Below are 57,671 nucleotides of genomic sequence, written 5' to 3' on the forward strand. Positions count from 1 at the left end.
CGGCCACGATGGACTGGATGGAGCAGGAGCAGGAGCGTGGTATCACCATCACCTCCGCGGCTACCACTTGCTTCTGGAAAGACAACCAGATCAACATCATCGACACCCCCGGGCACGTCGACTTCACCGTCGAGGTGGAGCGATCGCTGCGCGTCCTCGATGGTGCGGTCGCGGTGTTCGACGGCAAAGAGGGTGTCGAGCCCCAGTCCGAGCAGGTGTGGCGTCAGGCCGACAAGTACGACGTGCCGCGTATCTGCTTCGTGAACAAGATGGACAAGCTCGGTGCGGATTTCTACTTCACCGTGCAGACCATCAAGGATCGCCTCGGCGCTCGTCCGCTGGTCATCCAGCTGCCGATCGGTGCCGAGAACGATTTCGAGGGCATCGTCGACCTGGTCGAGAACAATGCCAAGGTCTGGAAGGGCGAGACCAAGCTCGGCGAAGAGTACGAGGTCGTCGAGATCCCTGAGGACCTCAAGGAGAAGGCCGCGCAGTACCGTCAGGAACTGCTCGAGACCGTCGCCGAGTCCGATGAGGCACTGCTCGAGAAGTTCTTCGGTGGCGAAGAGTTGACCATCGAAGAGGTCAAGGGCGCGATTCGCAAGATGACCGTCAACTCCGAGCTGTACCCGGTGCTGTGCGGTTCCGCGTTCAAGAACAAGGGCGTTCAGCCCATGCTCGACGCGGTCATCGACTACCTTCCTTCCCCGCTGGACGTCGAGGCCACCACCGGCCACGTGCCCAACAAGGAAGAAGAGCTGGTCACCCGCAAGCCCAACGTCGACGAGCCGTTCGCGGCCCTGGCGTTCAAGATCGCGGTGCACCCGTTCTTCGGTGAGCTCACCTACGTGCGCGTGTACTCGGGTCAGGTTGCCTCCGGCGCCCAGGTCGTGAACTCGACCAAGGGCAAGAAGGAGCGTCTGGGCAAGCTGTTCCAGATGCACTCCAACAAGGAGATGCCGGTCGCGACGGCTTCGGCCGGCCACATCTACGCGGTCATCGGCCTGAAGGACACCACCACCGGTGACACCCTGTCCGACGCGCAGAACCAGGTCGTCCTCGAGTCGATGACGTTCCCGGACCCGGTCATCGAGGTCTCGATCGAGCCCAAGACCAAGTCCGACCAGGAAAAGCTCGGTACCGCGATCCAGAAGCTGGCCCGCGAAGACCCGACGTTCTCGGTCAAGTTGGACCAGGAGACCGGCCAGACCGTCATCGGCGGCATGGGCGAGCTCCACCTCGACATCCTCGTGGACCGTATGCGTCGCGAGTTCAAGGTCGAGGCCAACGTCGGCAAGCCGCAGGTGGCCTACCGCGAGACCATCACCAAGAAGGTCGAAAAGCACGAGTACACCCACAAGAAGCAGACGGGTGGCTCGGGCCAGTTCGCGAAGGTCATCATCGCCTTGGAGCCGTTCATCGGCGAAGACGGTGCGGCTTACGAGTTCGAGAACAAGGTCTCCGGCGGTCGCGTGCCCCGTGAGTACATCCCGTCTGTCGACGCGGGCGCCCAGGATGCCATGCAGTACGGCGTGCTCGCCGGCTACCCGCTGGTGAACCTGAAGATGAGCCTGCTCGACGGCGCGTACCACGACGTCGACTCCTCGGAAATGGCGTTCAAGATCGCCGGTTCCGCGGCGCTGAAGGAAGCGGCCCGCAAGGCCGGTCCGGTGATCCTCGAGCCGCTCATGGCGGTCGAGGTCATCACGCCCGAGGATTACATGGGCGACGTGATCGGCGACCTGAACTCCCGCCGTGGCCAGATCCAGGCCATGGAGGAACGCAGTGGTGCCCGTGTCGTCAAGGCGCTGGTTCCGCTCTCGGAGATGTTCGGCTACATCGGTGACCTGCGGTCTCGGACCCAGGGTCGCGCGAACTACTCCATGGTGTTCGACTCCTACGCAGAGGTTCCGGCCAATGTGTCCAAGGAGATCATCGCCAAGGCGACCGGCGAATAAAACCCTCTTGCGGTCCAGTGGCACACTGGACCGCAAGGGCTCGCCAGTCTTATAAAAACCCCGATCCCCACCCCCAGTGGGGATGACACACGCACTGCTGCAAATGCACGCACCAACAAGTCCAGGAGGACCCAAAGTGGCGAAGGCGAAGTTCGAGCGGACGAAGCCGCACGTCAACATCGGCACCATTGGTCACGTCGACCATGGCAAGACCACGCTGACTGCAGCGATCACCAAGGTGCTGGCTGACAAGTTCCCGGATCTGAACGCCGCGTTCGCGTTCGATCAGATCGACAAGGCGCCGGAGGAGAAGGCTCGTGGTATCACGATCAACATCTCCCACGTCGAGTACCAGACCGACAAGCGCCACTACGCGCACGTCGACGCCCCGGGCCACGCGGACTACATCAAGAACATGATCACCGGTGCGGCCCAGATGGACGGCGCCATCCTGGTCGTCGCGGCCACCGATGGCCCGATGCCGCAGACTCGCGAGCACGTGCTGCTCGCCCGTCAGGTCGGCGTGCCTTACATCCTGGTCGCGCTGAACAAGTCCGACATGGTCGAGGACGAGGAAATCCTCGAGCTCGTCGAGATGGAGGTCCGCGAACTGCTGGCCTCGCAGGAATTCGACGAGGATGCGCCGGTCGTGCGCGTCTCCGGTCTGAAGGCCCTCGAGGGCGACGAGAAGTGGGCCGAGTCCATCGTCGAGCTCATGCAGGCTGTCGACGACTCGATCCCGGAGCCGGTCCGCGAGACCGAACTCCCGTTCCTGATGCCCGTCGAGGATGTGTTCACGATCACCGGTCGTGGCACCGTCGTCACCGGTCGTATCGAGCGCGGCATCGTCAACGTGAACGAGGAGGTGGAAATCGTCGGCATCAAGGAGAAGTCGACCAAGACCACCGTCACGGGCATCGAGATGTTCCGCAAGCTGCTCGACCAGGGCCAGGCGGGCGACAACGTCGGCCTGCTGGTTCGTGGCATCAAGCGCGAAGATGTCGAGCGTGGCCAGGTTGTCGTCAAGCCGGGCACCACGACTCCCCACACGGAGTTCGAGGGCCAGGCGTACATCCTGTCGAAGGACGAGGGCGGCCGCCACACCCCGTTCTTCAACAACTACCGCCCGCAGTTCTACTTCCGTACCACGGACGTGACCGGCGTCGTTACCCTCCCCGAGGGCACCGAGATGGTCATGCCCGGCGACAACACCGAGATGACCGTCAAGCTCATCCAGCCGGTCGCCATGGACGAAGGCCTGCGCTTCGCGATCCGCGAAGGTGGCCGCACCGTCGGTGCCGGTCGCGTCACGAAGATCATCAAGTGAGTCTGTAAGACCCACTGCACAACCTGAACGGCGCCGCTCCCCCGGGAGCGGCGCCGTTCGGCGTTTCCACCGAGGGTCAGTCGGCCGCGGCGAGCCGCACGCGGACGGTGACCCGTCCCTTGGCATCCCGATGGGCAACCGCGTGGCCGGCATGGTCGACGCCGCCGATGCGCAGGGTGACCGGGCCACCCTCGTCGAGAAAGTTGCGCCACCACTTCTTCTTGTCGGGCATCGCAACCCCGATGACGTACTCCTCGCCCGAACGCCGATAGTTCACCGGCGTGGTGAACGTCCGCCCGGAACGCCGACCCACATAACTGATCTGCGCGAACGACTTACCCAGGAACTTCCCGACGACAGGAGCCTCAGCCAACGCCACCACCCCGGCGTTCATCCCCCGCAATCCCCGACGCAACAACGATTCCTGAATCAACGGCTTCTCCTGCCTGCTGAAGAACGAATGTGCTGCTCGCCAAACTACCGAGGATCTTTGGCAAAGCGCTGAGAGCCGTTGGCGGACAGCAGGATCAGCGAATCCTGGCCCCGTAGACGTGCTCCACGGACAGTGCCATGAGTACGCGGCGGTCTGCGACCATGACCTCGCGGTACTCGTTCCAGTCGGGGTGTTCGCCTGCGGCGGCTCGGTAGTAGTCGACCAGGGCTTGGACTTCTGGGCCGTTGGGGTCGGTGCCGGGGCCGGTGAGGGTGGCGGTGCCTTCGGCGGTGGCCCAGGACCAACCGTCGGGGCTGGTGACTTCGAGGGCGGCTCGGGGGTCGCGGCGCAGGTTGATGGTTTTGGCGCGGCCTTCGGTCATGGAGACGTAGATGATGCCGGCGGCGCGGTCGTAGTACGGGGTGACGGGGGAGAGTTGGGGGCGGCCGTCGGCTTTGATGGTGGCGAGGATGCCGAGGCGGGAGTCGGCGATGAGGGCGTGCAGGTCGAGGGGGGTTTCGGGCATCGGTGGGCTCCTTGGGGTGGCGGGGCTGCTCGTTGGACGAACTGTGATGTGCGCGCGTTTATGCCCGGAGCGCGAAAAACCTGTCGACAGACAGTATTCGGTCGCGTAGAACTTGACCCATGGTTACAGCACTTCCGCAGCCGCGGTTCTAGTTCGCATCGGGTCATGAGGCGCCGGTGCGGCGCCGCGTGATCCGACGCCCGTGCCGTTCCCGGAACGCCCGACAGGCGAGCGTCGATTCATCGACCAGAACCAGCCTGGGGGATTCCCATGACCAGAATCGATCTCGCCCGAATACGCAATATCGGCATCGCCGCCCACATCGACGCGGGCAAGACCACCACCACCGAACGAATCCTGTTCTACACCGGCGTCACCCGCACCCTCGGTGAGGTGCACGACGGCACCGCGGTGATGGACCGGATGATCCAGGAGCGCGAGCACGGCATCACCATCGCGGCCGCGGCGACCACCTGCTGGTGGAACGAGCACCAGATCACCATCCTCGACACCCCCGGCCACGTCGACTTCACCGTCGAGGTGGAGCGTTCGCTGCGGGTGCTCGACGGCGCGGTCGCGGTGTTCGATGCCAAGGAGGGCGTGGAACCGCAATCGGAGCAGGTGTGGCGCCAAGCCGACAAGTACGGCGTCCCGCGCGTCTGTTTCGTGAACAAGATGGACAAGCTCGGTGCCGATTTCGCGTTCACCGTGCGGACCATTGCGGAGCGACTCCGGGTGCGCCCGTTGGTGATTCAGCTGCCGATCGGTGCCGAACGCGAGTTCGAGGGCATTATCGACCTGGTCGAGATGACCGCGAAGGTGTGGCGTGGCGACACCGACCGCGGCACCCACTTCGAGACGATCGAGATCCCGGAAGACCTGCGTGCCAAGGCATTCCAGCATCGCGAGGCGCTGGAGGCGGCGGTCGCCGAAGCCGACGAGGACGTGCTGGAGCGCTACCTCGCGGGTAAGCCGATCACCACCGACATGCTGAAGGCCGCCATCCGGCGGATGACGATCGACGCACAGGCCTACCCGGTCCTGTGCGGCTCGGCACTGGCGAACATCGGCGTGCAACCGCTGCTGGACGCCGTCGTCGACTACCTGCCGTCGCCGTTGGATGTCGTTGCCGTGCACGGATTCGCGCCGGAAGGCGAGCACATCCACCGCGCGCCCGACATCGCCGAGCCGTTCGCGTCCCTGGCGTTCAAGGTCGCGCTGCACCCGTTCTTCGGCAAGCTCGTGTACCTGCGGGTGTACTCCGGAACCGTCGAACCCGGTGTGACCGTACTGAATTCGACCAATGGACGAAAGGAGCGCTTGGGCAAGCTGTTCCAGATGCATTCGAGCACCGAGATCGCCGTCGAGCGGGTGCAGGCCGGGCAGATCTGTGCCGTGATCGGCCTGAAGGCGACGGGAACCGGCGACACCCTGTGCGATCGGGAATCCCCCGTCGTGCTGGAGTCGATGACGTTCCCCGACCCCGTACTCGCCGTCTCGATCGAACCGAGGACCCGCGCCGACCAGGACAAGCTGGGCACCGCCCTGGCCCGCCTGGCCGACGAGGACCCGACGTTCACCGTGCACGTCGACGCCGAAACCGGCCAGACGGTCATCGGCGGCATGGGCGAACTGCATCTGGAGATCCTGGTCGACCGGATGAAACGCGAGTTCCGGGTCGACGCCGACATCGGCGCCCCCCGCGTGGCCTACCGCGAAACCATCACCGCCGCAGTCGATCTGTTCGAATACACCCACCGCAAGCAGCAGGGTGGGCACGGGCAGTTCGCCAAGGTGGTGATCGCGCTGGAACCGCACGTGGCCGATGACGACGCGATCTACGAGTTCGAGAGCCGGGTCACCGGCGGACGTGTGCCACGGGAGTACATCCCCGCGGTGGACGCGGGCGCGCAGGACGCGCTGCGCGCCGGCACGCTCGCCGGCTTCCCCCTGGTGAACGTGAAGGTGACGCTGCTCGACGGCGCCGCTCACGTGCAGGATTCGTCGGAACTGGCGTTCCGTCTGGCGGGCGCGGCGGCGGTGCGCGCGGCGATCGCGAAGGCGAAGCCGGTGCTGCTCGAACCGGTGATGGCCGTCGAGGTCGTCACGCCGGAGGAGTACGTCGGCGAGGTGATCGGTGACCTCAACGCCCGCCGTGGCCGGGTCACCGAGCTCACGGAACGGGGTGGCGCGCATGTCATCCGCGCGCTGACCCCGCTCCAGGAGATGTTCGGCTACATCGGGGACCTGCGCTCGAAAACCCGTGGCCGAGCGAACTATTCGATGGTGTTCGATTCCTACGCCCCGGTCCCGCCGGGTGCGGCAGGGGCGATCATCGCGGGTAGCTGATCGAAACCGGTGGCGTCGCCAGTGCGGCGCCACCGGTCGGTCTCCTCATCTCATATCATCATGATGCGAGTGATGCTATTCTCGTTGTCATGCGCACGACGATCGATCTTCCCGACGACCTGCACGCTCAGGCCATGGCCATCGCGCGCGACTCGCGCCGCAGCTTCAATCAGACTGTCGCGCTCCTCGTGCGTCGTGGTCTCAACCAGGGTGGTCAGGGTTGCCAAGGTGTCGTGTCCGAGAGTGAGCGGACCGGGCTCCCGACGATCACGCTGGGGAAGGTTGTCACCTCGGAGGACGTTCGTTCGCTGGAGGATGAGTGACTGCGCTGCTCGATGCCAATGTGCTGATCGCGCTGGTCGTTACCGATCACTCGCATCATGATGCGGCCGAGGAATGGTTCGCAGGGTCGTCGGTCAAGTTCGCAACCTGTCCGATCACTGAAGGCAGTCTCTTGCGGCTACTTCTGCGTGAAGGGCAGACTTCCGGTGCCGCGTTGAAGGCCCTCGAAGGTCTTTCGCGGCACGAGCGGCACGAATTCTGGCCGGACTCGATTCCGTTTGCGGGAGTCGAGATGGGGAGCGTCATCGGGCATCGTCAGGTGACCGACGCGTATCTAGCCGCGCTGGCGCGGTCGAATCGGGGACGGTTGGTTACCTTCGACAAAGGCCTGGTTGCCACACATCCGGATGTCACCGACCTCGTTGAATCTGTCTGACCCGGAATCTGCATCTGAGGCGGTCGGTGGTCGCGGCGTCTGGTTACGACGTGGGCAGCACAGCTGGGCCGTTGCCCTGGTACAAACATCTAGGGCCGTAGTGGTCCGCGACACAGCAGAGCATGGCGTGGTGCGGTCGGTGACCGCGCGGGCCGAGAGGACACATATGAGTGCGCCCATCGTGATCGTCGGAGCGGGGCTGGCAGGCCTGCGGACGGCGGAGGAACTGCGTCGGGCGGGGTATGAGGGTCGGGTGGTGTTGCTCGGGGACGAGTCGCGGCCGCCTTATGATCGGCCGCCGTTGTCGAAGCAGTTCGTGCGCGGGGAGACCGATGACACGGCGCTGCGTCCGCCGGAGTTCTACGCGGACAAGAACATCGAGCTTCGTCTCGGTACCGCGGTGACCGGGGTGGATACCGCCGGGCGCGCGATCACCCTCGCCGATGGCAGCACCGTCGAGTACGACCAGCTGATCATCGCGACCGGTCTGCGGCCGCGCCGGATTCCCGGCCTGCCCGAGGTGGCGGGTGTGCACGTGCTGCGTGCGCACGAGGACGCCGAAACCCTGCGCGCTGAGTTGGCCGGTGCGAACCGCGCGGTGATCATCGGTGCCGGTTTCATCGGTTGTGAACTGGCCGCCAGCTTCCGGTCCGCCGGGGTCGAGGTCACCCTGGTGGAACCCCAGCCGACCCCGCTGGCCTCGGTGCTCGGCGAGCAGATCGGCGGCCTGGTCGCGCGCATGCACGGCGACGAAGGGGTCGATCTGCGCTGTGGCGTCGGTGTCGACACCCTGCGTGCCGACGAGGCGGGCCGCGTGTGCGGCGCCGTGCTCACCGACGGCACCGAGATCGACGCCGACCTGGTGGTGGTCGGTGTCGGTTCGGTCCCGGTCACCGACTTCCTCGCCGACTCGGGCATCGAACTGGCCGAGAAGGCCGATGGTGGTGGCGTGATCGCCGACGAGGTGGGTCGGACGAACGCCGACGCCGTCTGGGCCGTCGGCGACGTGGCCGCCTGGCAGCACGACGGCACCCGCAAGCGCGTGGAACATTGGAGCAGCGCGGGCGAGCAGGCAAAACTGGTGGTCACCGCCCTGCTCGGCGGCGCACCCCCGACCATGGCCCGCGTCCCGTACTTCTGGAGCGACCAGTACGACGTGAAGATCCAGGCGCTGGGCACCCCCTCCGCCACCGACGACGTCACCATCGTCACCGACGACGGCCGCAAATTCCTCGCCTACTACTCCCGCGACGGCATCCTCACCGCCGTCATCGGCGCGGGCATGACCGCCCAGGTGATGAAATTGCGCGCCAAACTGGCCACCCCCACCCCGGTCGCCGACCTGCTGTCCGCGATCAGCTGATGGTCAAGTGATCACCAGGCTTTCACGCAAACATCGCGCGAGAGCGAAAATCCCTCACAGCCTGGTGATCATCTGACCAACAGCGCGAATGGTGGTCACGGTGTGGCCCTGTAATACGGTGGACACTGTGATCGTCGCGCTCATCGATTCCGGCCTCGGCCTGCTGCCTACTGCTGCGTGGTTGCGCAAGCTGCGACCCGATGTCGATCTGCTGCTGATGCTCGACCCCGACAACGCACCGTGGGGGCCCAAGCCCGAGCAGTGGGTGGTCGACCGGGTGGTCGCCACGGCACGGCAGGCGGTCGAACTCGGCGCCGAGGTGATCGTGCTGCCGTGCAATACCGCAAGCGTCACGTCGCTGGAGTACGCGCGGGCCGCAGTCGGGGAGTCGGTGCCGGTGATCGGTACCGTGCCCGCGATCAAGCCGGCCGCGGCCCAGTGCCGGTCGGTGGCGGTGTGGGCGACCGCGACCACCACGGACAGCCCCTATCAAGCCGATCTGATCGCCCGCTTCGGCGGTGACGCCGACGTGGTCGGCGTCGCCTGCCACGGCCTGGCCGACGCCATCGACCGCGGCGATGTGGCGGCGATCCGCGCGTCGATCGCCGACTCCGCCGCCCGCACCCCCGCGGACGTCGAAGGCGTGGTCCTCGGCTGCACCCACTATCCGCTGGTCATCGACGCCATCGTCGAGGCCCTGCCCGACGGCGTCCGCCTGTTCGACAGCGCGGAGGCCGTCGCCGCCCAAACCGTGCGCAAGATGGACGAACTGGGCCGCCCCACCACGGGCACCGGCACCGTCACCGTGCGCACCAGTGGCAGGCCGGGCGAATTGCCGTCCGGTGCGGCGACTTTCGAATCAGGAAGACTTCTCGGCGCCCTGCCGAGTTGAACCCGAAGGGGCGCATTGTGTCCGAAAATCCTACGGCTACACAGGTGCGCAAGGCTCTCGCCGACCTGGCGAACCCCACTGACGCCCATCATCAGCAAGGCTTCTTCAAAACCGGTCCCGGCGAATACGGCGAGGGCGACATCTTCCTCGGCATTCGCGTGCCCGCTACCAGAGGTGTGGCGAAAAGGTTTGCGACGCTGCCGCTTTCGCAGATCGACGAACTGCTCGACAGCCCCTTTCACGAGGAACGTCTGGCCGCGCTGTTCATCCTGAACGCCCACTTCGCCGCCGCGTCCAAGCCTCGCGCCATGGATGAGAAAGCCCGCAAACAAGCGGTGGATCTGTATCTGGCGGCGGTGAAGAGAGGCCGAGTCAACAACTGGGACCTGGTCGATTCCTCCGCCGAACACGTCCTCGGCGCCTGGCTGCTGGACAAGGACCGTGCCCTGCTTGTCGAACTGGCGCAACAGGATTCACTGTGGGAACGCCGGGTGGCGCTGCTGTCCACCTTCGCCTTCATCAAGGCGGGCGACCCGAGTACCACCTTGGAACTGGCCACGATCCTCAAAGAGGACCACCGCGACCTGATCCAGAAGGCACTGGGCTGGATGTTGCGTGAAGTAGGCAAACGCGTCGACCCGGCCGCGCTGACGGATTTCCTCAACAGCAACGCCCCCGCATTGGGCCGCACCGCGTTGAGTTACGCCACCGAGAACCTCGACCCGGATCAGCGCGCCGCCTACCGATCCATGCGTTAGAACTGGATCTTCAACCGATCGGTCACCGGCCGCGCCTGGCAGCCCAGGATGTACCCGTTCTCGATGTCCTCGGGATCCAGGATTTCCGAATTGGCCATCTCCACTTTGCCTTCCAGGACGGTGCAGGCGCACGACCCGCACTCACCCTCCTGGCAGGAGTAGGGCACGTCGAGGCCCTTGTCGAGCATGATGTCGACCAGCGTCTGCTTGCGCGGCCATGACATTTCGTGCACCTGGCCGTCGAGTTCGACCTGCACCACCGCGGCGTCGGCGGCCTCTGCTTCGGACACCTCGATGGGCGCGTGGTCTTCGAACGGGTCACCGGCCAGCGAGTTGAACACCTCGGCGTGGGTGCGGGTGCGCGGCACGTCCAGCGAGGCCAACGCGTCGTGCACCAGATCCATGAACGGTTTCGGCCCGCACATGAACGCCTCGTAGGAGGTGTAGGGCGCGACCAGTCCGGCCAGCATGTCGGCGGTGGGCAGCCCGAGCAGCGGTTCGAGCCAGTGCACCACGGTCAACCGCTGCGGATACTTGCCCACGAGTTCGCGCAGTTCATCGGCGAAGATCACCGACCCGGCGTCACGGTTGGCGTAGATCAGCACCACCTTGCCGCCACCCTGTGACAGCGCCGATTTCAGAATCGACATGACCGGCGTGATCCCGCTGCCCGCTCCGAACAGCAGCAGATCGGCGTCCAGATCCTTGGGTGTGAACACGCCAGAAGGCGGCAGCACCTCGAGCTGGTCACCGGCGGAAATGTTGTCGCACAACCAGTTCGACCCGTACCCGCCCTCGGTGCGCTTCACGGTCACCTTCGGCAGGTCGTCGGTGAACGGCGAGCTGGCCAGCGAATAGCACCGCGCCACCGACCCGGTCTGGTCGCTGGGAATCCGCAGGGTCAGGAACTGGCCGGGGGAGTAGGTGAAGCGCTCGCGCAGGTCGGCGGGCACCTCGAAGACCACGGAGTGGGTGTCCGCGGTTTCGGCGATCACCGCGGCGACCCGCAGCACCACCGATCGTGAGCCGTGCGGAACCTCGACTGTGGTCATGTCGTCCTCTTTCGCAAAACTAGAACGTGTTTCAGTTTTATGTTAGGCCGGGACGCGCCTGCAGGGCAAGCTGCGCCTCGAGTCCGGCGACCAGCACCTCCATGCCGAAGTCGTAGGAGTACTTGCCGCGCAGGTCGGACATGTACTTCGTGGCTCGGGCCACCGCCTCGGGCAGCAGCACGTCCGCGGGCGCGGAACGGTCGCGCGGATTCACTCTGCTGCGGCCGAACAGGTAGGTGTGGATGGTCGCGTAGGCGGCCAGCACGTTTCGGTCGGAGAAGCCCGCGTCGAACAGGATCTCCATCACGGCCTCGATCAGGTCGAGCTGCTTGCCGAGCATCTGCTCGAGCAAGATGTCGCCCAGGCCGGGATGCGTGCGCAGTTTATCGTCTATCTGATCGATCAGATCGCGCAGGCGGTGCTGCCACGGGCCGGACTCGCGCGGCGGCTTGCGCACTCCCACCAGCGCGGCGCTGGCGACCAGATCCAGCAGCTCTCGTTTGTCGGCGACGTAGTAATAGGGCGCCATCGGCGAAACCCCGAGCTCGCGCGAGAGCCGCCGCATCGACAGCTTCTCGACACCGTCCTCGCGCACCACTTTGAGTGCCGCGTCGACGATCTCAGCCTCGGACAGTGTCGAACTAGCGCCCGCCCCACCATGGTTACGCAAGCCTGTGCCTCACCTGTAGTGCCACTGGGCTGATCAGCCCCTTGCCCATCGGGGGAAGTCTAGAGGGGTTCGCACCCGGTGTGGGCTGGGTGTGCGCAGAGAAAGATTTTCCGATCCCGCCCTTTATGGCAGTCACTGACGTTAAGGTCCGAGGTGACCGGCAACACACCTGGAGGTAGTCATGCCCGAGAACACCACGCCCGCCACCGTCGAATCCGACGAGGACCTGGTCACCGAGACGCTGATCGAAGAGGTCAGCATCGACGGCATGTGCGGCGTGTACTGACCATGCTCGATCTGGACACCCGCTGGACGCTGCACCCGAGGGTCTCGCTGCGCCCGGAGTCCTTCGGCGCGCTGCTGTACCACTTCGGCACCCGCAAGCTGTCTTTTCTGAAAAGCCGCGACCTGGTCGACGTGGTCCGCTCGCTGCCCGCGCACCCCTCCGTGCGTTCCGCCTTGCACGCCAAGGGCATCGACGCCTCGGATATGCACATCAAGGCGCTCGCGCAGCTGGCCGACACCGACATGATCGTGCCCGCGCCCGGCCCGGTCACCGAGGCACCGCTTGCCCTGGTCGCCACCGGTGAACCGCAGGGCGGCAAGCTGATCGACCGCTTCGAATCCGGTCTGGCCGCCCCGATCTGCCTGACCTGGGAACTGACCTACGCGTGCAACCTGTCGTGCGTGCACTGCCTGTCGTCGTCGGGCCGCCGCGATCCCGACGAGCTGAGCACCGAACAGTGCAAGGCGCTGATCGACGAGTTCGAGCGCATGCAGATCTTCTACGTCAATATCGGCGGCGGCGAACCGACAGTGCGCCCGGATTTCTGGGAACTGGTCGATTACGCCACCGCGCACAATGTGGGGGTCAAGTTCTCCACCAACGGCGTTCGCATCAATGAAGAGGTCGCGGCGCGCCTGTCCGCCAGCGATTACGTCGACGTGCAGATCTCCCTCGACGGTGCCGACGCCGCGGTCAACGATGCCGTGCGCGGCCCCGGCTCGTACGACACCGCGATCAAGGCACTGTCGAACCTGTACAACGCCGGTTTCAAGGACGCGAAACTGTCGGTGGTGGCCACCCGCCACAACATCTCCCAGCTCGACGAATTCAAGGCCATCGCCGACAAATACGGCGCCACCCTGCGCCTGACCCGGCTGCGTCCGTCCGGCCGCGGCGCGGACGTCTGGGACGAACTGCACCCCCTGCCCGAACAGCAACGCGAGCTCTACGACTGGCTCGTGGCCAACGGCGAAGGCGTGCTCACCGGCGACTCGTTCTTCCACCTGTCGGCTTTCGGCTCGGCGCTTCCCGGCCTGAACATGTGTGGCGCGGGCCGGGTGGTCTGCCTGGTCGACCCGGTCGGCGACGTCTACGCCTGCCCGTTCGCCATCCACGACCGTTTCAAGGCCGGAAACATCGTGGCCGACGGCGGTTTCGACGAGGTCTGGACCCATTCACCGCTGTTCGCGGAACTGCGCGAACCGGTCGACGGTGGCGCGTGCACGAAATGCTCGCACTACGACTCCTGCCGCGGTGGCTGCATGGCTGCGAAGTTCTTCACCGGCCTGCCCGCCAACGGACCCGATCCCGAATGCGTGCAGGGCTACGGCGAAGCGGCTCTTACGGCACCGGGACGCACCATTCCGCGCCCCGCGGTTGACCATTCGCGTCCGGTCCGCGCGAAGACGCGAGTGTCGTTGCCGTTGACGGTGAAACGTCCACCGGCCAAGGCGTGCAACGAGAGTCCGCTGGGCTAGTTCCGAACCGGTTGCCGGAAATGCGCTGCCGATCTTGTTGACGCGTCCGGCAACCGGTCACGGCGGCATTTTCCGCAGACTTTCCTCCTTTTTTCTGGGGTGATGATGTCTGGGAGCTCGAGTGCGAATAGCATGCGAGGAATGCGCCATGATCGTCTGCCCGACGGCTTCGGGGTACGGATCGATCCACGGGTGCGAGCGTTTTCCGGGGGTCGAATCCTGATCGGTGGGTCGCCCGCCCGGATGTTGCGCTTGGCCCCGGAGGCCGCCGACTTGATCGGCGACGGATACCTGGAGGTGACCGACAGCAAGTCCGCGATCGTGGCCCGCCGCCTGCTCGATTCCGGTGTGGCCAACCCGCGTCCGCGCCTGGAACCCTCGCTCGACGATGTCACCGTGGTCATCCCGCTGTACAACAATGCCGACGGGCTCATGCGTCTGCTCGCGGTTCTGCGCGGACACAATGTGATCGTGGTCGACGACGGTTCCGACGAGCCGGTGCGCATCCCGCCGCGGCAGGGTCGTGGACAGGTGACGGTGATCCGTCACGAATCTCCGCTGGGCCCCGCGGCTGCGCGCAACGCCGGATCGAAGGCGGCGACAACGGGGTTCGTGGCGTTCCTGGATTCGGATGTGGTGCCGCGCAGCGGGTGGCTCGAGGTCATGCTCGGACATTTCAGTGATCCGCAGGTCGCGTTGGTCGCGCCGCGGATCGTGGCGCTGGACAAGGAATCCAACGCGCTGGCCCGCTACGAGCACACTCGCTCGTCGCTGGACTTGGGTCGTCGCGAGTCGGCAGTGCACGCGCGCGGGATCGTGTCGTATGTGCCCAGCGCGGCGCTGTTGGCCCGGCGCGCGGCGTTGTTGGCCGAAGGCGGATTCGACGAGTCGATGCAGGTGGCCGAGGATGTCGACCTGTGTTGGCGGCTGGAACGCGCGGGCTGGCGGCTGCGCTACGAGCCCGCCGCGCACGTCGCCCACGATCACCGGGTGGCCTTCCGTGCCTGGTTCGGCCGAAAACTGTTCTACGGCACCGGCGCCGCACCGCTGGGCAAACGCCACTCGGGTCTGGTCTCCCCGCTGTCGGTACCGACGTGGACCGTGCTGGCCAGTCTGCTGTTCGCGACCCTGTCGAAGTGGGGCCTGCTCGGCGGACTCGTCACTCTCGCCACGGCCCTGGTGCGCCTGCGCCGCGTGTTCACCGAACTCGACAACCCGACCAGGATCGCCGCGGTCTACCTGGCCCGCGGCTACTTCGCCGGCATGTGGCGGCTGGCTTCGGCGATGTGTCGCGACTACTGGCCGGTGACGCTGCTGGCCGTCATCGCGTCGAGCCGCATCCGCAAGATCGCCGTCACCATGGCACTGGCCGACGGACTGGCCGACTGGTTCACCCATCGCGATTCCGGCGGCCTCGATCCGCTGCGCTATGTGGCCTATAAACGTCTCGACGACGTGGCCTACGGCACGGGCCTGTGGCTGGGAGCCCTGCGCGCCCGCAGTTTCGAAGCGCTCAAGCCGAGCATCTCGCCCCGCTGAATCAGACTGTGTGACAAGCACTCTCATCGTCGGAGCGGGGTCGGCGGGTTGTGTGCTCGCCGCCCGGCTCAGCACGGACCCGGCACGTTCGGTTCACGTGTTCGAGGCCGGGCCCGCCTTTCCGACGATGGGGCAACTGCCGTACGAACTGCTCGACCCGACGAGTCTCCCGGTCGGCCCCGAGTCCCGACTGGTGTGGCGATACCCGGGAAACCTGGTGCGCGGCAAGCTGATCGGCGGCTCCGGTGCGATCAACGGCAGCTACTTCATCCGCCCACCCGCCGCCGACTTCGCCGCATGGAGCTCGGTGGCGGGCCCGCGCTGGTCCTTCGAAGCGGTGCTGCCCGTCTTCTGCGACCTGGAAGATGACCGGGATTTCGGCTGGGCACCCGGCCACGGAGCAGGCGGCCCGATCCCGATCTCGCGTACCAGGGATTTCACCACGTTCAGCGCCGAGTTCGCGCAACAGTGCACAGCAGCGGGATTCCCTGAAATCCCGGACCTCAACGCGCCGACCGGCTCGGATGGTTTCGGCCGAGTCCCGCTGACGGTGTCGAACGGTCTGCGATCAGGCCCCGCTGTCACTCATCTCTATCCGGCGATGCACCGCCCCAACCTCACGATCACCGGCGACACCACGGTGACCCGACTACTCCTGCGCGGCAACCGGGTGATCGGTGTGGAGTGGGCGGGCGGGCGAACCTACGCTGATCAGATAGTCGTGTGCGCGGGCGCGATCGAGTCGGCCGCGCTGCTGATCCGATCCGGGATCGGCCCCGAGGCGCAGCTTCGCTCGCTCGGTATCGAGGTCGTCCAGCCCGCTCCGGTGGGCGCATGGTGCACCGATCACCCCGAGATCGGCGTCGAATTCCCCGACGACCAGCCCGCCGAGCCGGCCGTTCCGCTCGAGTACGTCCTGGAAATCGACGACCTGGAACTGCGCCCGTACACCCGGATGTTCACGCCGGGTCTTCGCAGAATCGGGGTCGCACTGATGCACCCCGAGTCGTCCGGCGAGCTGACCCTGGCCTCGGCCGACCCGCGAGTCCCCGCCCGCATCGACCACCGCTATCTCCACAGCGACCGAGACCGAGCCCGCCTGCGCGAGGGAGCAGCCCTGACCGCGGATCTGCTCGGCAGACGGATCGACCCCATCGATGATGCATGGCTGCACACCAACCTCGGTACCTCGCAACATCTTTCCGGCACCTGCCGCATGGGCGCAGCCGACGACGAGCGCGCGGTAGTCGACGAACTCGGCCGAGTCCACGGCATCGAAGCCCTGACCGTCGCCGACCTGTCGATCGTCCCCGTCCCGCTACGCCGGGGCCCACAGGCCACTACGGTCATGCTCGCAACCGCCATAGCGGACCATATGGTCGTGTGACGAAGTGACATCCGATACCACGATGTGACCTGCGGGACAAACCCCCATTTCTGGCGGTTGCGCCGATAACTGCCCGGTACAGTTTGTAGCGGGAAAGAAAGGCAAATGGTCAGCAATCTTGCAGGTGGGAGCCCCCCACGGCAGGCATCGGAGTCGGGCGCACAGCTCGGAGCTCTGGAAGCCTATGCCGCACAGGCCCATGGATATCTCAGTGCCGGTGGTGAACAGCTGACCCAGCTGGCCGGTCTACTACGTCCGCTCGTGCTCGAATCCTGGTTGCGCAGTGTGCGCGGCGGGGTCGATCCGACCGACGTCATCGACGGTCGCGGGTTGCGCGGCGCCGACCTCGAGCGTTATCGCGATGCCCATCCCCTCGCCGCGCTCATGCCGCTGATCGACAAACTGCTGGTCCAGGACGCGTCGCAGGCCGGATTGATCGTGACCGTGGCCGACCAGTTCGGTCGCGTGCTGTCGGTGCACGGCCATCCCGAGCAGGTTGCCGCCGCCGCCGAGATCGGCGTGCGCGAGGGCGACGATCTCAGCGAACGCCGGATCGGCACCAACGCGGTGGGTCTCGTCGTGCGCACCGGACGTGCCACCTGGATCCACGGACCCGAACATTTCCTGCATCGCATGCACCAGATCACCGGCGCCGCGGCTCCCGTGCACGAGCCCGACGGCCGCCTGATCGGCGTTTTGATGATTGCCGGCGGGATGCGGGTGGCCAAGCCGGAGATCCTGGCGCTGGTCAAGGCCGCCGCCACCGCCGCCGAAATGGACCTGGTGCTGCGGGCGATGCGTGCCAGTCAGGGCATCGCCGCCCCGGCCGCACCCGATCGCGACGACACCGAACAGGCTCGGCTGGGCCTTGATGTCCTGGGTCTGGGCCAGCCGCAGTTAAGCGTGGCGGGGGAGCGGGTGTCGCTGTCGCAGCGTCATGCCGAGATCCTGCTGCTGCTCACCGAACATCCCGAAGGTCTGGGCGCTGATCATCTGGCGCTGCTGCTGGACGACACCGATCTGGACAACGGCACGATCCGTGCGGCGATGTCGCGGCTGCGGTCGGTGATCGGCGCCGCGGTCGTGGGTTCGCGCCCTTACCGTCTGCGCGTGCATGTCGCAACCGATGTGGAGGAGCTTCGTGCCGCTCTCGACTCCGGTGATATCCAATCGGCATTGAACTTGTACGCGGGGCCGGTGCTGCCGCGGTCGTCGGCTCCCGGCATCTGCGACATCCGTGACGAGCTTCGGGTCCGCTTGCGCACCGCGGTGCTCGCGAACCCCGAGGCGGGCGTGCTGCGCCGCTGGACGTCGTGTCCGGAAGGGCGCGACGACGCCGCCGCGTGGGCTGCCTACCGGTCCACCGTCGACCGTGATTCGCCGCTGTATGCGCAGATAGAGGCCAAGATCCGGGTGCTCGACCGGCGCATGGGTGCCGATGCAACGCAGATGCAACGTTTCAGCTCATAGTGTCGCGGTCTGAAGGTGTGATGGCTCACATCTTGTTTGCGGATGTGCTGTGCACCACACGCGAGCCCAGGTCATGCCTACTGGCCGGTACAGACTGGACGTTCGTCTGATTTTTTTACCGGAAAAAGTTTCTTTTTATTAACTGAGCGCCTACTGTCTGCATCACATGGACAGGGATCCATGTGATGTAAGTGACACGGCGTTGGAGGAACGATCAACAGCTAGGCACCCCGCGACAGACGCAACGTCTGTTCGCCTCGGCGGCCATCGGTCGCCGAATCTCATCCACATGATCTGTCGGGGATCTCGCGCGAGTGTGGCGTCACGCCCACCGCGTTCATATCGAATCTTTCGGTGCGCCAGGTGTATTCGTGCTGCCCGAAAACATTCGAGCTGCTGTTCTTTCGCGATACGAGGAGGCTTCGGTGCACGGTACGGAGTTGGGTGGGTTCAGCGCGCGACCACAGGAAATCCAGGCCGCGGGGGCGCCGTTTCCGTTGACCCCCGCCCAGTTGGGTGTGTGGTACGCGCAGCTGCTCGACCCCGACGTCCCGATCACCATCGCCCAGTACGTCGACATCGTCGGCGAGCTGGATGTCGTTGCGCTGCAACAGGTCAGCGCTGTGGCCGCCCGCGCCTACGCGTCGCCGATGGTGCGCATCGGCGAATCCGACGGCGTGCCGCACCAGTACATCGACCACACGATCCCGATCGAAGACGAGCTGCCGCTGATCGACCTGCGGCACCACGACGACCCGGTCGCCGCCGCACAGGACTGGATGCGCGCGGAGTTCGGCGCCCCCATCGACATGCTCACCGACCGCCTGGTGGCGGGCGCGGTGCTGCGCGTGGGGCCCGCCCGCTGGTTCTGGTACCTGCGCGGCCACCACATCGCGCTCGACGGCTACGGCGCGTTCACCATTTCCCAGCGCGTGGCGCACCTCTACACCGCACGGGTGCTGGGCACGTCGGCGGCCGACGTGGTGCCGGGCGCGCTGTCCGAGCTGGTCGAGGGGGAGCACCGGTTCCGTGACAGCACCCGTTTCGTGGGCGATCGCGAGCACTGGGCCCAGCGTGTGGCCGGTCTGGACAGCCCGACCGCGCTCGACGGTCGCACCGCGCCGCGTTCGGCGATCAACCTGGTGACCGGCGGGCGACTGTCCGAGCAGCTGGTGGATCGACTGGAAACCATTGCAGCCAGCGATGATTCGGCGATCTCCGCGGTGCTGCTGGCTGCCTTCGCCGCCTACCTGGGCCGTCTCACCGACCGCCCCGATGCCGTGCTGAGCCTGCCTGTCACGGCCAGGACCACCGCGGTCATGCGCCGGTCGGCAGGCATGCTGTCCAATATCGTGCCGCTGCGCCTGCCCACCGGCGCGGCCGGTTCGGACGCGACCTGGGGTGAGCTGCTGCGGGCGGCGCGGGTGGAGGTGGCGGGGGCGCTGCGTCATCAGCGCTACCGTGCCGAGGACATCCGCCGCGACTCCGAGGACGACGGCCGCCCCGCGCGCCGCGCACTGTTCGGGCCGCTGGCCAACTTCATGCTGTTCCGCACCGACCTGACCCTCGGTACGACCACCGGCCGGTACCGGGTGCTGTCGACCGGTCCGATCGAGGACCTGAGCCTCAATGTCTACTACGGCGATCGCGATCGCGTGCATGTGGATTTCGAGGCCAATCCCAACCTGTACGACGCCGATACGCTGGCTCGACACCATGCCCGTTTCCTGAGTTTCCTCGAGCGGCTTGCCGTGGTCGACCTGGATACCGCGCTGGGCTCGGTCGAGGTGGCTACCGAGCTGGAACTGCAGGTCAGTACCCAGATCTGGAACTCGACTCGGTTCGATGTGGAGACGGCGCTGGCCGAGCGTTCGGTGTCGGTGGCGACGTTGCCCGCGATGTTCGAAGCGCAGGTCGCGCGCACTCCCGACGATGTCGCCGTGCGTATGGCGACGGTGTCGCGAATCGACGCGGCCGGCGATGACGGAGCACGCTCGCGCGACCGGGCACTTTCTGTCGATGACCAGGCGCTTTCTGCCGACGGCCGGGCGCTGTCTGCCGACCAGACGACGCTGACTTATCGCGAGCTGTCTCGACGCGTCAACCAGCTGGCCCGGCGCTTGCGCGCGGACGGTATCGGCCCGGAATCCCTGGTGGCACTGAGCATTCGGCGCTCGCCGGAGCTCGTCGTGGCCATGTACGCGGTGCTCACCGCGGGCGCCGCCTACGTGCCGATCGATCCCGATCACCCGGCCGACCGCATCGCGCACATCCTGAGCACCGCCGCCCCGGCTGTCGTACTCACGACCACCCGCGACGGCGCGCCCGTCGACGACCTGCCGGTGCTGGCTGTGGATAACCTCGACCTGCGCGATTTCGACGACAGCCCGCTCACCGACTCCGACCGCACCGCGCCGCTGCGTCCCGCCCACCCCGCGTACGTGATCTTCACCTCTGGTTCCACCGGCGCGCCCAAGGGCGTGGCGGTCGAACACGCCGCGATCGTGAACCGGCTGGTGTGGATGCAGCACTCCTACCGCCTGCACGGTGTCGACGTGGTGCTGCAGAAGACCCCCATGACCTTCGACGTGTCGGTGTGGGAGTTCTTCTGGCCCTTGCAGATCGGCGCCACACTGCTGCTGGCCGAGCCCGACGGGCACCGCGACCCCGCGTATCTGCGTGCGGTGATCGCCGAATACGGCGTCACCGTCGCACATTTCGTGCCGTCGATGCTGGAAGTCTTTCTCGCCCAACAGGAAATCGCCGAGCGCACCTCGCTGCGCCTGGTCTTCGCCTCGGGTGAGGCACTACCCGCCGCGCTGGCGCAGCGGCTACGGCTGCTGACCGGTGCCCGGCTGCACAACCTGTACGGTCCGACCGAGGCCGCTGTCGATGTCACCTTCCATGAGGTGAACGACGCGGATCGGGTTATGGTGCCGATCGGCGCGCCGGTGTTCAACACCCGGCTCCATGTTCTCGACTCACGGCTGCGGCCGGTTCCGGTCGGGGCTCCGGGTGAGCTGTATCTGTCGGGGGTACAGCTCGCTCGGGGCTACGTGGGTCGCGCGGAACTCACCGCCGGACGTTTCGTCGCCGCGCCCGCTTCCGACATCGACGGTGTCGCGCGGGTGTCAGCCGGTCGCGCACCCGGTGTCACCCCAGTGCCCGGCGAGCGGATGTACCGCACCGGCGACCTGGTCCGCTGGACCACCAACGGTGAACTGGAATACCTGGGCCGCACCGACTTTCAGGTGAAGCTGCGCGGTCTGCGGATCGAGCTCGGCGAGATCGAGGCCGTGCTCGAGGGCGTGGACTCCGTGGCTCGCGTGGTGGTGCTGGTTCGCGACGACGCCGGTGTCGGCGAGCAGCTGGTCGCCTATGTGGTGGAAGCCGAGCCGGGCGCGGTCGCGATCGACGACCTGCGCGAGACCGCCCTGCGCGCGCTGCCCGCCTACATGGTGCCCGCCGCGTTCGTGCTGCTGGACGCGCTGCCGGTGAACGCGTCGGGCAAGCTCGACCGCAAGGCGCTGCCCGCCCCCACCCGCACCGTGGTCACCTACGCTGAGCCCGTCGGCCCGGTGGAACAGACGGTGGCCGCGGTGTTCGGCGAGGTGCTCGGCCTCGAGCGCGTGGGCCGCGACGACGACTTCTTCGCACTGGGCGGCAACAGCCTGGTCGCCACCCAGGTAGCAGCCCGCCTCGGCGCCGACCTCGGTTGCCGACTGGGTGTGCGCGACCTGTTCGGCGCGACCACCGTCGCCCGCCTGGCCGCCGCCATCACCGAACGCGACGGCACCACCGACCGACTACCGGTCCTGGCCGCCCGCCCGCGCCCGGACCTGATCCCGCTTTCGCCTGCGCAGCAACGCATCTGGTTCCTGAACCGTTTCGATCCGTCCGCGCCCGGCTACAACATGCCGTTCGTCATCCGCCTACGCGGCACCGCCGACCTGCCCGCTCTGACCGCCGCCCTGACCGCGGTGGTCGACCGCCACGAGGCGTTGCGCACCGTGTTCCCCGCGGTCGATGTCCCCGGCGGCGAGGTCGCCCAACAGGTCATCGGCGCCCCCGGCTCGGTCCGCATCGGCGACCCGACACACGTCCGCGCCGCCGCCCTCGACACCGAACTGACCCGTTTCGCCCACGCCGGTTTCGACCTCGAGCGGGAAGCGCCGTTCCGTGCACAGATCTTCGTCGTAGACGCCGACACGGCTGGGGATAACTCGCGACCTGGTGTCAGCGAGTCCGTCGATAGTCGTGACGCGGCGGGGGAATACGTGCTCGCAGTCGTCCTGCATCACATTGCGGCAGACGGTGTTTCGCTACAGGTCCTGGTTCGCGATGTACTCACCGCCTACCGCGCAGCCACCGATAACAGCGAACCCGACTGGGCCCCGCTGAGCGTGCACTACGCCGACTACGCCCTATGGCAGCGCGAACTGCTCGGCACCGAAACCGACCCCCAGTCCCTGGCCTCACGCGAAATCGCCTTCTGGGCAAAGACTCTCGCGAACCTGCCCGACCAGCTCGAACTCCCCTCAGCACGCCAGCGCCCGATCGAACCCACCATGTCCGGCGCCCGCACCACCTTCACCATCGACGCCGACCTGCACCGCCAACTCGCCGACCTCGCCCAGCAGGCGGGCGCCTCCCTGTTCATGGTTGTGCACACCGCGCTGGCCGTGCTGCTGGCGCGCCTGTCCGGCACCACCGATATCGCCATCGGCACCGGCGTCGCGGGTCGCGGCGACCGTGCCATCGACGACCTGATCGGCATGTTCGTCAACACCCTGGTCCTGCGCACCGAGGTCGACCCGGCCGCGAGCTTCACCGCCGCCCTCGAGCACACCCGCGAAACCGACCTGGCCGCTTTCGCCCACGCCACCGTCCCCTTCGACCGCCTGGTCGACGTCGTCAACCCGGCCCGCTCACAGTCGCGGCACCCGCTGTTCCAGGTGGCGCTGAACTTCCAGACACTGCTGGACACCACCTTCGAACTGGCCGGCTCCTCGGTCACCGTCGCGGAGATCGAACTCGACATCACCAAGTTCGACCTGCAGCTCACCCTCGCCGAACGGCGCAGTGCCACCGGCGAACCCGCCGGCATCGAAGCGGTCACCCTCTACGCCACCGACCTGTTCGACGAAGCCGAGATGCACACCCTCGGTGAGCGTTTCGTGCGCCTGCTGGCCGCCGCCGTCACCACCCCCGACACCGCGGTCGGCGACCTGCCACTGCTGTCGGCGACCGAGAACGCCCACCTCACCGCCATGCGCGGGGCACCGGTCACCGCCACCGGTCTGCTGCCCGACCTGCTGGCCGCCGCTGTCGCCGCCGACCCGAACCACGAGGCCGTCACCGACGGCGACCGCACCCTGACCTACCGCGAACTCGACCGTGCGTCGTCGCGTCTGGCCAGGGTCCTGATCGACAGCGGCGTCGGCCCCGACGACGTGATCGCGATCGGCATCCCGCGCTCGATCGAGTCCGTGCTCGCGGTGTGGGCCGTGGCGAAGTCCGGCGCCGCCTGGCTGCCGGTCGACCCCAGCTACCCCGTCGACCGCATCACCCACATGATCACCGATTCCGGTGCGCGACTTGGCCTTACGGTGTCGGACACCGAGCTACCCGACCAGATCGACTGGCTGGCACTGGACGACCTCAAGCTGATGGCCGAATGTGCTTGGCGTTCCAGCGATCCCGTCGCCAACCGCGATCGCGTCCACCCCCTGCGCACCCACCACCTCGCCTACGTCATCTACACGTCGGGCTCCACCGGTCTGCCCAAGGGTGTGCTGGTCACCCAGGCCGGCATCGCCGGTTTCGCGGCCGAGGAAACCGCCCGCATGTTCGGCACCGCCGACGCCCGCGTGCTGCAGGTCGGGTCGCCGTCGTTCGACATCTCGGTGATGGAGCTCCTGCTCGCGATCAACTCCGCCGCGACCCTGGTGATCGCCGTGCCCGGCCGCCACGTGGGTGCCGAACTGGCGCAACTGCTTTCGGAACAGCGCGTCACGCACGCCCTGATGACCCCGTCCGCCCTGGCCGTGCTGGACCCGACCCGACTCGACGACCTGCGTATGGTGATGGTCGGCGGCGAGGCCTGCCCGCCCGACCTGATCGCCCGCTGGACCACCGGCCCGATCCCGCGCGCCTTCGTCAACGCCTACGGCCCCTCCGAGACCACGGTCGCCACCAACATCAGCGCCCCCCTGGCCGCGGACTCCCCGCTGACCCTCGGCACGCCCCTGCGCGGCATCACCGAATGGGTTCTCGACACCCGCCTGCAGCCGGTCCCGGTCGGCGTCGCAGGTGAGCTGTATGTAGCGGGCGCCCAGGTTGCCCGCGGCTACCGCGACCGCGCGGCCCTGACCGCAGCCCGCTTCGTCGCCTGCCCGTGGGCCCCGTCGGTGCGCATGTACCGCACCGGCGACCTGGTCCGCTGGACCCCCGAAGGCACCCTGGACTACCTCGGCCGCAACGACGACCAGGTCAAACTGCGCGGCTTCCGCATCGAACTCGGCGAAATCGAAACCGCCCTGCTCGCCCAACCGTCGATCCGCCAGGCAGTGGTCCTGGTCCGCACCGACGCCCACCGAGGCGACCAACTCGTCGCCTACGTCGTCTCCGATGCCGCACCGGCACCCGCTTCGCCCGCCCCAGATGCTGTGTCCGGCGACGCCGTCTCCGCCGACGGTGTGGCCGACCGCGTGGCAGTCGACAGTGTGTCGGCCGATGGCGTGGCAGCCGATCGTGGGTCCACTGATCGCGTGGACGCCGCCGCAGCTGCGCCAGCGGTCGACGTCGACGTCATCGCGAAAATCCTGCGCAACACCCTGGCCTCGCACATGGTCCCCTCCGCCTTCGTCGTCCTCGACGCACTCCCACTCACCCCCAACGGCAAGCTCGACCGTAAAGCCCTCCCGGAGCCGGTCTTCGCCGCCCGCTCCTTCCGCACCCCCGCCGCAGGCGCCGAGTCCGTCGTGGCCCAGGTGTTCGGTGAGGTGCTCGGCATCGAGCAGGTCGGTGCCGACGACGACTTCTTCGCCCTCGGCGGCAACTCCCTGGTCGCCACCCAGGTGGTGTCGCGGCTGGGTGCCGCCCTGGATCGCACGGTCTCGCTGAAGGCCCTGTTCGAAGCGCCGACCGTGCAAGCCCTCGCCGCGCAACTCGGCTCCGGCGAAGCGATCGCCCCCCGCCTCCCGCTGGTGGCAGCCCAACGCCCACAACAGATTCCGTTGTCGTACGCCCAGCAGCGCATGTGGTTCCTGAACCAGTTCGACGCCGAATCGGTGGCCGACAACATCGCCGCCGCCATCCGCCTGACCGGCACCATCGACTACACCGCCATGAACGCCGCCGTGGCTGCGGTCTTCGCCCGGCACGAGGCCCTGCGCACCCGCTACCCCGCCGTCGACGGCATCCCGTTCCAGCAGATCATGCCCGCCGACCAGCTCACCATCACCCTCGAGCCGCACGCGATCGCCCCGGCGGACCTCGCCGCTCGCATCCGCGCGATGGCCGCGGTCCCGTTCGCCGTCGACACCGAACCCCCGGTCCGCCTGCACCTGCTGCACACCGCCGCCGACGAACACGTCCTGGTCCTGGTCCTGCACCACATCGCCGCCGACGGCTGGTCCGTGGCCCCGCTGACCCGCGACGTCATGGTCGCCTACGCCGCCCACCTGGCCGGCACCGATCCCCAGTGGACCCCGCTGTCGGTGCAGTACGCCGACTTCGCGGTGTGGCAGCGTGCCGCGCTGGGCGCCGAGGATGACCCGGATTCGGCCATGGCGAAGCAGATCGACTTCTGGACAACAGAGCTCGCCGACCTGCCCGACCTGCTGGCCCTGCCCACCGACCGCCCCCGCCCCGCGATCGCCTCGGGTAGTGGTGCGCGCCAAGCCTTTACGATTCCCGCCGCGACCACCGATCGACTACGCAGCATCGCGGCCGACGCCAACGCTTCGCTGTTCATGACGCTGCACACCGCGTTTGCCGCCACTCTCGCGAAACTGTCGGGCCAGCAAGACATCTCGATCGGTACCCCCGTCGCCGCCCGTGGCGACCAGGCCCTCGACGACCTGGTCGGCATGTTCGTCAACACCCTCGTGCTGCGCACCGAGGTCGCCCCCGACGCCACCTTCACCCAACTGCTGCGCACCGTCCGCGACGCCGACCTGCGCGCCCTGGCCAACACCGACGTCACCTTCGACCGTCTCGTCGAGGTCCTCAACCCCGAGCGCTCCACCGCACGCCACCCGCTGTTCCAGGTGATGCTGGACTTCCAGAACAACTCCCAGACCGAACTCGAACTCGCAGGCCTGACCGCGTCGGAGATCGAGATCGACACCCGCACAGCCAAATTCGACCTGCAGCTGACCCTGCGCGAGACCACCGACGGCCTGCTCGCCCGCTTCGAGTACGCGACCGACCTGTTCGACGCGCAGACCATCACAGATTTCAGCACCCGCTTCCTGCGGATGCTGGACACGGTGACCGCCGATCCCAGCGTCGTGATCGGCGACATCGACCTGCTCGACCCCGCGGAGCGCACCCAACTGCTGCACACGTGGAACGCCACCGCGTACCCGGTGCCCGCGCACCTGACCCTGGACTCGCTGTTCACCGCCCAGGCGCAACGCACCCCCGACGCCACCGCGGTGACCTTCGAGGGCGAATCGCTGACCTACGCCGAGTTCGCCGCCGAGGTGAATCAGCTTGCCCGCCTGCTGATCTCGATCGGCGTGCGCCCCGACCGCACCGTCGCGCTCGGAATGCGCCGTTCGACCGACCTGCTCGTGGCCATGTACGCGGTGATCGCCGCCGGTGGCGCCTACGTGCCGCTGGACCCCGAGCACCCGGCCGAGCGCATCGCCCAGGTGATCGCCGCCGCAGACCCGGTCTGCGTACTGACCCGCAGCAGCGACGCCATCGACCTGTCCGCCGCCGAACACGTCGCGATCCTGGACCTGGAACAGCTCGACACCACCGACTACCCGTCGGAGCCGATCACCGACGCCGACCGCCTGGCCACCCTCACCCCCGGCAACGCCGCCTACCTGATCTTCACCTCGGGTTCCACCGGCAAGCCCAAGGGCGTGGTCGTGTCGCACGCCGCGATCGTCAACCGCCTGGTGTGGATGCAGGACGCCTACCGCCTCACCCCGTCCGACACCGTCCTGCAGAAGACCCCTGCCACCTTCGACGTGTCGGTCTGGGAGTTCTTCTGGCCCTTGCAGATCGGCGCCCGCCTGGTCCTGGCCGCCCCCGACGGCCACCGCGACCCCGCCTACCTGACGCGCCTCATCGACACCGAGCAGATCACCGTCGCTCACTTCGTCCCGTCGATGCTGTCGGTGTTCGTCGCGGCCCTGGACGACACCGTCTCGACCCGCACCTGCGCCTCGTTGCGCCTGGTCTTCGCCTCGGGTGAGGCCCTGCCGCCCGCGCCCGCGCACCGGCTGCGTCAGCTCACCGGCACAGCTGTGCACAACCTCTACGGCCCCACCGAAGCCGCGGTCGACGTCACCTTCCACGAGGTCGTCGACGCCGACACCGTCACCGTGCCGATCGGCGCCCCGGTGCACAACACGCAGGTCTACGTCCTCGACGCCCGCCTGCGCCCGGTCCCCGTCGGCGTCCCCGGCGAGCTGTACCTGGCAGGCGCCCAGCTGGCCCGTGGTTACGCGGGCCGCGCCGACCTCACCGCCGACCGTTTCGTCGCCAACCCCTTCGCCGGGTCTGATGGCGGCGCAGCCGAGGGCCACGCAGGCGAGCGCATGTACCGCACCGGCGACCTGGTCACCTGGACTGCGAGCGGCGAGCTGGAGTACTTGGGCCGCACCGACTTCCAGGTGAAACTGCGCGGCCTGCGCATCGAACTCGGCGAGATCGAAGCCGCCCTGGCCGGCCTGTCGCAGGTCAGCCAGGCCGCGGTGATGGTCCGCGACGACACCCTCGTCGCGTATCTCGTTGCCGCACAACAGGTCGACGTGGCCGCGGTGAAGAACACCCTCACCCTGACCCTGCCCACCTACATGGTCCCCGCGGCCTTCGTCGCCCTCGACGAGTTCCCGCTCAACGCCTCCGGCAAGCTCGACCGCAAGGCCCTGCCCGCCCCGCTGTTCGAGGTCGCGGCCTTCCGCGCCCCGGTCACCGAGGTGCAACGCACGGTGGCCCAGATTTTCGCCACGGTCCTGCGCTTCCCGGCCGACCGCGAAGTCGGCCTCGACGACGACTTCTTCGCCCTGGGCGGCAACTCCCTCAACGCCACCCAGGTCGCCGCCCGCCTGGGCGCCGCCCTGGACACCCACATCCCGGTTCGCCTGCTGTTCGACGCCCCGACCGTGCACGAACTGGCCGCCCGCTGCACCACCCTGCGCGGCACCGGCGGCCGCCTGGAACTCACCACTCGTGAACGCCCCCAGCGTATTCCGCTGTCGGCGGCCCAGCGTCGCATGTGGTTCCTCAACCGCTACCTCGCCGACGTGGACGGCATCGGCGACGCCGTCGACAACATCCCCGTCGCCCTGCGCCTGACCGGCGACCTCGACATCGCCGCCCTGGAAGCCGCACTGGCCGACGTGGTCGCCAGGCACGAAACCCTGCGCACCAGCTACCCCGACGGCCCCGAAGGCGCCCAGCAGCTCATCGCCGACACGGGCGATCTGACACTGCGGACCGAACAGATCGCCGAGGAAGAACTGCCCGCACGCCTGTTGGCCTGCGCCGCAATCCGTTTCGACCTCACCACCGAAATCCCGCTGCGCGCAGCACTGTTCGCGATCGACGGCGACCACGTGCTCGTGCTGGTCGTACACCACATCGCCGCCGACGGCTTCTCGCTGGGCCCACTGGCCGCCGACCTCATGGCCGCCTACGCCGCCCGCCGCCGCGGCAACGACCCCACCTGGACGCCACTGCCGATCCAGTACGCCGACTACGCCCTATGGCAAGACGAAATCCTGGGCGAGGCAACAGATCCCACATCCCTGGCTCATGAGCAACTGTCCTTCTGGCGGCGCGGCCTCGCAGGCCTGCCCGAACAGCTCGAACTGCCCACCGCGCACCCCCGCCCCGCGCAGTCCTCCTACCGCGGCGCGGTCCACCGCTTCCAGATCGACTCCGACCTGCACAGCGAACTGCGCGAACTTGCCCGCAAACACGAAGCCACCCTGTTCAGCACCGTGCACGCTGCCCTCGCGGTCCTGCTGGCCCGACTGTCGGGCGGCAGCGACATCGCCATCGGCACCCCCGTCGCAGGCCGCGGTGAAGCAGCCCTGGACGGCCTGATCGGCATGTTCGTCAACACCCTGGTCCTGCGCACCCAAATCGACCCGCGCGCCGAATTCGAGACCACCCTCGACGCCGTCCGTGCCGGTGACCTCGACGCCATGTCGCACGCCGACATCCCGTTCGAGCAGGTCGTGGACGCCATCGACCCGGCCCGCGCCCGCAACCGCCACCCGCTGTTCCAGGTGGCCCTGGTCCTGCAGAACTTCACCGTCCCCACCCTCGAGGCCGCGGGCCTGCGCGTGGAATCCGTCGATTTCGACGCCCCCGTGGCGAAGTTCGACCTGCAGTTCACCATCGGCGAAGCCGAGGACATCGACGGCCGCGCGAACGGCATCGCGATCGAAATCGCTTACGCCACCGACCTGTTCGACGAAGCGGGCGTGGCGGTACTGGCCCGCCGCTTCACCCAGGTACTGGCCGCCGTGGTCGCCGACCCGACCGTCGTGGTCGGTGACATCCAACTGCTGTCCGCCGAAGAACAGCAGCGCACCCTGCACGAATGGTCCTGCACCGGCGCCTCGGTGGCCGCGGCCGACACCCTGGTCGACCGGTTCCACCGTGCCGCCGCCCTGAACCCCGACGCCGTCGCCGTGAAGGCAGGCGAGCGCACCCTGACCTACGCCGAACTCGACGCCTGGTCCAACCGCCTCGCCCGCCGCCTCGTCGGCGCGGGCGTCGGCCCGGAATCCCTGGTCGCCGTAGCACTTCCGCGTTCGGTCGAACTGCCCGTCGCACTGCTGGCCGTGCTCAAGGCGGGCGGCGGCTACCTGCCGATCGACCCGAACTACCCCGCGGACCGCATCGAATACGTCCTCGACGACGCCCGCCCGCACTGCGCCATCACCAACGACGACACCGGCCTGGCCCACGACTGGTTCGGCGGTCCCGTCATCGACCCCGCCGCCCAGAACCTGGCCGATTTCGCACCCGAACCCCTCACCGACGCCGACCGGCGCACCCCGCTGGCCCCCGCCCACACCGCGTACGTCATCTACACGTCCGGCTCGACCGGCCGCCCCAAGGGCGTGATGGTCCCGCACGCGAATCTCATTGCGCTGCTGGACAACACCGCGCACCAGTTCGAGTTCGGTCCGTCGGACGTATGGACGATGTTCCACTCCTACGCCTTCGACTTCTCGGTCTGGGAACTGTGGGGCGCGCTGCTGCACGGCGGTTCGGTGGTGTTGGTCGACTACTTCACCTCCCGTTCCCCCGAACAGTTCCGCGAGCTGCTGCTGACCGAGCGCGTAACCGTGCTCAACCAGACCCCGTCCGCGTTCTACCAGCTCATCGCCGCCGACCTGGCCACCACCCCGGCCGATTACGCGCTGCGCACGGTGATCTTCGGCGGCGAGGCACTGGAACCCCAGCGCCTGGCCGGCTGGTTCGCCCGCTACCCGGACGCGCCGCGCCTGGTGAACATGTACGGCATCACCGAGACCACCGTGCACGTGTCGTACCGGGAGATCACCGCGAACACCGGTTCCGCCAGCGTGATCGGCGGTGCCATCGCGGGACTGACTGTGCGCGTGCTGGATTCGCGACTGCGTCCCGTCCCGGTCGGCGTGCCCGGCGAAATCTATGTCTCCGGACCGCAATTGGCGCGCGGCTACCTCGGTCGCCCCGACCTGACCGCGAGCCGGTTCGTGGCCGACCCCTACGGTCCGCCCGGATCCGTCGCGTACCGCTCGGGCGACCTCGCCCGCTGGACCGTGGCCGCTGACCAGGCGTCCGTGGACCTGGAATACCTCGGCCGCGCCGACCAGCAGGTCAACCTGCGTGGTTTCCGCATCGAACTCGGCGAGATCGAAGCAGCCCTGCTGCACAGCTCGGCCGCACCGCAGCAGGTCGCGGTCCTGGTCCGCACCGACCTCGTCGACGAACCACGCATCGTCGCCTACCTGGTCGCGGGCCCGAACTCGCCGCGCATCGACCTCGCCGCGCTGCGTCAGGAACTCGCGCACACACTGCCCGAACACATGCTCCCCGCCGCCGTGGTGCCCGTGGACCGCATCCCCCTCACGGTCAACGGCAAACTCGACCGCGCGGCCCTGCCCGCCCCCGTGTTCGAAACCACCGCCTACCGCAAGCCCGGCACGGTGACCGAGCAGATCATCGCCGCGGTCTACACCGAGGTCCTGGGCCGCACCGACGACCAGCCGATCGGCGCCGACGACGACTTCTTCACCCTCGGCGGCAGCTCCCTGCTGGCCGCCAAGGCCGCCGCCCGCATCGGCGCCGCACTGGACCGCCGCATCGGCGTGCGCACCCTGTTCGAAGCATCCCGCGTGACCGACCTGGCCGCCGCCATCGACGCCGAAACCCGCGTCGACCGCCCCGCCCTGGTCGGCCGAGCGCGCCCCGCCCTGCTCCCGCTGTCCCCGGCCCAGCAGCGCATGTGGTTCCTCAACCGCTTCGACCGCACCTCGGTGGCCTACAACATCCCGTTCGCCCTGCGCCTGACCGGCGCCCTCGACGTCGACGCGTTGCGCGCGGCACTGGCCGACGTAGTCGCCCGCCACGAATCCCTGCGCACGATCTACCCGGAGGTCGATGGCGCTCCCGTGCAGTCGATCATCACCGCCGCCGAGGCGATGCCCGCACTGGCTCCGCGCCCGAGCGGTGCCGTGGCAGCGCCCGGTCCGGCTGCCGACTCCGTACTCGGGCCTGTCGCGGTGACCGAAACCGCACTGCCCGAAGCGATTCGGGCCCTGGCCGAAACCACCTTCGACGTCACCACCGAGATCCCGGTGCGGATGCGCCTGTTCCAGGTGACCGACACCGATTTCGTCCTGGCCGCCGTCCTGCACCACATCGCCGCCGACGGCTCCTCCATCGCCCCGTTCGTCGCCGACCTGATGCGCGCCTACACCGCCCGCCTGCACGACACCGCCCCCGGCTGGGCCCCGCCCGCCGTCCAGTTCGCCGACTACGCGCTGTGGCAGCGCGACCTTCTCGGCAACGAGGAAGACGCGGATTCTGTTGCTGCCCAACAGGTCACATACTGGAAGGACCAGCTAGCCGGCCTCCCGGACCAGCTGTCCCTACCCACCGATCACCCCCGCCCGGCCCGCCAGACCTTCCGCGGCGACAAGGTGACCTTCACCCTCGACGCCGACCTACACGCCGCGCTCTCAGCACTGGGCCGCCGCAACGGCGCCACCCTGTTCATGGTCGTCCACGCGGCCTTCGCGGCCCTGCTGGCCCGCCTGTCCGGCACCGCCGACATCGCCGTCGGCACCCCGAACGCGGGCCGCGGCGAAGCCGAACTCGACGAGGTCATCGGCATGTTCGTCAACACGCTGGTCCTGCGCACCCCCGTCGCGGCCGACGCCACCTTCACCGACCTGCTCACCACCGCCCGCACCGCCGACATCGCCGCGTTCTCCCACGCCGACGTCCCGTTCGAACGCCTGGTAGAAGTCCTCAACCCCGCCCGCTCCACCGCACGACACCCGCTGTTCCAGGTCGGCTACTCCTTCCAGAACCACGATCGCCGCGAGCTGGAACTCCCCGGCCTGACCGTGTCGAGCATCGAATTCGATTCCGGCGTAGCACAGTTCGACCTGCACCTGTTCGCCCTGGACAACTACACCCCCGACGGGGCACCGGCAGGCATCGACCTGGCACTGGGCTACGCCACCGACCTCTTCGACGCCGACACCGTCGAACGCTTCGCCACCCAGCTGCGTCGAGTCCTCGAATCGGCCACTGCCGCACCCGAAACCGTCATCGGCGACCTCGACCTGCTCGGGTCCGACCGCACCCTGCTGCTGGAGACCTGGAACAACACCACCCATCCGGTCGAGTCGACCACTCTTGCGGAACTCGGTGCACGCCAAGCGATCCGCACTCCTGATGCGGTCGCGCTGGTAGACGCGATCACCGGCGAATCCCTGGACTACGCCACCTTCGACGCCCAGGTCAACCGGGTCGCCCGACTCCTGATCGCCGAGGGCGTCGGCCCCGAGCGCACGGTCGTACTGGCCATGCGGCGCGGCATCGACCTCGTCATCGCCATGCACGCGGTAGTGCGAGCCGGCGGCGCGTACGTCCCGATCGACCCCGACCACCCCGTCGACCGCATCGCCTACATCGTGGCCACCGCCGCCCCACTGTGCGTGCTCACGACCGCCGCCGACGGCCTGCCGATCGCTGTGGACGTCCCGGTGTTCGAACTGGATCACCGCGCACTGCAAGAGCTTTCGAACGACCAGGTCACCGATGCCGAGCGGATCACCCCGCTTCGCCCCGAGCACCCCGCGTACATCATCTTCACCTCCGGCTCCACCGGCCGGCCCAAGGGTGTCACGGTCCCGCACGCCGCGATCGTCAACCAGCTCGCCTGGCTGCACGACCGCTTCACCATGACCACCACCGACCGCGTCCTGCTGAAGACCCCCGCCACCTTCGACCTGTCGGTCTGGGAATTCTGGTCCCCGCTGACCTCCGGCGGCGCCCTGATCGTCACCCGCCCCGGCGACGAACGGGACCCGGACCGGTTGCGCGCCACCATGACCGAGCACGGCGTGACCGTCCTGCACGCGGTCCCGTCACTGGTCGCCATGCTGCTGGAAACCGGCCTACCCGAGTCGCTGCGCGCGGTCCTGGCCATCGGCGAAGCACTGCCCGCCGCCACCGCCACCCAGTTCCGCACCAGCGGCACCGCCGCCGCCTTGCACAACCTCTACGGCCCGACCGAGGCCGCGGTCTCGATCACCGAATACGAAGTATCCGAAGACCCGAAGCACGTGGTCCCGATCGGCACCCCCGCCTGGAACAGTGCCCTCTACGTCCTCGACGCCCGCCTACACCCGGTCCCGATCGGTGTCGCCGGCGAGCTCTACCTCGCGGGCGACCAGCTGGCCCGCGGATACCAGGGCCACCAGTCCCTGACCGCCGACCGCTTCGTCGCGAACCCCTTCGCGACTCAGCGGACCTCCGCGATCGGGAGTGCCCACCGCGGCGTCGGCTCGCGCATGTACCGCACGGGCGACATCGTGCGCCGCCGAGCCGACGGCACCCTCGAATACCTCGAACGCGCCGACTTCCAGGTCAAGATCGGCGGCTTCCGCATCGAACTCGGCGAGGTCGAAACAGCCCTGCTGCGCTGCACCGACGTCCGCGCCGCCGTCGCCGTCGCCAAGACCGACGACCGCGCGGGCACCCGCCTGATCGCCTACGCCGCAGTCACGAACCCCGGTGACGAACAAGCGGCCAGGCTGCGCACCGAACTCGCCGCGCAACTGCCCGCCTACATGGTCCCCGCCGCCCTGGTGGTCATGGACGCACTGCCCCTCAACGCCAACGGCAAGGTAGACCGCTCCAAGCTGCCCGAACCCGAGTTCATCGAGGCCGCCTTCCGCGCCCCCGTCACCGAGATCGAACAGCTCGTCGCCCACACCTTCACCGAGGTCATCGGCTGCCCGACCGCGGGTCTGGACGACGACTTCTTCGCCCTGGGTGGCAACTCCCTCATGGCCACCCGCCTGGCCGCCCGCCTCGGCGCCGCACTGGGCACCCAGGTCCCGGTGGCCGCGGTCTTCGACGCCCCCACCGTCGCCGCGCTGGCCGCCCACCTGGCCACCGCCGACCGCACCACCGCGCGCCCCCCGCTGGCCAGACGCACCGGCGAAGGCCCCGCCGTCCTGTCGCCCGCCCAGCAACGCATGTGGGTGCTGCACCAGCTGTCCCCGCAGTCCGCGGCGTACCACATCCCCGCCGCCATCCGCCTCACCGGCGACCTGGACCTGCCCGCCCTGCAGGCGGCCATCGCCGACCTGCTGGCCCGCCACGACACCCTCCGAACCCGCTACCCCGACACCGCAGCGGGCCCGATCCAACAGGTGATGCCCGCCTGGTCCGCCGCCGTGGACCTGACCCCCATCCCGGTCGCACCCGCCGACGTCGAAACCCGCATCGCGGCCCTGGTCGCCCAACCTTTCGACATCACCGCCGCACCCCCGGTCCGCGTCGCCCTCTACACCCTGGGTACCAATGACCACGTCCTCGTAGTCGTCGTGCACCACATCAGCGCCGACGGCTACTCGGTCGACCCGCTCACCCGAGACCTGGTGCGCGCCTACGTCGATCGCAGCCAAGGACGCGAACCCGATTGGGCCCCACTGGAAATCCAGTACGGCGATTTCAGTGCTTGGCAGCGCGACCTGCTCGGCTCCGAAACAGACCCCTCCAGCGTGATCTCCGAACAGCTCACCTACTGGACCCGCGAACTCGCCGGCGCACCCGAACTGCTGTCCCTGCCCACTGACCGCCCGCGCGCCCTCCGTCGTGAAATGCACGGCGCCACCGTCGAATTCGAGATCGACAGCAAGCTGACCCGAACCCTGGACGAGGTGGCCCGCACCAACGGCACCACCCTGTTCACCCTGGTCCACAGCGCCCTGGCGGTCCTGCTGGCCAAGCAATCCGGCAGCGCCGACATCACCATCGGCGCCCCGGTGTCCGGTCGCGGTGCCCGCGAACTCGACGACCTCGTCGGCATGTTCGTCAACACCGTCGCCCTGCGCACCGAGGTCGACTCCCGCGCCCCGTTCACCGACCTGCTCGCCCAGGCCAAACGTCGCGACCTGGCCGCCCTGTCACACGCCGACGTTCCCTTCGAACAGGTCGTGGACGCCCTCGGCCGCACCCGCACCGGCGCCTACACCCCCCTGTTCCAGGTGATGCTCACCTTCCAGAACATGCCACCGGGCGGCATCGACCTACCGGGTCTCCGCGTACAAACCCTGGACCCCGGCCTGACCGAAGCCAAGTTCGACCTGCACCTCACGGCCCTGCAGCGGTACACCGAAGACGGCACCCTCGACGGTCTGGACATCCACTTCGGCTACGCCACAGACCTTTTCGACGAATCGACCGTGAGTGCACTGGCCGAACGGTTCCGCAAGATCCTCACCGCCGTCGCCGCCGATCCCACCGTGGCGGTGCGCGCCATCGACATGCGCACCGACGCCGAACAGACCCCCACCACCTACACCATCGCGGACCTGCCGAAGCTGGTCGGTTCCGCGGCAGCACTCGCGCCGGCGACCGTGGCATTCACCCACGGCGAGCACGCCATCACCTACGCCGCACTGCACGCCAAACTCACCGCGGTGAGCAGGGCGATGGGCGCGAAAATGAAACCTGAAGCACTGGTCAACGTCGCGTTGGCAGGTCTGGTCCCCGGGGTGCTCGCCGCACTGGGCGCCACCGGCCTCACTTCCACTCTGCAAACACTGGTGACCGACACCGCCGCGGTACTCGCGGCCGCGTCGGCTGACGACTCGGAAGGAAAACTCTGATGTCGCACACAGATTCGGTGACCCCCGCCGCCACCCTGGCCGCGCTGCTGCGTGACCTGGCAGGCGACCGACCCCGCGACCCGGCGACCCTGCTCGCCGCGTTCGCCACCACCGCCGACCGCGAACCCGACGCCCCGGCCGTGCGCGATGGTGAAATCGGGCTCACCTACGGTGAATTGGCGCGACGGGTCGACGTGTTGGCCGCGGCGCTGGTCGAACACGGCGTCGGCCCCGAGACCACCGTCGCGGTAGCACTGCCGCGTTCGGCGGAGCTCGTGGTCGCCGCGCACGCGATCCTCGTCGCCGGTGGCGCGTTCGTCCTGCTCGACCCGGAAACAACTTCTGACCTGCAACGTCGCACGCTGGAACTGGCCGCGCCCGCGCTCATCCTCACCCGCGCGGGCACCCCGCACCCCGCCGGTTTCCCGGTGCTGTACACCGACGCCACCTGCGACCTACCCCCCGAAGAACTACCGGGGCCGGGTGCGGACAACCCGGCCTACCTGGTGGTCGATACCGACAACTCGTCGGCGGTCATCGTCGGACACCGTGCAGCACAAGCAAATTCGACCTGGCGTCAGCGACTGTGCGGCATCGGCGAAGGCGACTCCGTACTCTGGCACGCGCCACTGACCGGGCAGGCCGCAGTGGGGGAGATGCTGCTCGCTCTCCAGACCGGCGCCACCCTGGTGGTCTCGCCCTCGGCAGTACTCGCGGACGCGATCACCGAAACAAGCGTCACAGCAGCATGTTTCGATCACGCCGAGCTGGCCGAACTCGCAGCTTTGCCCGACGCCGAACAGCGCCTCGAGTCGCTGCGCATCGTGCTCGGCTCCGGCGGTTCGCAATTGGCCAAAACCGCTGCCGCCCTGCGCGCGGTGAGCGGCGCGACCCTGTGGCACGTCTACGGCCGCCCCGAAACCGCGGGCGAGTTCGTCGCCCACGAGGTGACCGGCGCCGACCTGGACACCGTCCCGTTCGGATCGGCCGCCGACGACGTCGAACTGCTCATCCTCGACGAACACCTGTGCCCCGTCGCCGACGGCGAAATCGGCGAACTCTACGTCTCCGGAGTGCAATTGGCACGCGGCTACGTCGGCCGACAGGCCACCGCCGCCACCTTCCTGGCCAACCCCGACGGCCCGGTCGACGACCGCATGTTCGCCACCGGCGACCTGGTGCGCCGCCGCCCACCCGGCGACTCCTGGACGCCCGAGATCGAATTCGTCGGCCGCGTCGAAGACGGTCCCTACTTCGCCCCCCACGGCGGACTACCCGGCGAACTGGTCCTCGACGAGTTCGAAGCCCAAGCTGCTGCAACCCCTTTCGACCCGGCCGTCGTCCACGCGCGCAGCGACGGCCCGACCTCGATCATCACCTACGGTGACCTCGACCGGCGCACCAACCAACTCGCCAGACACCTCGTAGCACTGGGCATCGGACCCGAATCCGCAGTGCTGGTGAACATTCCGTGCTCGGTCGAGTTGGTGATCGCGATCTACGCGGTGCTCAAGGCAGGCGGCGCGGTCGTGCCGACCGACACCGGGACCAGCCTGCTGCCGCCGATCGTCGACCCCGCGCTGGTGTTGACCGTCGCGGACCGCGAACACGTTGCGGTGTACGACATTCCGTCGGTGCTGATCGACAAGGTCGCCCTGTCGACCTACTCCGACGACCCGATCACGCCCACCGAACGCCGAACGCTGACCCACCACCCGGCCTTCGTGCTGTTCCCTCCCGGCGCCACCCACAGCGTCACCATCAGCCACGCCGCCGCCGTGCACCGCGTCACCGCCGTGCAGGCCCGCCACCACCTCACCACCGGCGACATCCACCTGCACCAATCCCACTCCGGCGACCCCACCGCCTGGCACGGCTACCTGCTGCCCCTGCGCGTGGGCGCCACCGTGATCCTGTCCGAACCACCGGACCCCACCCGATTAGCCGACCTGATCACCGCCTACGGCATCACCACCACCGACTTCACCCCCCACTTCGCCCCCGCGAACCCCGACCGCCTCTACCGCACCACCGAGCTGTCCCTCACCGAAATCACCGGCACCGCATCAGCATTGACCCACCTAGCCGCCGCGACCAGAAAGGCCACCCCATGACCAACCCGTTCGACGACGACAACGCCCAGTTCTACGTCCTGATCAACACCGAAGGCGAACACTCCCTCTGGCCCACCTTCGCCGCGGTCCCCGGCGGCTGGACAGTAACCTTCGGCGCCGCCCCCCGAACCTCCTGCCTCCACTACGTAGAAGCCCACTGGCTCGACATGCGCCCCAACTCCCTCATAGCCGCCATGTCCAACAAACCCTGACCGCGCTATCGGGCGAACTCGACGTGTGGCACGTTGTGGCACCAAGTGGCACACCTGCTTTACACTGGGAGAATGCAGCCGCAGCCCGAGATCACTCAGCGCGATCTACGCAATCGGTCGAAGGAGATCATGGATGCCGTCCAGCAAGGGCAGGCGTTCACCGTCACCCGCGACGGCCATCGGATCGGTGAACTGATTCCGCTACGCCGTCGTAGGCGGTTCGTTCCCCGTGCGGAATTCGTTGCGATGTCACGTACGGCCCCGTCCATCTCCGTCGATGCCTTCCGTGCCGACCAAGATCAGGTGTCCGACCACTACGCGGGTGACCCGTATGCCCGGTGACCACGAGTTCGGTTTGCTGGATACCGACATCATGATCTTGCGTCGCTGGATTGATGCGGTGGACTTGCCCGATGCGATGGCCATCAGCACGATCACCCTGGCGGAGTTGTCGTCCGGTCCGCACGAGGTTCGTCGCAATGACGAGCAGGACGAGTACGACGAGCATACCGAGCGTGCGCGTCGGTTGGACGTGCTGCAGCGGGCAGAGAACGAGTTCGACCCCATTCCGTTCGGCGCCGACGCCGCGCGCATCTACGGTCGGGTATGCGCCGCCGTGGTCAGCGTCGGGCGTAAACCGCGCCGCCGGATCGCTGATCTGATGATCGCCTCGGTGGCAATCGCCGAGGAACTTCCGCTGTTCACCACCAACCCGGACGACTTCCTCGGCTTGGACGACCTCCTGACCGTGGTTCCAGTCAAACGACCTGTCGTGCCCAGTCGCCGGTAATCAAGACGAATCAATCGACCCTGTTCATCGCCGGTGGCCCCCACTTCCCCTCGAGCGCGTCCTGCCGCGGTGCGTACAACCGCAGGGTGAGGATGAAGTCGCCGGTGGCGGGGATGGGGAGCCAGTTGGCTTCGGGGGTTTCGGGGCGTGGGTCTTGTTGTTGGACAACCAGTTCCACTGATCCGTCGCGGGCGGGGACGGCGGCGGGGAAGTGGCCTACCGAGTAGATCTGGGCGGGGTTGGGGACCAGGAAACCCTGGGTGTCGTAGGCGGTGATCGAGGTGAAGGCGTCGACGGGGGGCCATTGGCCGGGGGCGAAGCGGATTCGGTAGCGCAGAGGTCTGCCCTGGTCGTCGGCGGCGGGGGCTTGTTGGTTGGCGTAGAGGATGTCGCGCAGGGGAGCGAGGCCGGGGGTGTAGAGGGTGGCGGCGGCGCGGCGCAGGTAGTCGGTGCCGAAGGTGGCCAGGTCGATCGGGATTTCCCAGCCGTTGACGTGGCGGGCGGTGGGGTCTTTCCACTCCGTGATCCGACGCCTGGCTTCGCGCACCGCCTCGTCCAGGACGTCGGCCGGTTGATCGTCGACGGTGCCGCCGGGGCGCACCCCGATCGCGGCGATGCGGTCCATCATCGGTGTGTCGGCGGCGGCGGGCGGATCGGCGACCATGACCCGGCACAGCCGGTTGAGGTAGGTGCGACCGTCGAGTGCGGCGATGCGTTTGACCGGGGGTTCGGGTCCGCGGTCGATCGGGTGGACCCGGCTCACGGTGCGGTCGAGTTCGCCGCGGATCCAGGCGCTCAGCGGGATCAGCTTCACCTTCTGCTGCAGCTCGTTGACCCGGGGTGCGTCCTGCGTGCCGTTGATCTGGATCCGTCCCACGATCGTGCACAGCGACGACGGCATCTGCAGGGTGGTGAGATGCGCGGGCACCTCGCCGTTCCATTTCGGCCCGGTGATGACGTAGGTGAACGGTGGACCGTCCGCGTTCACAGTCGTCCGCGGATGCTTGCTGGTCAGGTCGTGCACCGTATTGGCCCAGCCGTCGATCAGCTGGAACAGCCAGTACCGATCGGGCTCCATCCCCGGAATCTGCAACACCATCGGCTCGTCGTTGAGATCGAGCCACGCCTGCGAATAGAGCATGTCGTGGCTGAGCCTGGCCACCCCGCGGTCCTGCGGATCGGGCAGCACCGAGTGTTCGATGGTGTTGGTCGGCGCGCTGCCCGCCCGCATCATGTCCAGCATGATCATCGGATACCCGAAGATGTAGGCGTCGACGGCCAGCCCGAGCACGTCGGGCGCGGGGGTGGTGTGGGCGGGGCCGAGCGTCGGCTCGCCCGAGCACCCGGGCAGCACCGTCCCCGCGACGACCGCGGCGCCGAGTCCGAGCAACGATCGCCTGGTCAGCGCACCCGCGCGGGGATCCATGCACGCTCCGTTCGACGGCGGTGATCATCGAGAGTATGTCGCGCCGCCGCCGTCGCGCCTCATACGCAACGGGTGAAAAGCTCAGCCGAGCAGCACCGCGCGCATCAGGAATCCGACCCTGGCCCGGCCCGCGATCGGGTCGTCGCCGAACCCCTGACCGAGGTCGATCACCATCGCGAACGCCGCGTGCACCAGAAACCGGGCCTCGGCCGCGGACAGTTCCGGCCGCACTTCACGCACCAGCCTCGCCCATTCCTGCACGCTCAACCGCTGGACGTTGCGCAACACCGCGCGTTCCTCGGCGGGTACGTGCCCGAACTCGGCGTAGTAGACAACAGCCAACGCCCGCTCGTTGAACGTGTCGGCGACGAACTGGTCGACCAGCACACCCAGCGCGGCGCCGCTGTCGGGCGTGCTCGACACCGCGGGCCCGATCGCCCCGGACACGCGATCCGCGGCCCGTCGAAAGGCCGCCGCGAGAATGTCGCTCTTGCCGCGATAGAACCGATACACCGCCGACGCCGCCGACAACCCCGCCGCTGACGCGATATCTTCCACGCTCACATTCGGATAACCACGCTCGTGGAACAACTCCACCGCTTTGCGCAGCAGCAGTTCATGTTTGAACGAGGCCGGAATCTGCGCTCGCGCACCCTGTTCGGAAACTGTTGCGGCAGGCGGTAACCCGGCACTGGTCAGCCCCATACAGGCCGTGACGAGCAGTTTGTTCAACGTGCGTTGGGGCAGCGCGGCGTGATGATCGGCGATGCTGGTGATCACGCCGAGGATCGCGGTGGACACCATTGTCAGTTCGGCCGTGGTCAATTCGGGCCGCAGCACCGCCAGCTGCTCGTCGAGCGCGACCAGCACCGCACGTTGCTGCTGCTGCAACACCACCCGATCCGCGGGCTCGAGATAGCGACCCTCCCAGCGCACCAGCCGCACCGTCGCCCGATTCTCCACGGTCGCGCCGATCAGCCCGGTCAGCATGTGCCGCAACCGTTGCGCGGCCGACAGGTCCGGCTCGGGCACCGTGATCGACGCGGTGAACGCCTGCCCGACCCGCAGCAACTCCTCCCGGAACAGCGCGTACTTGCTGGGGTAGTGCCGATACAGCGCGGCCGAACTGATCCCCAGCCCGGACGCGATGTCCTCCATGCTCACCCCGTGATACCCCGCCGCCCCGAAAGCCACCGCCGACGACGCCGCGATCTGCGCCCGCCGATTCTTCGGTCGCCGCTTCACTTCAGTCCCAGCTACCCCACGCGCCCCACGAGTCTCGCTGACAGTCATGCCCGAAGTGTATTAGGGCTTGTGAGGCGGGGTGATACGGGCATACCAGTCGAGCAGTGCCGGGTCGTCGACCGCACTGCGTTCGACCACTCGAGCGGGGTCCGCGCCTTGGAAAAGCTTCTTGATGGGGACTTCGAGTTTCTTTCCGGTGCGGGTGTGGGGGATGCCGGGGGCTTCGCGGATTTCGTCGGGGACGTGGCGCGGGGAGACCTCGGTGCGAATCGCGGTGGCGAGGCGGGTTTTCAGGTCATCGGTGAGTTCCGCGCCGGGGGCGAGGACGAGGAACAGCGGCATCCAGTAGCCGCCGTCGGGTTGTTCGGCGCCGATCACCAGGGCCTCGGCGACCTCGGGGAACTGTTCGACGACCTGGTAGATGTCGGCGCTGCCCATGCGGATGCCGTGGCGGTTGAGGGTGGAATCGGAGCGGCCGTGCACGACGATGCTGCCGTGTTCGGTGAGCGTGATCCAGTCACCGTGCCGCCAGACGCCGGGGTAGGTGTCGAAATAGGCTGCGTGGTAGCGCTTTCCGTCGTCGTCGCGCCAGAAGCTGACCGGCATGGACGGCATGGGCGCTGTCACCACCAGTTCGCCGACTTCGCCGCGCACGGGGTTGCCCTGCTCGTCGAAGGCGTCCAGCGCGACCCCGAGGTACGGCGCCGACAGCTCGCCCGGCCAGACCGGAACCGTGGGTGCGCCGCCGACAAACGCCGACACCACATCGGTGCCGCCGCTGATCGAGCTGACCTGAACATGTTCGCCCGCATTGTCGTTCAGCCACAGCGCGCTCGTCACCGGCAGTGACGAGCCGGTGATGCCGACCGTGCGCAGTGCGGACAGATCATGGTCGGTGCGGGGGACACTGCCCGCCTTGATGCAGCCGAGAACATAACCGGGACTGGTACCCAGGACGGTCGCCTTCACTTGGGAAGCCAAGCGCCACAGTGCGTCTGGTCCACCAGCGGTCGGACTGCCGTCGTAGGTGACGATGGTGGCGCCGGTCAACAGCCCGGCGACCTGGAAGTTCCACATCATCCAGCTCGGGCTGGTGTACCAGAAGAACGTGTCCTCGGGCCCGATATTCGATTGCAGCGCTACGGCTTTCAGGTGCTCCAACAGCACACCGCCGTGTCCGTGCACGATCCCCTTGGGTAAACCCGTTGTGCCGGAGGAGAACACGATCCACAGCGGATGATCGAAATCGACAGCGGTGGTTTCGATGATGCCCAGACCCGCATCGGCGACCGCGTCGGACCACGGCATCGCGTCGGGCACCTCTAGCCCGAGCTGCGAAACCGCAATGGTGGCACGCAGATTCAGACCGTCCTGCAGGGCGGCGATATCGGCGCGCTTGTCGTGCTCCTTGCCGCCGAACCGGTAGCCGTCGGCGGTGACCAGGACCGTCGGGTCGAGCTGGCCGAGCCGGTCCAGCGCCGCCTTCGCGGAATAGTCCTGTCCGCACGCGCTCCACACCGCGCCGATGCTGGCGGTGGCGAGAAAGGCGACGATCGCCTCCGGGATATTGGGCAGATAGCCGACCACCCGGTCGCCCTGTTCGACCCCTTGCTCCCGCAGAGTGCGCGCGAAGACTGTCACCTGTTCGATCAGATCGGACCACAGGATCTCGCGCGGTTCGGCGTCCTCGTGCAGGGCGATGATCGCGGGTCGGCCGAACTGGGCCATCCGGATGATCTGGTCGACATAGTTCAGCCGGGTGTCGGGGAACCACTGCGCGCCCGGCATCTCCCGCGAACCCAGGACCTCGCCCGCGGTCTCACCGAGTTCGAAGTAGTCCCACACCGTCTGCCAGAAGGCTTCGATGTCGTCCACCGACCACTGCCATAATGCCTGGTAGTCGGGGTATTCGACGCCGGTTCGTGCGGTGGCGAAGGCGGCGAAATCGGTGATCCGGGCCGACGCGATGTCGGGTGCGTTCGGTACCCATTGCGGTTGCACTGGAGGTGTTCTCCTCTGATCGGGACTACTCGCATTCCGGGGTACCCCGACGACGGCGCACGTACTCGGGGCGGGGCTACCGGGCGCGGCGGACGATCTGTTCGGCCTGCCGCAGCACCGGCGCGTCGACCATACGACCTTCGAAGGCGAACACGCCGCGATGGTTCGGCACTTCGGCGAGAACCCTTCGCGCCCAGTCGAGTTCGTCGGCAGCAGGTGCGTATCCGTCACGGATCACCGCGACCTGACTGGGGTGGATGGCCACCTTGGCGTCGAACCCGACCGCCACCGCGTCGAGCGTTTCGGCCTTCAAGCCGTCCAGGTCCTTGATGTTCAGATAGACCGAATCCAGGGCGAACCGGCCGAAGGCCTTGGCCGCGAGCAAGCTGGTGGAGCGCACCTGCCGCGCCACGTCGCGGTAGCTGCCGTCGGCGTGCCTGCTGGACTTGCCGCCGAGACCGGCGACCAGGTCCTCGGCACCCCACATCACGCCGATCGCGTTCTCGGCGGCCACCGATTCCGCTACCCGCACCGCGCCCAGTGGCGACTCGACGAGCACGATCACCTCGTAGTCGGCCAGGCGCTGAACCTGTTGCGCCGACTCGCATTTGGGCAGCATGACCCGGCCATACGCGGTCTGCGCGAGTGCGGCGAGATCATCGGCGTACTCCGCGGTGTCGGCCGCGTTCACGCGAATCACGGTGTGCTGCGGGTCCAGTGGGGTGTCGATCAGCGCCTGCCTGGCCGCTGCCTTGTCCGCCGCCGCGACACCGTCCTCGAGATCGAGAATCACCACATCGGCCACGGCGGCCGCCTTGGCGAAACGTTCCGGGCGATCCGCCGGGCAGAACAGCCACGCGGGACCACTGGGCTGCCAGGCGTTCACGCGGCAGGCGCCTTGCGCACGAGGGTCTGGCGAACGGCGGTCGCCACCACCACACCGTGCTGGTTGCGCGCGGTGTGCGCCAGGCTGACGATGCCCTCACCCGGACGGCTCTTGGACTCCCGCTTGTCGGTGACCAGCGTTTCCGCGTACATGGTGTCGCCGTGGAACAGCGGCGCGGGCAAACTCATCTCCGAGAAGCCGAGGTTGGCCACCAGCGTTCCCTGCGTGAGCTGCGCGACGGACAGCCCGACCAGCGTCGACAGTGTGAACATCGAGTTCACCAGGCGCTGGTTGAACGGCGGCTGCGCGTCGGCGAAGGCGGCGTCCAGGTGCAGGGCCTGGGTGTTCATGGTCAACGTCGTGAACAGGACATTGTCGGCCTCGGTGATGGTGCGGCCCGGCCGGTGCTCGTAGATCGTGCCGATCTCGAACTCCTCGAACCACAGCCCCCGCTGCACGACCCGGCGCGGTTCACTCACAGACCCAGCTCCCTTGCGATCAGCATCAGCTGTACCTCCGTGGTGCCCTCGCCGATTTCCAGGATCTTGCTGTCACGGTAGTGCCTGGCCACGGGGTAGTCGTTCATGAATCCGTTGCCGCCGAAGATCTGGGTGGCGTCGCGCGAGTTGTCCATCGCGGCCTCGCTGGCCACCATCTTCGCGATGGACGCCTGCTTCTTGAACGGCTTGCCCGCCAGCATCAGCGCGGCCGCGTCGTAATAGGCCGTGCGCGCGGTGTGGGCGCGCGCCTCCATCCTGGCGATCTTGAACGCGATGGCCTGATTGCGGCCGATGGCCTGGCCGAACGCCTGCCGTTCCTTCGCGTACCGCACGCTCTCGTCCACACAGCCTTGCGCGGCCCCGACGGCCAGTGCGGCGATCGCGATGCGGCCCTCGTCGAGGATGCGCAGGAAGTTGGCGTAGCCGCGACCGCGCTCGCCGAGCAGGTTCTCCTGTGGCACCCGTACGTCCGTGAAGCTCAGCGGGTGGGTGTCGGAGGCGTTCCAGCCGACCTTGTTGTAGGCGGGCTCGGCGACGAAACCGGGGGTGTCGGTCGGCACCAGGATGGTGGAGATCTCCTTCTTCCCGCCGGTCTGCCCGGTGACCGCGGTGACGGTGACCAGGCGGGTGATGTCGGTGCCGGAATTGGTGATGAACTGCTTGGCGCCGTTGATCACCCAACTCTGGCCGTCTTCCACGGCGGTGGTCCTGGTCCCGCCCGCATCACTGCCCGCGTCCGGTTCGGTGAGCCCGAAACCGGCCAGCGCCTGCCCGCTGGTGAGCTGCGGCAGCCATTCGGTCTTCTGCTTGTCATCGCCGAAGCGGTAGATCGGCATGGCACCCAGCGAGACTCCGGCTTCGAGGGTGATCGCCACGCTCTGGTCGATCTTGCCGAGTTCCTCGAGCGCCAGACACAGGGCGAAGTAGTCGCCGCCCATGCCGCCGAACTCCTCAGGGAACGGCAGGCCGAACAGTCCCATTTCGGCCATACCGGCGACAACTTCGTACGGAAAGCTGTGCTCGGCATCGTGTTTCGCCGACACCGGAGCGACGACCTGGTTGGCGAAGTCGCGCACGGTGAGGGCCAACTGGCGGTATTCCTCGGGGAGGGAACCGGTGGAGAGGTAGTCGGTCATGCGGTGATTCCTTCGTGCTCGGTTTTCGCGCCGACGGGCGCAGACGCACCGGCAGCCGTGTCGGGTTCGGTGGCGCCGTTCGGCGTGGCTTTGCCGGCGTCGGTGGAATCGGCGATGACGCGCACCAGCACCTGGCCCAGCTTCACCTGGGCGCCTGGGGCGGCGAGCAGCTCCACCGTGCCGGCTACCGGCGCGGTGAGCGCGTGCTCCATCTTCATGGCCTCGATCACGATCACCGGATCGCCGACGGCGACTCGCGCGCCGGTCCGCACTGGTGTAGCGATCACCGAACCCGGCATGGGGCTGCGGATTTCGGCGTCACCGACATGGGCGGCGTCCCCTCGCACAGCCGCCTCGGCGACCTCGCGCAGCACCGCCACGCGACCCGCACCGCTCACCCACAGCTGCTCGTCGCCTTCGGCAATGCGCACCTTGCGGCGCAGGCCGTCCAGGGTAAGTGTCAGTTCGTCCTCGAGAAGTGCGGCCGACATCGACGTTGTGGTGGTGTCGAGCGACGGGGTGCCTGCCGCTTCCAGCCGCACAGTGGCGGAATCCGGTGTGCCCGTGATGAACACGTGCCGTACCAGATCACCCGCTGCTAGGCGGATCATGGTGGGTGCGGGCGTGCCGAGGCGCCATCCCGACGGTGTCGACCACAGGTCCGCATCGCCGGTCGGCCAGCGGCGCAGCCAGTAATACGTTGCCGCCGCGATGAATTCGTCATCAGTGGCCTCGTTCGCCACGAAGTCGGCGACGCGGCGATCCAGCAGTGCGGTGTCCAGACGGCCTGCCTGTACGTCATCGTCGGCGAGCAGGAACCGCAGGAACTCGACGTTGCTCGTAACACCCAGCAGCACAGTCTGTTCCAACGCGCGATCCAACGAGGCGAGTGCGTCGGCGCGAGTGCTCCCGTGCGCGATCACCTTCGACAGCATCGGGTCGTAATCGCTACCGACGACGGTGCCGACCAACAGACCCGAATCCACCCGAACCCCAGGACCTTCCGGCTCGGCCAAAGCGAGCACAGTACCGCCGGTAGGCAAGAACCCTCGGCCGGGATCTTCGGCGTACACACGGGCCTCGATCGCATGCCCGACCATCCGGATCTCATCCTGGGTGCGCGCCAACTTCTGCCCCGCGGCAACGCGCACCTGGCACTCCACCAAGTCGACCCCGGTCACCATCTCGGTCACCGGATGTTCCACCTGCAGACGGGTATTCATCTCCATGAAGAAGAACTCGTCGGGCTGATCCGCCGACACGATGAACTCCACCGTGCCCGCGCCCACATAGTCCACACTGCGAGCCGTATTGCAGGCAGCGGCACCGATCCGGGCCCTGGTCTGCGCGTCCAGCAGCGGCGACGGTGCCTCCTCGATCACCTTCTGGTGCCTGCGCTGCAAACTGCACTCACGCTCACCCAGGTGCACCACATTGCCGAACTTGTCGGCGAGGACCTGCACCTCGATGTGGCGGGGCCGGTTGACGAACCGTTCGAGGAACAGGGTGTCGTCCCCGAACGCCGCACCGGCCTCACGCCGGGCGCTGACCAGCGCGGCGGGCAGATCGGCGGGATCCTCGACCCGGCGCATCCCCTTGCCGCCACCACCGGCAGACGGCTTCACCAGCACCGGATAGCCGATTTCCGTTGCCGCCGAAATCAATTGATCATCGGTCAGCCCAGGTTCGGCGATGCCGGGAACCACGGGCACCCCGAACGCGGTCACCGTCTTCTTCGCGGTGATCTTGTCGCCCATCACCTCGATGGCCTTCGCGGGCGGTCCGAGGAACACGATGCCCGCATCGGCCAACGCGGCAGCGAAGGCCGAATTCTCTGACAGGAAGCCATAACCCGGATGTACGGCCTGCGCACCGGATCGGACGGCAGCGTCGACGACCTTCTCGATCGACAGGTAACTCTCGCGTGCGGGCGCGGGCCCGAGCCGCACCGCGACATCGGCCTCCCGCACATGGCGCGCATCGACATCGGCATCGCTGTACACGGCGACCGAGCGAATCCCCATGGCGCGCAACGTCTTGATCACTCGCACGGCGATCTCGCCACGATTGGCGACCAGCACAGTGTCGAATTCGACGGGGTGGTTCTTGTTCAGCATGTCGCTCACATCCGGAAGACGCCGTAGGAAACGGGTTCGAGCGGCGCTTGCGCGCACACCGAAAGGGCAAGGCCGAGCACGGTTCTGGTGTCGGCGGGCGCGATCACGCCGTCGTCCCAGATGCGCGCGGTCGCGTAGTAGGGGTTGCCCTGGGTCTCGTACTGCTCGCGGATCGGGGCCTTGAACGCCTCCTGATCCTCGGCCGACCACGGCTTGCCCGCACTGTCGAGCTGATCGCCGCGCACCGTCGCCAGCACCGACGCTGCCTGCTCGCCACCCATCACCGAGATGCGCGCATTCGGCCACATCCACAGGAAGCGAGGCGAATACGCGCGCCCGCACATGGAGTAGTTGCCCGCTCCGTACGAACCGCCGATCACCACAGTCAGTTTCGGAACCCGCGCGCACGCGACGGCGGTGACCATCTTCGCGCCGTGCTTGGCGATCCCGCCCGCCTCGTAATCGCGGCCGACCATGAAGCCGGTGATGTTCTGCAGGAACAACAGTGGGATCTTGCGCTTGTCGCACAGTTCGATGAAATGCGCACCCTTCATGGCGGATTCGCTGAACAGCACGCCATTGTTGGCGACGATCCCGACGGGATGGCCGTGGATGCGCGCGAAACCGGTGACCAGGGTCTTGCCGTACTCGGCCTTGAATTCCTGGAAGCCGCTCTCGCCGTCGATGATTCGATCGATGACCTCGTGCACGTCATAGGGCGTGCGCGGATCGACGGGGACCACGTCGTAGAGCTCATCGGTAGGCTTGGCCGGCGGGGTGCTCGGCAGCACCTCCCACGGTGCCTCCGGCCGGGGACCCAGTGTTGCAACGATATTGCGGACGATGCGCAGTGCGTCGCGATCATCCTCGGCGAGGTGATCGGTGACGCCGGAAGTGCGCGAGTGTAGGAGGCCGCCGCCGAGATCCTCGGCGGACACGATCTCGCCGGTCGCCGCCTTCACCAGTGGCGGCCCACCGAGGAAGATGGTGCCCTGATCACGCACGATCACCGCCTCATCGGCCATCGCGGGCACATACGCGCCACCGGCGGTGCACGACCCCATCACCGCCGCGATCTGCGCGATCCCGCGCGCGCTCATGTTCGCCTGATTGAAGAAGATCCGCCCGAAGTGCTCACGATCGGGGAACACCTCGTCCTGCCGCGGCAGGAACCCGCCACCGGACTCCACCAGATACACGCACGGCAGATTGTTCTGCGCCGCGACTTCCTGCGCGCGCAGGTGCTTCTTCACCGAGATCGGGTAGTAGGTGCCGCCCTTGACCGTCGGATCGTTGGCCAGAATCAGGCACTCGCGGCCCGAGATCCGGCCGATGCCCGCGATCATCCCCGCGCCGGGGCACTCGTCGTCATACATACCGTTGCCGGCCAGCGGCGCCAGCTCGAGGAACGGACTGCCCGGGTCGAGCAGCTGGTCCACGCGGTCGCGGGGGAGCAGCTTGCCCCTGGCCACGTGCCGTTCGCGCGACTTCTGCGGGCCGCCCAACGCGGCCGTGCCCAGCCGCTGCCGCAGATCCGCGACCAGGGCGGCGTGCGCGTCCCGATTGCTCGTCACGGTGCCCTCGGGTTCCTGCGTAACCGTCATCGCACCATTCTCTCATCCGGTTAATCGCCAATAACTGAAATTCAGGTTAATCTTGGCTAACCAAGTTGTCCAGAGGGAGTGTCGAGTGGCCACTACCGAACCGGTCCAGGTGACCAGGCGCGACCAGCTCAAAGCCCAGCGCCGCGAACAGTTGCTCGCCGCGGGCGCGCGCCTCATCGCCGACCGCGGTTTCTTCGGCGTGCGACTGGACGACCTCGGTGCGGCGGTCGGCATCAGCGGCCCCGCCGTCTACCGCCACTTCGCGAACAAGGAAGCCCTGCTGGTCGAACTGCTCGTCGGCGTCAGCGAGCGACTGTTGGCAGGCGGTCGCGCCGTCGTCGACGCATCCACCACCCCCGCCGCGGCCCTCACCGCCCTGGTCGACTTCCACCTCGACTTCGCCTTCGGCAACCCCGAACTCATCCGCATCCAGGACCGCGACCTGGACAACGTCCCCACCCCCGACCGCCGAACCCTGCGCCGCACCCAACGCCACTACGTCGAAATCTGGGTGGGCGTCCTGCGCGACCTGACCCCCACCCTCCCCGAGGAAACCGCCCGAATCCGAGCCCACGCCGCCTTCGGCCTCATCAACTCCACCCCCCACAGCGCCTCCGCGGCCAGCGCCTCGCGAGCCCGCCCGGTCCTCCGACAAATGGCGTTGGCGGCATTGTCAGCCGAGTAGTGCGCAGTGGCGGGGAGCGTCGGCGTGGTTCCTATCGCCCATCGACGTTAGTGGCTACAATTAGTTCTATATTTGTCGCCACTTCAAGGAGCGTCATGGAAATCGGTGTGCGGGAACTGAGGGACCATCTCAGTAGCCATCTGGCCGACGTGCGCTCAGGTCGGACGGTGACAGTGACCGATCACGGCAAGCCGATCGCCCGGATCGTCCCTGTTGATCGGCTGACCGCCTTGGAGCAACTGCGCGAGGAGGGTCGAATTCAGCCGGCCCGAAAGCGAAAGCAGCCCGCACCGGATCCGGTTCAGGGCGCAGGCATCGTGTCCGACCTGATCGACGATCAGCGCCGGTGATCGGCTATTTCGATACCTCGGCGTTCATCCCGCTGCTGGTCGTAGAGCCCAGCAGCGCCGCATGTCGACGATTCTGGGATCTCGCAGACGACGTGGTCGCGAGTCGACTGCTCTACGTCGAAGCGGCAGCGGCACTGGCCCAGGCGCACCGGATGGGCAGGCTCGACGCATCGGGGTTTCGGGCGGCTTCGCGCCTGAAGGACGAGTTGTGGCAACAGCTCGATGTGACCGAGGTGGACGAGAAATTGGTCCAGACCGCAGCGGTCTTCGCGGAGCGGTATGCACTGCGTGGCGACGACGCCGTCCATTGTGCGGTCGCCGCGCAACTCGAGGACCCTGACTTGGTCGCGGCCTCGGGCGACGGGAAGTTGCTCGCCGCCTGGAAGTCCCTGGGGCTCGCGACGTTTGATTCGAACGCTCCCGCCGACTGACGCGATCAGTCGATCTGGCTCCACAGCCACCCCGGCCCGACGGTCTCGGCACCGTGCGCTTCGACGCGGGTGCGCAGCTCGCGATCAGAGGTGACCACGGTGATCTGCTCGTGCGAGTTCGCCTCCGCGACCACATCGACGATCTTGTCGTCCCCCGAACGCGGCGCCAACTCCACCTTCAACCGCGGCGCGGAAGGCTCGGCCCCATCGGCAGCAGCTTTGGCCGCACCCTCGAGAATGACGGTGACCTCCGTGCTCTCGGGCAACTTCGCAGTCAGCCCCGCAAGGTCAGCCAACAACCGCCGAGCCGCCCCCGCCCGATCCTTCCACCACCCATTAGCCCGCGACCCGATCACATTGGCCGCGTCCACCACGATGAGATGCCTGACATCACTCATCCCCCCAGTCTCCCCCTCCCCGAGCCCCCACAAAGCAGACGCGCCGCACCCCCGCCACCTGGACCATTGATCACCACGCTCTCAGCGAGGCATCTACCGAAAATCACCACGGTGAGAGCGTGGTGATCTTGAAGTGCGCGGGTTGTCGGTGGGGTGGGGGAGGGTTGGGGGATGGGGGATGCGATGGGTGGGCCATTTGTCGGGTCGTGGGCGGTTTCGGATGGGGTGGTGACGGAATGTCGCCTGCCACGCGAACGGGCCGTCCCACTCCTGGACGCGCTGTGTCGCGCAACGGAACTGGACCCGCGCGAGATCGCGGAATTCGCTCGAACGCATCCCCGCGTCCGCGGCAGTAGCGAACTGCGGTCGACGGTGTCGCTGATCGATCCCGGTGCCGAGTCGCCACAGGAATCACGGACCAGGCTGCTACTTCTCGACCTGGAATTCCGAAACCCACCACCCAGATCGTGGTCCGCACCGACTCGCACGCGTTCATCGCCCGCCTCGATATGGGCTGGGAACGCTACCGAGTCGCTGTCGAATACGACGGCGCCCATCACTGGACCGACCCCACCCAGCGCACCCGAGACATCGACCGCCACCACGCCCTGGCCGACCACGGCTGGCAGGTGATCCGAGCCGACGCCACCCTTCTCCACCGCCGCCCCCACACCCTCCTGTCCCGCGTCCACGCCGCCCTCCGCGCCCGCGGCGCTGACCTGGACCGTTGATCACCACGCTCTCAGCGAGGGATTTACCGCAAATCGCCACGGTGAGAGCGTGTTGATCTTGAATTTTCCGTTAGGTGGGCGTCGGTCATGGTGTAGACGGCGTCCATGTGGTGGAGGTGGGTTCGGTCGTGGGTTACCAGGAGGGTGGCTGCTTTGTGGGTGTGGGCGATGGTGGTCAGGAGGGCGATGATGGCTGTGCCTCGTTCGGAGTCGAGGGCGCTGGTTGGTTCGTCTACTACCAACAGGGCTGGGTTGTTCATCAGGGCTCGGGCGATGTTGATGCGTTGGCGTTGGCCGCCGGAGAGTTGGGCTGGGCGTTTGTGGGCGTGGGGGGTCAGGCCTACGTCTTCGAGGAGTTGTTGTGCTCGGGTGTGGGTTTCCTTGCGGGACAGGCGTTTCGGGCCGCCTAGGTGGGCGGTGACTTCCAGTTGTTCCAGGGCGGTGAGGGAGGGGATCAGGTTCGGTTGTTGGAAGACGATGCCCATCGAATCTCGGCGGACTGTTGCGGCTTCTCGTCTGCTCAGTCTCGCGAGATCGACTGTCCCCGAGGAGGTTGCGAGGGTGACTGTCCCGGAGTCGGGGCGGATCAGGGTCGCGGCGACGGCGAGCAGGCTCGACTTTCCCGAACCGGACGGGCCGGTGATCGCGGCGATCGTGCCGCCGGGGACGTGCAGGTGCACGTGGTCCAGGGCGGTGAGGCGGTCGGTGCCGTCGGGGTAGGTGAGGGTGACGTCGGTGAGAGTGATCGCGGTGTCGGTGATCGGCGCGGCGTGGGTGTGAGCGGTCGGCATGGGAAGTCCTTCAGCGAGTCGCGCCGAGCGCGGTCAGTGGGTCGGTGGTGAACAGGAAGCGCAGGGCCACGGCGGCGCCAGCCAGGCCGAGCGCGATCAGCGCCAGAGCGGGGACCAGCGTCGTTTGCAGGCTGAGCACGAAAGGCATTGCGTCACCGAGGAATAGCGACGTGACAGCGGTGATCGCCAGGCCCGCGCTGACGCCCATGATCAGCACGATCGCGGCCTGGGCGAGGGCATCGCGAACCAGCGAGCCGGTGGTCGCGCCGAGCGCTTTCAAGGTGGCGATGTCGGGTGTGCGCTGCACGGTCCAGACGGTGAAGAAGGCGCCGATCACCAGCGCGGAGATGGCGAACAGCAGCATCGTCATCAGGGTGAGCGAGCTGTTCTCGGCCTGGTAGGAACCGATCGCCGCGACGGCATCCTCGGCGGGAATCTCCCGCGTCCCCGCTTCGGTATCGAGATCGCCGCGCTGGGAGTTGCCGGTCACCGCGAGCACCGTCGCCGCTCCCGCACGGGGGCTGGCCGCCTGCCAATCCTGCATCGTCGTCCAGATCACCGGTGTGTGGCTGTACCACTGGTCGTCGGAAACGCCCGCGACGGTGAACTCGTGGCCCGCCAGCATCACGGTGTCGCCGGTGCTCGCGGACAACTCCCGCGCCGCCCCCGAACTCAACACCACCGCACCGGGCGCGGTAGCGGGACGATTGCTGAATGCCGACGGGTCGCCGCCGAACAACGCGACCTGCGTCGGACTGGCGCCGGCGTGCTCCGCCCTGGTCCGCGAGATCCCGATCGGCGTGGTCGAGACCCCGCCCGCGGACTGCCACCGCGCCACCTGCTGCTCGGTGAGCACCGAGGAATCGAACGACGGATCAGCGCCGGTCTCCGCGAAAACCACCTGGTCAGCATCGATGCCCTGCACAGCGGAGATATTCTGATGCGCCAGCCCGGCGGTGAGCCCGCTGAGGAAACTCACCAGCACCGCCACGAGCAACACGACGGTGGTGATGAGCAGGAAGCGGCCACGGGCGGCCCGCAGATCTCGGAGTGCGACGAACATGACTCCACTGTCGTCGCGATGCCCGCCGCTGCCATCGCACCGGCGCACGAAACGCCGTCCACCCTTGGTCCGACGGCGTTTACACCTTTCGATGGATGCCGGGGGAGTTGCCGCACATAAGCTGGTCAGCGTGCACTCGTCCCCTTTGACCCCCGTGGTCACCACGCTGCGGCTGGGCCTGCATGTGCTGGTCACGGCGCTGGCGGTGGTGGTCGCGGTGCGGGCGGTGTTGCCCGGTGGGAGTCACGGCGTCGCCGTCGTGGCGTTGACGGTGGTCTGGCTGGTCACCTATTTCGCGGGCACCGAGATTCCCCGTCGCTCGAAAGAGGGGAAATCGGCCGGTAGCGGTTTCGCGATGGGCGAGAGCGGTTTCGGCCCGAACCGGGATCACAGGGCGGCTGGTGCGAAGGTTGCGACTGACGATCTCGAGGCGTTCGGTCAATCGGCAGCCGCCGATCGCCGGAAGGCAGCGCCGCCCGGGGGCGATGCGGAAGCGCCCACCGATCTTGGGGAAGGCGAGCCGGGGCACGCGGTGTGGGTGTGGCTGGCGGCCCTGACCGTGCTGTGGCTGGCACTACTCGGCCTCACTCCCGACGCTGTCTACCTGGCATTCGGACTGTTCTTCGTCTACCTGCATCTGATCCCACGGCCGTGGAGTCTTGTCGCGGTGGTGCTGGCGACGGCGGTCGGGGTGCTCGGCTTCGCCTCGCATCGCGGGTGGTCAGTGGGGGCGGTGGTCGGGCCCGCGCTGGGCGCGGCGGTGGCGATCGGGATCGGGCTCGGGTACCAGGCGTTGTATCGCGAGGCGGTCGAACGGGAACGGCTGATCGACGAATTGCTCAGCACCAGAGAGATTCTCGCGGATCAGGAACGCACCGCGGGCAAGCTCGCCGAACGCGAACGCCTGGCCAAGGAAATCCACGACACCGTCGCCCAGGGCCTGAGCAGCATTCAACTACTCCTGCACGCCGCCGAACAGGCCGCGCCGGATCACCCTGCGCTGGACCGCATTCGGCTCGCCCGCGAAACAGCCGCCGAGGATCTGGCCGAAACCCGAAGGCTCATCGACGAATTGTCGCCCGCCGCACTGGACGGTCAGTCGCTGGCCGAAGCGCTGGAACGCATTTGCCTTCGCGCACAGTCACCTTCGTTGACAACGCAGTTGCTGGTAGAAGGCGAACCCGAACGCCTCCCGATGCCCATCGAGGCAGCTCTGGTGCGCATCGCCCAGAGCGCGGTGGCCAATGTGGTCCAGCACGCCGAGGCCGCCCGGATGCGCGTCACCCTCACCTACGACGACACCGACGCTCACCTCGACATCGTCGACGACGGCATCGGGATCGCCCCAGAAGTGTTGCGCCGCCCGCGTTCCGGCGCATTCGGCTTGGCCGCCATGCGCAGCCGCGTAGAACAGCAAGGCGGTGCGATGACAGTGGAATCCGAACCGGGGCACACCGCGGTGACGGTGTCCTTCCCACTCGACGCAACGCCCGGCGCAGACACAGCAATGCCCGGCGCAGCCCGATGATCCGCCTACTGCTCGCCGACGACCACGCCATCGTCCGAGCCGGCCTGCGCGCCCTCCTCGACGCCGCCGCCGACATCACCGTCATCGGCGATGTACCGGATGCCGATGCGGCAGTAGCCTTTTGCGCCGCCAACCCGGTCGACCTCGTCCTGATGGACCTGCGCTTCGGCGATGGCCGCTCCGGCGCCTCCGCCACCGCGGACCTTCGCGCCCTACCCACCCCACCCAACGTCCTGGTCGTCACCAACTACGACACCGACGCCGACATCCTCGGCGCCATCGAAGCGGGCGCGGTCGGCTACCTCCTCAAAGACACCCCACCCACCGAACTCCTGGCCGCCGTCCGCGCCGCCGCCGCGGGCGAAAGCGTCCTGTCGCCGACAGTCGCCTCCCGCCTGATGACCAGAGTCCGCCGCGCCGACACCACCCTGAGCCCCCGCGAAGTAGAAGTTCTCCGCTTGGTCGCCGCAGGCCTGTCCAACCGCGACATCGCCAAGCAACTGTTCCTCAGCGAAACCACCGTCAAGTCCCACCTGGTCCACATCTACGCCAAACTCGGCGTGAAATCCCGAACCTCCGCCGTCGCCACGGCCCGCGCCCGAGGCGCGATCTGACAGCGTGCGCGGACAGGCCGATTCGTCGGTCCCACAGGGTGTCGTCTCGTTGACTTACCCTGAGCAGATGGCTTCCCTGTCGGATCCTCAGGTGCGTGAGTTTCTCTCCCACGGAACGCGAACGGGCAAGGTGGCGTTCGATGCCGCTGATGGGCGTCCGTTGGTGACGCCGGTGTGGTTCATCGTCGAGGGCGATGAGTTGGTTTTCAACACGGGTAAGGACACGGCGAAGGGGCGG

At 67.6% G+C, this 57,671-nt stretch carries 40 protein-coding genes (2 of these 40 only partly in view); 25 read left to right on the forward strand and 15 right to left on the reverse strand.

Translation table 11 applies throughout. The annotated features are described in order from the left end of the window. Both fusA (ACFWU5_RS09015) and tuf read left to right on the forward strand, forming a co-directional pair. A protein-coding gene (gene fusA / locus ACFWU5_RS09015) for an elongation factor G (protein WP_379266670.1) crosses the window boundary here: on the forward strand, positions 1–1,958 show its 3' portion. It extends 145 nt beyond the left edge of the window; the window shows 1,958 of its 2,103 coding nt (coding positions 146–2,103); its start codon lies off the left edge, out of view; its stop codon occupies positions 1,956–1,958. A gap of 136 nt (positions 1,959–2,094) precedes the next feature. Beyond that, a complete protein-coding gene (gene tuf, locus ACFWU5_RS09020) occupies positions 2,095–3,285 on the forward strand; it encodes an elongation factor Tu (protein WP_379239694.1) in 1,191 nt (396 codons plus the stop codon). A gap of 76 nt (positions 3,286–3,361) precedes the next feature. On the opposite strand, the gene ACFWU5_RS09025 is transcribed toward tuf, so the two are convergent. Further along, entirely contained in the window at positions 3,362–3,718 is a 357-nt protein-coding gene (locus ACFWU5_RS09025) for a nitroreductase/quinone reductase family protein (RefSeq protein WP_379239695.1), read from the reverse strand. 94 nt (positions 3,719–3,812) lie between these two features. Next, a complete protein-coding gene (locus ACFWU5_RS09030; RefSeq protein ID WP_379266671.1) occupies positions 3,813–4,244 on the reverse strand; it encodes a PPOX class F420-dependent oxidoreductase in 432 nt (143 codons plus the stop codon). Between the two features lie 270 nt (positions 4,245–4,514). Here ACFWU5_RS09030 and fusA (ACFWU5_RS09035) point away from each other — a divergent pair, with 270 nt between their 5' ends. The 6 genes from fusA (ACFWU5_RS09035) to ACFWU5_RS09060 all read left to right on the forward strand — a co-directional run bounded on the left by fusA (ACFWU5_RS09035) (position 4,515) and on the right by ACFWU5_RS09060 (position 10,324). Next, positions 4,515–6,593 (forward strand): elongation factor G, encoded by a 2,079-nt coding sequence (gene fusA / locus ACFWU5_RS09035; RefSeq protein ID WP_379266672.1) that lies wholly within the window; start codon positions 4,515–4,517, stop codon positions 6,591–6,593. A gap of 89 nt (positions 6,594–6,682) precedes the next feature. Next, a complete protein-coding gene (locus ACFWU5_RS09040; protein ID WP_379233171.1) occupies positions 6,683–6,916 on the forward strand; it encodes an antitoxin in 234 nt (77 codons plus the stop codon). Next, positions 6,913–7,311 carry a TA system VapC family ribonuclease toxin gene (locus ACFWU5_RS09045; protein ID WP_379266673.1) on the forward strand — a complete coding sequence of 133 codons (399 nt, stop codon included), beginning with the start codon at positions 6,913–6,915 and terminating at the stop codon, positions 7,309–7,311. Before ACFWU5_RS09040 ends, ACFWU5_RS09045 begins: the two co-directional genes overlap by 4 nt. Positions 7,312–7,477: 166 nt before the next feature. Then, entirely contained in the window at positions 7,478–8,674 is a 1,197-nt protein-coding gene (locus ACFWU5_RS09050; RefSeq protein ID WP_379266674.1) for an NAD(P)/FAD-dependent oxidoreductase, read from the forward strand. A gap of 127 nt (positions 8,675–8,801) precedes the next feature. Beyond that, on the forward strand, positions 8,802–9,566 hold the full coding sequence (locus tag ACFWU5_RS09055) for a glutamate racemase (RefSeq protein ID WP_379239702.1): 765 nt from the start codon (positions 8,802–8,804) through the stop codon (positions 9,564–9,566). Between the two features lie 17 nt (positions 9,567–9,583). Beyond that, entirely contained in the window at positions 9,584–10,324 is a 741-nt protein-coding gene (locus ACFWU5_RS09060; RefSeq protein ID WP_379239703.1) for a DNA alkylation repair protein, read from the forward strand. On the opposite strand, the gene ACFWU5_RS09065 is transcribed toward ACFWU5_RS09060, so the two are convergent. Together ACFWU5_RS09065 and mftR2 are read right to left on the reverse strand one after the other, a co-directional pair. Continuing rightward, on the reverse strand, positions 10,321–11,376 hold the full coding sequence (locus ACFWU5_RS09065; RefSeq protein WP_379239704.1) for a 2Fe-2S iron-sulfur cluster-binding protein: 1,056 nt from the start codon (positions 11,374–11,376) through the stop codon (positions 10,321–10,323). The genes ACFWU5_RS09060 and ACFWU5_RS09065 overlap by 4 nt on opposite strands. Before the next feature lie 37 nt (positions 11,377–11,413). Beyond that, positions 11,414–12,046, reverse strand: a complete 633-nt coding sequence (gene mftR2 / locus ACFWU5_RS09070) for a mycofactocin system transcriptional regulator MftR2 (RefSeq protein WP_379239705.1) — start codon at positions 12,044–12,046, stop codon at positions 11,414–11,416. Positions 12,047–12,227: 181 nt separating this feature from the next. Between mftR2 and mftA the strand changes: the two genes are divergently transcribed. From mftA to ACFWU5_RS09120, 10 genes are all read left to right on the forward strand, one after another. Beyond that, a complete protein-coding gene (mftA, locus tag ACFWU5_RS09075) occupies positions 12,228–12,332 on the forward strand; it encodes a mycofactocin precursor MftA (protein WP_101468422.1) in 105 nt (34 codons plus the stop codon). 2 nt (positions 12,333–12,334) lie between these two features. Continuing rightward, entirely contained in the window at positions 12,335–13,810 is a 1,476-nt protein-coding gene (gene mftC / locus ACFWU5_RS09080; RefSeq protein ID WP_379266711.1) for a mycofactocin radical SAM maturase, read from the forward strand. Between the two features lie 141 nt (positions 13,811–13,951). Beyond that, a complete protein-coding gene (gene mftF, locus ACFWU5_RS09085) occupies positions 13,952–15,349 on the forward strand; it encodes a mycofactocin biosynthesis glycosyltransferase MftF (protein ID WP_379239706.1) in 1,398 nt (465 codons plus the stop codon). Positions 15,350–15,359: 10 nt separating this feature from the next. Continuing rightward, on the forward strand, positions 15,360–16,736 hold the full coding sequence (gene mftG / locus ACFWU5_RS09090) for a mycofactocin system GMC family oxidoreductase MftG (protein WP_379266675.1): 1,377 nt from the start codon (positions 15,360–15,362) through the stop codon (positions 16,734–16,736). Positions 16,737–16,841: 105 nt separating this feature from the next. Next, entirely contained in the window at positions 16,842–18,206 is a 1,365-nt protein-coding gene (locus ACFWU5_RS09095; RefSeq protein ID WP_379239712.1) for a GAF domain-containing protein, read from the forward strand. Between the two features lie 425 nt (positions 18,207–18,631). Beyond that, a complete protein-coding gene (locus ACFWU5_RS09100) occupies positions 18,632–36,811 on the forward strand; it encodes a non-ribosomal peptide synthase/polyketide synthase (protein ID WP_379266676.1) in 18,180 nt (6,059 codons plus the stop codon). After that, positions 36,811–38,925 carry an AMP-binding protein gene (locus tag ACFWU5_RS09105; RefSeq protein WP_379266677.1) on the forward strand — a complete coding sequence of 705 codons (2,115 nt, stop codon included), beginning with the start codon at positions 36,811–36,813 and terminating at the stop codon, positions 38,923–38,925. The genes ACFWU5_RS09100 and ACFWU5_RS09105 overlap by 1 nt, the downstream gene beginning before the upstream one ends. After that, on the forward strand, positions 38,922–39,137 hold the full coding sequence (locus tag ACFWU5_RS09110) for an MbtH family protein (RefSeq protein WP_379239715.1): 216 nt from the start codon (positions 38,922–38,924) through the stop codon (positions 39,135–39,137). The genes ACFWU5_RS09105 and ACFWU5_RS09110 overlap by 4 nt, the downstream gene beginning before the upstream one ends. 72 nt (positions 39,138–39,209) lie before the next feature. Beyond that, the gene (locus tag ACFWU5_RS09115; RefSeq protein WP_379266678.1) at positions 39,210–39,479 is read left to right on the forward strand and encodes a type II toxin-antitoxin system Phd/YefM family antitoxin; all 270 of its coding nucleotides are present in this window, start codon (positions 39,210–39,212) and stop codon (positions 39,477–39,479) included. After that, positions 39,469–39,927, forward strand: a complete 459-nt coding sequence (locus tag ACFWU5_RS09120; RefSeq protein WP_379266679.1) for a type II toxin-antitoxin system VapC family toxin — start codon at positions 39,469–39,471, stop codon at positions 39,925–39,927. Before ACFWU5_RS09115 ends, ACFWU5_RS09120 begins: the two co-directional genes overlap by 11 nt. Before the next feature lie 10 nt (positions 39,928–39,937). Here the strand turns inward: ACFWU5_RS09120 and ACFWU5_RS09125 are convergent, their stop codons facing one another. From ACFWU5_RS09125 to ACFWU5_RS09160, 8 genes are all read right to left on the reverse strand, one after another. Next, positions 39,938–41,353, reverse strand: coding sequence for a DUF1254 domain-containing protein (locus ACFWU5_RS09125; RefSeq protein ID WP_379266680.1), 1,416 nt, complete (start codon positions 41,351–41,353; stop codon positions 39,938–39,940). An 81-nt stretch (positions 41,354–41,434) separates the two neighbouring features. After that, positions 41,435–42,646, reverse strand: coding sequence for a TetR/AcrR family transcriptional regulator (locus tag ACFWU5_RS09130; protein ID WP_379266681.1), 1,212 nt, complete (start codon positions 42,644–42,646; stop codon positions 41,435–41,437). Positions 42,647–42,658: 12 nt separating this feature from the next. Next, positions 42,659–44,599 (reverse strand): acetoacetate--CoA ligase, encoded by a 1,941-nt coding sequence (locus ACFWU5_RS09135; protein ID WP_379266682.1) that lies wholly within the window; start codon positions 44,597–44,599, stop codon positions 42,659–42,661. 76 nt (positions 44,600–44,675) lie between these two features. Further along, positions 44,676–45,485, reverse strand: a complete 810-nt coding sequence (locus ACFWU5_RS09140) for an HpcH/HpaI aldolase/citrate lyase family protein (protein ID WP_379266683.1) — start codon at positions 45,483–45,485, stop codon at positions 44,676–44,678. Then, positions 45,482–45,964, reverse strand: a complete 483-nt coding sequence (locus tag ACFWU5_RS09145) for a MaoC family dehydratase (RefSeq protein WP_379266684.1) — start codon at positions 45,962–45,964, stop codon at positions 45,482–45,484. The genes ACFWU5_RS09140 and ACFWU5_RS09145 overlap by 4 nt, the downstream gene beginning before the upstream one ends. Further along, complete coding sequence (locus ACFWU5_RS09150; RefSeq protein ID WP_379266685.1) at positions 45,961–47,121, reverse strand: acyl-CoA dehydrogenase family protein; 1,161 nt, start codon at positions 47,119–47,121, stop codon at positions 45,961–45,963. Before ACFWU5_RS09150 ends, ACFWU5_RS09145 begins: the two co-directional genes overlap by 4 nt. Continuing rightward, positions 47,118–49,238: a biotin carboxylase N-terminal domain-containing protein gene (locus ACFWU5_RS09155; RefSeq protein WP_379266686.1), complete on the reverse strand. Its 2,121-nt coding sequence runs from the start codon at positions 49,236–49,238 to the stop codon at positions 47,118–47,120. Before ACFWU5_RS09155 ends, ACFWU5_RS09150 begins: the two co-directional genes overlap by 4 nt. A 5-nt stretch (positions 49,239–49,243) precedes the next feature. Further along, complete coding sequence (locus ACFWU5_RS09160) at positions 49,244–50,842, reverse strand: carboxyl transferase domain-containing protein (protein WP_379266687.1); 1,599 nt, start codon at positions 50,840–50,842, stop codon at positions 49,244–49,246. 85 nt (positions 50,843–50,927) lie between these two features. Here ACFWU5_RS09160 and ACFWU5_RS09165 point away from each other — a divergent pair, with 85 nt between their 5' ends. The 3 genes from ACFWU5_RS09165 (at position 50,928) to ACFWU5_RS09175 (ending at position 52,308) form a co-directional block, all read left to right on the forward strand. Continuing rightward, positions 50,928–51,527 (forward strand): TetR/AcrR family transcriptional regulator, encoded by a 600-nt coding sequence (locus tag ACFWU5_RS09165; protein WP_379239726.1) that lies wholly within the window; start codon positions 50,928–50,930, stop codon positions 51,525–51,527. A gap of 95 nt (positions 51,528–51,622) precedes the next feature. After that, the gene (locus ACFWU5_RS09170; protein ID WP_379239727.1) at positions 51,623–51,877 is read left to right on the forward strand and encodes a type II toxin-antitoxin system Phd/YefM family antitoxin; all 255 of its coding nucleotides are present in this window, start codon (positions 51,623–51,625) and stop codon (positions 51,875–51,877) included. Further along, positions 51,874–52,308, forward strand: a complete 435-nt coding sequence (locus tag ACFWU5_RS09175; RefSeq protein ID WP_379239728.1) for a type II toxin-antitoxin system VapC family toxin — start codon at positions 51,874–51,876, stop codon at positions 52,306–52,308. The genes ACFWU5_RS09170 and ACFWU5_RS09175 overlap by 4 nt, the downstream gene beginning before the upstream one ends. Positions 52,309–52,313: 5 nt before the next feature. Here ACFWU5_RS09175 and ACFWU5_RS09180 read toward each other — a convergent pair whose 3' ends face one another. Continuing rightward, a complete protein-coding gene (locus ACFWU5_RS09180) occupies positions 52,314–52,706 on the reverse strand; it encodes an NYN domain-containing protein (protein ID WP_379266688.1) in 393 nt (130 codons plus the stop codon). A gap of 467 nt (positions 52,707–53,173) precedes the next feature. Here ACFWU5_RS09180 and ACFWU5_RS09185 point away from each other — a divergent pair, with 467 nt between their 5' ends. Then, the gene (locus ACFWU5_RS09185; RefSeq protein WP_379266689.1) at positions 53,174–53,437 is read left to right on the forward strand and encodes a DUF559 domain-containing protein; all 264 of its coding nucleotides are present in this window, start codon (positions 53,174–53,176) and stop codon (positions 53,435–53,437) included. Between the two features lie 23 nt (positions 53,438–53,460). Here the strand turns inward: ACFWU5_RS09185 and ACFWU5_RS09190 are convergent, their stop codons facing one another. Both ACFWU5_RS09190 and ACFWU5_RS09195 read right to left on the reverse strand, forming a co-directional pair. After that, positions 53,461–54,198 carry an ABC transporter ATP-binding protein gene (locus ACFWU5_RS09190; protein WP_379266712.1) on the reverse strand — a complete coding sequence of 246 codons (738 nt, stop codon included), beginning with the start codon at positions 54,196–54,198 and terminating at the stop codon, positions 53,461–53,463. A gap of 40 nt (positions 54,199–54,238) precedes the next feature. Beyond that, on the reverse strand, positions 54,239–55,291 hold the full coding sequence (locus ACFWU5_RS09195; RefSeq protein WP_379266690.1) for an ABC transporter permease: 1,053 nt from the start codon (positions 55,289–55,291) through the stop codon (positions 54,239–54,241). 130 nt (positions 55,292–55,421) lie between these two features. On the opposite strand from ACFWU5_RS09195, the gene ACFWU5_RS09200 reads away from it, so the two are divergent. The 3 genes from ACFWU5_RS09200 to ACFWU5_RS09210 all read left to right on the forward strand — a co-directional run. After that, a complete protein-coding gene (locus tag ACFWU5_RS09200) occupies positions 55,422–56,819 on the forward strand; it encodes a sensor histidine kinase (RefSeq protein ID WP_379266691.1) in 1,398 nt (465 codons plus the stop codon). Then, a complete protein-coding gene (locus tag ACFWU5_RS09205) occupies positions 56,816–57,433 on the forward strand; it encodes a LuxR C-terminal-related transcriptional regulator (RefSeq protein ID WP_379239733.1) in 618 nt (205 codons plus the stop codon). Before ACFWU5_RS09200 ends, ACFWU5_RS09205 begins: the two co-directional genes overlap by 4 nt. A gap of 67 nt (positions 57,434–57,500) precedes the next feature. Further along, a protein-coding gene (locus ACFWU5_RS09210) for a PPOX class F420-dependent oxidoreductase (protein ID WP_379239734.1) crosses the window boundary here: on the forward strand, positions 57,501–57,671 show its 5' portion. Its footprint extends 255 nt past the window's final position; 171 of the gene's 426 nt are visible here — the first part of the coding sequence; the start codon lies at positions 57,501–57,503; its stop codon lies beyond the right edge, outside the window.

The organism is Nocardia sp. NPDC058640 (genome assembly GCF_042716995.1).
Classification (GTDB): Bacteria; Actinomycetota; Actinomycetes; order Mycobacteriales; family Mycobacteriaceae; genus Nocardia.

Bases quoted from the DNA above. Each gene is read 5' to 3' on its own strand.
- ACFWU5_RS09030 (WP_379266671.1), bottom strand. From the start codon at position 4,244: ATGCCCGAAACCCCCCTCGACCTGCACGCCCTCATCGCCGACTCCCGC.
- fusA (WP_379266672.1), top strand. From the start codon at position 4,515: ATGACCAGAATCGATCTCGCCCGAATACGCAATATCGGCATCGCCGCC.
- ACFWU5_RS09040 (WP_379233171.1), top strand. From the start codon at position 6,683: ATGCGCACGACGATCGATCTTCCCGACGACCTGCACGCTCAGGCCATG.
- ACFWU5_RS09050 (WP_379266674.1), top strand. From the start codon at position 7,478: ATGAGTGCGCCCATCGTGATCGTCGGAGCGGGGCTGGCAGGCCTGCGG.
- ACFWU5_RS09065 (WP_379239704.1), bottom strand. From the start codon at position 11,376: ATGACCACAGTCGAGGTTCCGCACGGCTCACGATCGGTGGTGCTGCGG.
- mftA (WP_101468422.1), top strand. From the start codon at position 12,228: ATGCCCGAGAACACCACGCCCGCCACCGTCGAATCCGACGAGGACCTG.
- mftC (WP_379266711.1), top strand. From the start codon at position 12,335: ATGCTCGATCTGGACACCCGCTGGACGCTGCACCCGAGGGTCTCGCTG.
- mftF (WP_379239706.1), top strand. From the start codon at position 13,952: ATGCGCCATGATCGTCTGCCCGACGGCTTCGGGGTACGGATCGATCCA.
- ACFWU5_RS09095 (WP_379239712.1), top strand. From the start codon at position 16,842: ATGGTCAGCAATCTTGCAGGTGGGAGCCCCCCACGGCAGGCATCGGAG.
- ACFWU5_RS09105 (WP_379266677.1), top strand. From the start codon at position 36,811: ATGTCGCACACAGATTCGGTGACCCCCGCCGCCACCCTGGCCGCGCTG.
- ACFWU5_RS09110 (WP_379239715.1), top strand. From the start codon at position 38,922: ATGACCAACCCGTTCGACGACGACAACGCCCAGTTCTACGTCCTGATC.
- ACFWU5_RS09115 (WP_379266678.1), top strand. From the start codon at position 39,210: ATGCAGCCGCAGCCCGAGATCACTCAGCGCGATCTACGCAATCGGTCG.
- ACFWU5_RS09120 (WP_379266679.1), top strand. From the start codon at position 39,469: ATGCCCGGTGACCACGAGTTCGGTTTGCTGGATACCGACATCATGATC.
- ACFWU5_RS09125 (WP_379266680.1), bottom strand. From the start codon at position 41,353: ATGGATCCCCGCGCGGGTGCGCTGACCAGGCGATCGTTGCTCGGACTC.
- ACFWU5_RS09130 (WP_379266681.1), bottom strand. From the start codon at position 42,646: ATGACTGTCAGCGAGACTCGTGGGGCGCGTGGGGTAGCTGGGACTGAA.
- ACFWU5_RS09150 (WP_379266685.1), bottom strand. From the start codon at position 47,121: ATGACCGACTACCTCTCCACCGGTTCCCTCCCCGAGGAATACCGCCAG.
- ACFWU5_RS09155 (WP_379266686.1), bottom strand. From the start codon at position 49,238: ATGCTGAACAAGAACCACCCCGTCGAATTCGACACTGTGCTGGTCGCC.
- ACFWU5_RS09160 (WP_379266687.1), bottom strand. From the start codon at position 50,842: ATGACGGTTACGCAGGAACCCGAGGGCACCGTGACGAGCAATCGGGAC.
- ACFWU5_RS09170 (WP_379239727.1), top strand. From the start codon at position 51,623: ATGGAAATCGGTGTGCGGGAACTGAGGGACCATCTCAGTAGCCATCTG.
- ACFWU5_RS09180 (WP_379266688.1), bottom strand. From the start codon at position 52,706: ATGAGTGATGTCAGGCATCTCATCGTGGTGGACGCGGCCAATGTGATC.
- ACFWU5_RS09195 (WP_379266690.1), bottom strand. From the start codon at position 55,291: ATGTTCGTCGCACTCCGAGATCTGCGGGCCGCCCGTGGCCGCTTCCTG.
- ACFWU5_RS09205 (WP_379239733.1), top strand. From the start codon at position 56,816: ATGATCCGCCTACTGCTCGCCGACGACCACGCCATCGTCCGAGCCGGC.